We start from the raw sequence: 57263 nt of genomic DNA on the forward strand, positions 1-57263 counted from the left end.
CTGCAGGGGGGACCCTGTGGGAGAGTAGGACACCGCCGAACAATCATTGGGAAAGGCCCACGCCGTATGGCGTGGGCCTTTCTGCATTTTCAGGGGCGTTTAGGGTGGGGTCATGCGCTATGACCTCGTCATCTTCGACAACGACGGTGTGCTCGTCGACAGTGAGCCGATCTCCAACCGGCTGCTGGCCGCGTATCTGACCGAACTGGGGCACCCGACGTCGTACGAGGACTCCATCCGGGACTACATGGGGTCGGCCATGCACCGGATCCACGACCTGGTGCTCGAGCGGACCGGCCGGCGGCTGCCCGAGGAGTTCGACGATGTCTTCCACGCCCGTGTGTTCGCCGCGTTCGAGCGGGAGTTGAGGCCCGTGCCGGGGGTCGACAGGGTGCTGGAGAAGCTGGCCGGGGTCGGAGTGCCGTACTGCGTGGGTTCGTCCGGGAGCCATGAGCGGATCCGGGTCGGGCACCGGACGACCGGGCTCGACCGGTGGTTCGCGCAGGACAGGATCTTCAGCTCGCAGGATGTGGGACGGGGCAAGCCGGCGCCCGATCTCTTCCTGTACGCGGCCGAGCAGATGGGGGTCGCGCCCGAGCGGTGCGCGGTCGTGGAGGACTCCCCGCTGGGCGTACAGGCGGCGCTGGCGGCCGGGATGGACGTGTACGGGTTCACCGCGATGACGCCGGCGGAGCGGCTGGCCGGGGCGAAGGAACTCTTCGCCGACATGGGGGACTTGGCTGACCTGCTGATATGACCTGAGCCATGGCACGGGGGCTGACAATTGTCATGCCGGGGTCCGGACGTTCGTTTCTACTGGGGGACCCCGCCCGGCGGCGAAGCTGAGGGCATGACGAAGAACACGGGGAACCACAGCCGCAGCCCGCTCGACAACTTCAAGCCGCTGATCCTCGATGTGGCGGTCCCGCTCGGCGCGTACTACGTCCTCAAGGACGCCTTCGGTCTGAGCACCTTCGCGGCGCTCGCCTGGAGCAGCGCGGTGCCGGCGGCACGGACCGTGTGGGGCCTGGTGAAGGAGCGGACCGCCAACGGGCTGGCCCTGCTCATCCTGGCCGTGAACGTCGTCGGCCTGGTGCTCAGCTTCGTCTCCGGCGACCCACGGCTGATGCTCGCCAAGGACGGAGCGGTCAGCAGCACCGTCGCGATCGGCATCCTGGTGTCCGTGGCGCTCGGCAAGCCGATGATGACGACGGCGATGAAGCCCTTCCTGGTCAAGGGCGACGCCGAGAAGGAGGCCGCCTGGGCGCGGCTCGCGTCCGGTGCGGTGGCCGGCTCGGCCGTCTTCCTCCGCAAGGAGCGGGCGTTCTCCCTGGTGTGGGGCGGGGCGCTGCTGCTGGAGTGCGTGCTGCGGGTGGTCGGCGCCTACACCGTGCCGGTGGACACCATGGTGTGGCTCGGTACGGTCGTCATGGTGGTGGCGCTCGCGGCCGCGTTCGTGGTGTGTGGCGGGCTCGCCGCCGAGCCGATGGCGCGGCTGCTCGCCGCCGAGGTCGAGGCCGGCCGGGCCGGTCGGCGGCACGAGGAGCCGCTGGCCGTCGCCCGCTGAAGCTGAGGGAAATTCACCTTTGGCTGGATCTACCCACAGGTAGCCCGGGGCCCTACGCTCGCCGCCATGACTGATGTGCTGCGGCGCGGTAGGGCCTCGTTGGCGTTCAGCTTCTTCGCCCAGGGTGTCGCCTTCGCCCTGCTCGTGACGCGCATCCCGGCCGTCCAGCACCGGTACGGCATCTCGGACGCGCTGCTGCCGGCCTTTCTCGCCGCCGTACCCGTCCTGGCCGGTGCGGGCAGTGTGACCACGGAGCGGCTGGTGCGGCGGATACGGCCCAGCCGGCTGCTGCGCTGGTCCCAGCCGGTGGTGCTGCTGGCGCTGCTCGGCGTCGGTGCGGGCGGGCGGCTGGCGGTGCTCGCGGTGGCGCTGGGGGTGTTCGGGCTGGCCGTGGGGGCGCTGGACGCCTCCATGAACATGCTCGGGGTGAGCCTCCAGCGGTCGTACGGGCGCAGCATCATGCTGAGCTTCCACGCGGCGTACAGCCTGGGCGGGATCCTCGGGGCCTCGCTGGCGTGGGCGGGGGCACACTGGCAGCTGGCGCTGTGGGTGTCGTATCTGCCGGTGGTGCTGGTGCTGTTGCCGGCGACCCTGGTGGGGAGCCGGTGGTATGTCGACGGGGGCCCGGCCGGGGACGCGGAGGGGCCGGCCGGGGCGGGGGGCCGGGCGGTGGCCTTCCGGGTGCTGCTGCCGCTGTGTCTGGTGATGACCTTCGCGTACATCGGGGACTCGACGGTCTCCAACTGGAGCGCGAAGTACCTGAAGGACGTGCTGGGCAGTTCGGAGCAGCTGGCGACCGTGCCGTACAACGTGTACATGGTGACCACGCTGCTCGGTCGGTCCATCGGGGATCTGGGAGTACGGCGGTTCGGAGCGGCGGCGGTGGTACGGCTCGGGGCGCTGGTGGCGGCCGGCGGGTTCGTGGTGGTGGCCTCGGCGCCCGGGGCCTGGGTGGGGATGCTCGGGTTCACGCTGCTGGGGCTGGGCCTGTGTGTGCTGGTGCCGCAGACCTTCGCGGCGGCGGGGCGGCTGGCCGGGCCGGGGGCTTCGGACGCGGCCGTGGCGCGGCTCAACGTCTTCAATTACGTGGGTTTTCTCGTGGGTTCGCCGCTGGTGGGGGCCTTGGGCGATGCGTGGAGCTATCGCGGGGCCATGCTGGTGCCGATGGCGCTGGTGCTGGTCACGGTGGTGTACGCCAGGTCGTTCATGGTTCATCCGGACCGATACGGTGGCGGTCATGAGCGGCCGCGCACAGCTGATGTGGGACGAGGCAGTAACGGGCTATGACTTCGGCCCGGGTCATCCGATGGACCCGGTCCGGCTGGAGCTGACCCGGAAGCTGGTGGGTGCCTTCGGGCTCGACCGGGAGCTGGCGGTCGTCGCGGCGAAGCCGGCCGGTGAGTCGACGCTGCGGCTGGTGCACCGGGAGGACTACATCGACGCGGTGAAGGCCGTGTCGGAATCTCCGGCGCGGGCGGACGGGTCGTACGGGCTGGGGACCGAGGACGATCCCGCCTTCGCCGGGATGCACGAGGTGTCCGCGCTGATCGCCGGGCAGTCGGTCGGGGCGGCCGAAGCGGTGTGGCGGGGGGACGCCGACCACGCGGTGAACTTCGCGGGCGGGCTGCACCACGCGATGCCGGGAGGCGCGTCCGGGTTCTGCGTGTACAACGACGCGGCGCTCGCCATCGCCCGGCTGCTGGAGATGGGCGCCGAGCGGGTCGCGTACGTGGATGTGGACGTGCATCACGGGGACGGGGTGCAGGCCGCGTTCTGGGAGGACCCGCGGGTACTGACGATCTCCCTGCACGAGCATCCACGGACGCTGTTCCCGCAGACCGGGTGGCCGCAGGAGACCGGGGCCGGGGCGGCGGAGGGGGCCGCGGTGAACGTGGCACTGCCCGCCGGCACCGGGGACGCCGGGTGGGTGCGGGCCTTCCACGCGGTGGTGCCGGAGCTGCTGGCGGAGTTCCGGCCGCAGGTGCTCGTCTCGCAGCACGGGGCCGACACGCACTTCGAGGACCCGCTGGCGCATCTCGCGGTGTCGCTGGACGCGCAGCGGGCGGTGCAGCTGGCGTGCCACGAGCTGGCGCACGAGTACGCCGGGGGGAAGTGGGTCGCGCTGGGCGGTGGCGGCTACGCGGTGGTGGACGTCGTACCGCGGTCCTGGACGCATCTGGTGGCGATCGCGGCGGGGCGGCCGGTGGCTCCGGAGACGGTGATCCCGCAGGGATGGCGGCAGGAAGTGTTCGCGCGGACCCGGCAGTTGGGGCCGCAGCGGATGACCGACGGGCGGTGGCCGGTGGAGTTCGCGGAGTGGGAGGCGGGGTACGACCCCGCCGACCGCCTGGACCAGGCGGTGCTGGCGACGCGGCGGGCGGTGTTCCCGCTGCGGGGGCTGCTGCCCTGAGCCGGGTGCCGGTGCCGGTGCCTTGGACCGGTGCCGCTGTAGGCCAACCGTGCGGTTCTTTCGCCGTTCGTGGGGAATCCGGGTGCCCGGTGCGTCAGCATCGCAGGCGTGCTGTCGCCCGCCGAGCTGTGTGCGTATCTGGTGGCCGTGCGGCTGGCCGGGGTCGTGGGGACCTCGCGCGAGGCCAGTCTGCGGAGTTACCGGTTGTTCGCGGCCCGGGATCCGCGGGTGACGATCGGGATCGACCCCGAGGGGGCCTGGGGGCAGCCGGAGTTGCTCGCCCTGATGGCGGACAGGTGCGGGGTCTCGGCGGATCCGCGGCATACCTCGGGTCCCGATGTGATCGATCCGGAGCTGACGCTGGCCGCGCTGGACGCCTTCGCGGAGCGGATCGGGGAGGTGGCCAGGAGAGGTGCGCCGGTGCTGTTCGGGACTGGGCATCCGCAGCGGCTGCTCGGGTTCTACGGCGGTCTCGCGGACGCGCTCTCGGCGGCGGGATGTGAGGTGCTCACCCCGGCGCAGGGTCGCTGTGTCGACATATTGACCCGGTTCGGTCTACGTACGTATCGGCTCGACTACGCCCGGGGAGTCGGCTTGGTGCGGGAAACCGGCCCCGAGCGCCCCGGTTGTGAGCCGGGGGTGCACAGCCACTCGCCGCTCCCGGTTCGGGTCGCGCTCGGCGCCGCCGCGGAGAGCGGAGGACCGTTGCCCGAACTGGTCGTCGGTGACCATGGCTGGGTCTGCGGTGCAGGTCAGCTGGGGTTCGAGGCGATCGGGCTGGCCGATACGGATGATCCCGCGCCGTTCGTGGGGCAGGCCGAGGGGTCCGTGTCCGTCGTCGTTCCGCTTGATGACGGCGTGCGCTCCGCGCACTACCGCCCGCTCACCCGCTACGTGCTCAAACGAGCCTGTCTGTCACAGTAGGCCGCCGATGGGTGCACCTCTTCCCCACTCGCATCACCCGCCCCTAGTCTGGGGAGTGAGCGCGCAACGACGAAGAGTCACCGGAAGGGGAAGCCGGTGGCCGTCGAGTGCGGAAGGTTCAGGTGTGTCATGGCAGCTGGCGAGAGGCCTCTGAACGAGGTTGTGTTCCTGACCGTGGCGGAGGTCGCCGCGGTGATGCGAGTGTCGAAGATGACCGTGTACCGCCTGGTGCACAGTGGTCATCTGCCCGCGATCCGGGTGGGGCGGTCCTTCCGCGTCCCGGAGCAAGCGGTACACGAGTACCTCCGTGACAGCTATGTGGGGGTGGAGACGGCCTGACGGCGACGTCCCGGCGACCCCGGGGCACCCCTCGATTACGACCTCGGCGCTCGGTTGGGTAGGCTAGCCCCTCGTAGGTCGTGTGGGCCCATGGCGCCCAAACAACCGAGTGATGAGAAGTGAGCGAGGGTAGTCGTGGGCTCTGTTATCAAGAAGCGGCGCAAGCGGATGGCCAAGAAGAAGCACCGCAAGCTGCTGAAGCGCACGCGTGTTCAGCGTCGCAACAAGAAGTAGTACGCGCGCCGCGAAGGCGCGTCCCGCTGTGGCCCTCCACCGTTGTCGGTGGGGGGCCACACGCATGTCCGGCGAAATTCCGTCACCTGGTGCGTCGGGCGGTCATCACAGCGCAACACCGAGCCGCTAAGTTGGCCGCACACGGGGAACGCGGGCAGTGCGGGCAATTGCGGACAGTGCGGGAAGGAAGGCGCTGATCTTGGGAAAGGTCGTGCTTGTCACCGGAGTGGCCCGGCAGCTGGGCGGCCGGTTCGTACGGCGGATCCAGCGTGACCCGGAGGTCGAGCGGGTGATCGCGGTGGACGCGGTGCCGCCGGCGCACGATCTGGGCGGAGCCGAGTTCATCCAGGCCGACATCCGGAAGCCGACGATCGCCCGGGTGGTCGCCGAGACCGGCGCGGACACCGTCGTACACCTCGATGTGACGGGCACGGCGCTCGGCGGCGGCAGCCGGGCCACGGTCAAGGAGACCAACGTCATCGGCACCATGCAGCTGCTCGGCGCCTGCCAGAAGTCACCGGCGGTCCAGCGGCTGGTGGTGAAGTCCAGCACCAATGTGTACGGCTCCGCGCCACGGGACCCGGCCGTGTTCACCGAGACGACGCCGCCGAAGTCGCTGCCGAGCGGCGGGTTCGCCAAGGACACCGTCGAGGTCGAGGGATATGTGCGCGGGTTCGCCCGGCGGCGCCCGGACGTCGCGGTGTGCGTACTGCGGTTCGCGAACATCCTCGGACCGGCCGCGGACACCCCCCTCGCCTCGTACTTCGCGCTGCCCGTGCTGCCGACCGTGCTCGGCTACGACCCGCGGTTGCAGTTCGTGCACGAGGACGACGTCATCGAGGTGCTGCGGCTCGCCTCGCACGAGCCGCGCCGGGGCACCCTCAACAGCGGCACGTTCAACATCGCGGGCGACGGGGTGCTGCTGCTCTCGCAGTGCTCGCGGCGGCTGGGCCGGCCGACCGTGCCGCTGCTGCTGCCCGCGGTCACCTGGGCCGGCTCGCTGGTCCGTACGCTGGGTATGACGGACTTCTCACCCGAGCAGATCCGGTTGCTGACCCACGGACGGGTGGTGGACACCGTCCAGATGCGCGACACGCTGGGCTTCACGCCCGGCTACACGACGGCGGAGGCGTTCGCGGACTTCGCGCGCGCCCAGGGCCCGGGGCTGGTGCCGCCGGAGACCCTGGCGGGGGCCGTCGACCGGATCGCCGCGCTGGCCGCCCAGGCCGGCGGTCGGCTCATGACGCACAGCGCCGAATAGCGCCAACCGAGGAGCGCAGGAACGATGGCGGACGCCAAGGTCATTCCGTTCGACGACGACCGGTCCCGCGGCAGCGCGGGGCAGCGCCCGGGGCGGCGCCGGGGCGCGGGGAGCCGGCGGGGGGCCGCCGGCGGGGCCCTCGGCGGGGCTCTCGGCGGGGCCGAGGAGATGGGTGAGGTCCAGCCGCTGCCCGGACGGGCGCGGGCGCAGGAGAACGAGCCTGTGAGCCCTGAGCAGAGCCCGGCGGGGCAGCCGGGGGCCGAGGGGCCCGCGGCCGGCCTGGAGCGGCGAGTGGCGGCCGGGCTGTCCTTCCTGCGGCGCCGACTGACCGGGGAGTACGAGGTCGACGACTTCGGGTACGACGCCGAGCTGACCGACCAGGTCCTGATGTCACTGCTGCGGCCGCTGTACGAGAAGTACTTCCGGGTCGATGTGAAGGGGATCGAGAACATCCCCAAGGAGGGCGGCGCGCTGATCGTCGCCAACCACTCCGGGACGCTGCCGCTGGACGGGCTGATGATGCAGGTCGCCGTGCACGACCATCATCCGGCGGGGCGGCATCTGCGGTTGCTCGCGGCGGACCTGGTGTTCGTGCTGCCGGTGGTGAACGAGCTGGCGCGCAAGCTGGGGCACACGCTGGCCTGCGCGGAGGACGCCGAGCGGCTGCTGGCGCAGGGTGAGCTGGTCGGGGTGATGCCGGAGGGGTTCAAGGGCATCGGGAAGCCGTTCAGCGAGCGGTACAAGTTGCAGCGGTTCGGGCGGGGCGGGTTCGTCTCCACCGCGCTGCGGCAGGGCGTGCCGATCGTGCCGTGCTCGATCGTGGGGGCGGAGGAGATCTACCCGATGGTCGGCAACGCGAAGACGCTCGCGCGGCTGCTGGGATTTCCGTACTTTCCGCTGACGCCGACGTTTCCGTGGCTGGGGCCGCTCGGGGCGATTCCGCTGCCGACCAAGTGGACGATCCAGTTCGGGGAGCCGATTCCCACGGAGGGGTATCCGGCGGAGGCGGCCGAGGATCCGATGCTGATGTTCAACCTGACGGACCAGGTCAGGGAGCAGATCCAGCACACGCTGTACAAGCTGCTGGTGCAGCGGCGCTCGGTGTTCTTCTGAGCCGTGTCTTCCGAGCCCCGGTTACGACGATGGGGGCGGGCCGCTCGGGTGGGCCGCCCCCATCGCCGTAACCGTGTCGCCGTACCGGCGGGTCAGTTCGTCGTGTCCTCGCTGTCGATGCCCAGGCCGGGGAGCAGGCCGGGGAGGAGCGGGGGCACGGTGACGTCCGGTTCGGTGGTCGGGGACTTGCCGGCGGTCGGGGAGCTGCCCTCGGTGCCGGTCCTGGGCGGGTCCAGCAGTCCGCCCGTGTTGCCGCCGAGGAGGCCGTCGCCGCCGGTGCCGGTCGCCGAGCCGCTCGGGGTGCCGGTGCTGGTGTGTCCGCCGGCGGAGGGGGTGCTGCCGGCGGAGCTGGGCGCGGTCGCGCGGTGGCGGCCGGAGGCGCCCGGGGACGCCGGGCCGGAGCGGTGCCGGGCGCCGTCGCCGGTCTGGGCGGGCGGCTGCGGCAGCAGCGACTGGAGCGGGGCGACCTCTTGGTCTATGGCGTCGAAGACCGACGAGACCTGCTGTTTGACGTCCCCCAGCTGGACCGGAAGCCGGTCGCTCAGCGCGGTCCAGGCCTCGCGGTGGGACCGCGAGAAGGCGGAGAGCGCCTGGATCGGGCCGAGCGAGCCGGGGTCGGCCTCATAGGCCGCGTGCAGCAGGCGGTGGCCCTCGGCCACGTCGTGCTGCATGCCGGACAGGGTGCGGCGGATCTCGCCGATGGACTCGTGGTCGAGGTGGCCGCCCCGGCCGCGCTCCATGAGCCGGCGGGCCTCGCCGAGCCGGGTCGAGGCGAGGTCCAGATAGGCCTGGCCCTGCTGGTCCGCGCCGTCGGTCAGGTAGTTGAGCTTGAAGTCCTCGATGCCGCGCTTCAGGCCGTACAGCGAGTCACCGGGCAGGGCCTCGGAGCTGGCCGCGGCCACCCCGCCGAAGGCCCCGGCGGCCACACCGACGCTGAGGCCGCCGGCGGCGAGCCCCTTGGTCAGCCGTGACCGGGGCCGGAGCTTGCCGAGCGGGCTCGCCCGGTGCGCGCCCCGGTTCCTGGAGCGCTGTTCGGGTACCGACGCTTCCGCCGCCGCGGTTCCCTCCTGGAGCATGGCCTCCATCGCGGCCACCAGCTGGGCCCGCTGGACGACCTTGACCTCGGGGTCGAGCTGGGGCTTGGGCAGCGCGCCGAGACCCGTGGCGAGGGCCAGCAGCTGGCCCTGTTCGGTCCGTTCCTCGGGGGTCGGCGGGGATCCCGCCGGTGCTGCGGACTGCTCGGCCGCCGTGTCCCGGTCGGACTGCTCCTCCAGGGCCTGGGCGAAGGCGTTCGCCCGCCGGTGCGCCGATACGTTCGCGATCACTGGCGGCACCTCCTCTCGTCATGACGGTCGACTCCCCCCGGGGGGTCCTGAGGGACGTGACCACAGGGAGCCTGTATCCCGCACAACGACTGGCGCGGCACTTGGGTTACGGACGGCGGATGATCCGCTCAGAAAGGCAACGCTCTTTCACCGACCGTGAGTTGAGCGTCGCCCGGAGTCACCGCTCAGCGCACGTCGTCCGGCAGCAGCCGGGCGAGGGTGCGGACCGCGCGGTACTGGAGGGTCTTGATGGCGCCCTCGTTCTTGCCCATGACACGGGCGGTCTCGGCGACCGAGAGGCCCTGGAGGAAGCGGAGGGTCACACACTCCTGCTGCTGGGGGTTGAGCCGGCGTACGGCGTCCAGCAGGGCGGCGTTGGACAGGGACTCCAGGACGGAGTCCTCCGGGGAGCGCTCGACCTCGTTGGCGTCGAGCATCTCGCCGGTGGTGACCTCCAGCCGGAACCGGCTGGACTTGAAGTGGTCGGCGACGAGGTTGCGGGCGATCGTCACCAGCCAGGCGCCGAAGTCGCGGCCCTGCCAGGTGAAGGTGCCGATCCTGCGCAGGGCGCGCAGAAAGGTCTCGCTGGTGAGGTCCTCGGCGGTGGCGCGGCCGCCGACGCGGTAGTAGATGTACCGGTACACCGTGTCGCTGTACTGGTCGTAGAGCCGGCCGAAGGCCTCGGCCTCGCCGGCCTGGGCCCGTTCGACCAGGTCCATCATGCGTGCGCTGTCGCTGTCGGCGGCCGGGCGGCGGGCGGTGGTGGCGCCGCTGCCGGAGCCGGTGCCGGCACCGGCGGAGCGCCCGCGTCTGCCGACGGCGGCGCTGCTCTCGGCCAGTGCGTAGCACGGACCGAGGGGCGCGGCGGTGGCGAGGGCGGGGACGGCGTACGCGGTGGGGACGAAGCCGCGCAGCGTCTCTTTGAGCGTTGCGACCGTTGCGCGCAGCGTAGCCAGGCCCGAGGCGTCAACCCCGACGTGTGGGTACACGGGACTCCCAGAGGCAGAGCTTCCATCACGTGCAGTGCGGGACCTTTCACCCGTCGTAGCGACGGAGGGGTACCGGTTTGCGTCTGAGGAGAATAACGCTTCGTGCAGGCACTGCTACACCGAGTTGCTCAAATCATCGATTGAGTCGCATCTATAACCGATTGGCGCCCTATCAAGTGCCGTAGCTTGATCGGTTGTTGACCGTAATCTGGCCGGTTTCGGCGAGGTACAGGGCGTGTTGAAATGGCCGCGGCATAATTCGGGCGCGCGCGGCGGCTGGGGGAGACGGCAGGGGGTGGGCTGCGGGAGCGGTCAGCGGCGGCGGCGGCTCAGGGCGATGGCGGCCGCCGTGCCGCCGGCCACCGCGCCCACGCCGGCCGCGGCCGGGATGCCGACCTTGGCCGCCTTGCGGCCGGTGCGGTAGTCGCGCAGCCGCCAGTCCTGCTCGCGGGCGTGCCTGCGGAGCTTGGCGTCGGGGTTGATGGCGTACGGGTGGCCGACCAGCGAGAGCATCGGGATGTCGTTGTGGCTGTCGCTGTAGGCCGCGCAGCGGGACAGGTCCAGGCCCTCCGCGGCGGCCAGGGCGCGGACCGCCTCCGCCTTGGCGGGGCCGTGCAGGGGCTCGCCGACCAGCTTGCCCGTGTAGATGCCGTCGACGGACTCGGCGACCGTGCCCAGCGCGCCGGTCAGGCCCAGGCGGCGGGCGATGACCGTGGCGATCTCCACCGGGGCCGCCGTGACCAGCCAGACCTTCTGGCCCGCGTCCAGGTGGGCCTGGGCGAGGGCGCGGGTGCCGGGCCAGATGCGGTCGGCCATGTACTCGTCGTAGATCTCCTCGCCGATCGTCTGGAGCTCGACGACGCGGTGGCCCTTGACGATGGAGAGGGCGGAGTCCCGGGCGTCCTGCATGTGCTCGGGGTCCTCGACGCCGGCCAGCCGGAACCAGGCCTGCTGCCAGGCGAACCGGGCGAGGTCGCGGGTCTCGAAGAACTTCCGCTTGTACAGGCCCCGGCCGAAGTGGAAGAGCGCGGCGCCCTGCATCACGGTGTTGTCGAGGTCGAAGAAGGCGGCCGCCTTCTCGTCGCCGATCACCGGGAACTCGGGTTCCTCCGGGGCGGCCTGCGCAGCCGCTTGCGCCTCTTCCGCCTCCTGTGCCTCCTGCGAGGACTTGCGGGCGGCCTCCGCCGAGGCCTCGCCTGCCAAAACGCTCCGCGCCGTGGCGGAGCGCCTACGGGGAGTGAGCCATCCAAGAGCGGCCATGCGGTGAGCATAGCCAGTTTGTTCGGTGCTTCCGGAGTCGAGAGGTTGGCGCGCTGTGAACTCTGCGCGACCGCGTCGTAAAAGAGGCCTGGAGGGACGGGGTCACAATGGCTGGTATGAGTCCCCTCTTTCGTCGTAAGACCGGGCCGCGCGAGCGGCGCGTCACGCTCATCCGCAAGCCCGGCTGTCATCTCTGCGACGACGCGCAGACGGTGATCGAGAAGGTCTGCGGTGAGCTGGGCGTCCCGGTCGAGTACCGGGACATCAGCCAGGACCCGGAGCTGTACGACCGGTACTGGGAGCAGATCCCGGTGGTGCTGGTCGACGGGGAGCAGCACACCTTCTGGCGGGTGAACGAGGAGCGGCTGCGCCGGGAACTGACCGACTAGTCCAACTGGCCGGGAAAGTCGCTTAGGATCGACGGCGATGTGAACTCGGGGGCGGGATTCATGAGGAGAGTGTGCAGTTTTGCCCCCAGTAATGAAGGAACGTCGGTGCGTGTGCGCCGGTTCCCGCCGGAGGCGTGAAAGGGGCGTGAGCCCGGTCACTTCTGCGGGGCAAATCGGACACCATCTTTGTGCACGCGTTCACAAAGACATAGCCTGCTGTCGACGGGGCGGTCTGGGGACGTATGACCGCCCACAGCCCCGCTCTACCCGCAGGAGCACCGTGGCAACTGGCCGAACACACCGACCGGCGAGCCGTAGCCGAGGGATTCCCGAGGCTACCGTCGCCCGGCTTCCGCTGTACCTCCGAGCCCTGACCGCGCTGTCGGAGCGCTCGGTACCCACGGTCTCCTCCGAGGAACTGGCCGCGGCGGCGGGGGTCAACTCCGCCAAGCTGCGCAAGGACTTCTCGTACCTGGGCTCGTACGGAACCCGCGGTGTGGGCTACGACGTGGAGTATCTCGTCTACCAGATCTCCCGCGAACTCGGCCTCACCCAGGACTGGCCGGTTGTCATCGTCGGTATCGGTAACCTCGGCGCCGCCCTCGCCGGTTACGGCGGTTTCGCCTCCCGTGGCTTCCGGGTCGCCGCGCTGATCGACGCCGACCCGGCGCTCACCGGCAAGCCGGTCGCGGGCATCCCGGTGCAGCACACCGACGACCTAGAGAAGATCATCAAGGACAACGGGGTCTCCATCGGCGTGATCGCCACTCCGGCCGGCGTCGCCCAGCAGGTCTGCGAGCGCCTCGTGGCCGCCGGGGTCACCTCCATCCTGAACTTCGCGCCGACCGTGCTGTCCGTCCCGGACGGCGTCGACGTGCGCAAGGTCGACCTGTCGATCGAACTCCAGATCCTCGCCTTCCACGAGCAGCGCAAGGCCGGGGAGGACACGGCGGTGGAGACCGCGGCCGGAGACGTGGGCTCGGTGCCCGCCGCCCCCCGACGCGCCGCGTCCGCCGACCAGGGACCGGACGGGGACGTACCCGCCGTGATGCCGGCATGAGCCTCCTCGTCGTAGGCCTGAGTCACCGCAGCGCCCCGGTCAGCGTGCTGGAGCGGGCGGCGCTGAGCGTGGACGCCCAGGTCAAGCTGTTGCACGACACGGTCGCCGCCGAGCCCGCCACCGAGGCCGCGGTGCTCGCCACCTGCAACCGCATCGAGCTGTACGCCGACGTGGACAAGTTCCACGCCGGTGTCGCCGAGCTGTCCACGCTGCTCGCCCGGCACAGCGGGGTCGGCCTGGAAGAGCTGACGCCCTATCTGTACGTGCACTACGAGGACCGGGCCGTCCACCACTTCTTCTCGGTGGCCTGCGGCCTGGACTCGATGGTGGTCGGCGAGGGCCAGATCCTCGGGCAGATCAAGGACTCGCTGGCCCGTGCGCAGGAGCTGCACACCGCCGGCAAGCTGCTGAACGACCTCTTCCAGCAGGCCCTGCGGGTCGGCAAGCGCGCCCACTCCGAGACCGGCATCGACCGGGCCGGGCAGTCGCTGGTCACCTTCGGCCTGGAGCAGCTGGCCGTCGGCACCGCGGTGCCGGCCTGGGCGCGGGGCAAGAAGGCGCTGGTCATCGGCGCCGGATCGATGTCCTCGCTGGCCGCTGCCACGCTGGCGCGGTCCGGGGTCGCCGAGATCGTCGTCGCCAACCGGACCTTCGAGCGCGCCGAGCGGCTCGTCCAGATCCTCGCCGAGGCCGACGACAACGCCGTGACCGCCCGTGCGGTCCCGATGGACGCGGTGCCGGCCGAGCTGACACGTGCCGACGTGGTCGTCTCCTGCACCGGGGCGACGGGCCTGGTGCTCACCGCGGAGGCGGTCGCGCAGGCGGTGGAGGGGCGCACCGGGCAGCCGGCCGTCGCCGACACCAGCGCTGCCACGGCCGTACCGCAGGGCCTTGCGTCGCCCGCCACCGGCGTCGGCGCCGAGGAGAACTGCCCGCTGGACCTGGCCGCCGCGCAGTCCGGTTTCTCCGTGCTGGGCGAGGCCGCCGTGGCCGGGATGGACGCGGCGACCCTGGAGCAGCACGCGGCCTGGGTCGCGGGCGGAGCACTGGACCGGCGGGAGCGTCGTACGCCCGAGGCGGACGCCGAGCTGATCGCCGCGCTCGCCGCGACCGCGGCGACGGTGGGCCGGATCCCGGAGCGGCGCAGGCCGGAGCCGCCGGCCGAGCGCCCGGCGCCCTTCTTCTTCCTGCTCGACCTCGCCATGCCGCGGGACATCGACGCGGCCGTGCACCGGCTGGCCGGGGTGCGGCTGGTGGACATCGAGTCGCTGGCGGAAGCTTCCGCCGACGCTCCGATGGCGGCCGACGTGGACCTGGTCCGGCGTATCGTCTCCGACGAGGTCGCGGCCTTCGGCGCGGCCCAGCGGGCGGCGCACATCACGCCGACCGTGGTCGCGCTGCGCACCATGGCCGCCGATGTCGTCGCCAGTGAGATCGCGCGGCTCGACGGCCGACTGCCCGACCTGGACGAGCGCCAGCGCGGCGAGATCCGGCAGGCCGTGCACCGGGTCGTCGACAAGCTGCTGCACGCGCCGACCGTACGGGTCAAGCAGCTCGCGGCCGAGCCCGGCGGCGCCGGGTACGCGGACGCGCTGCGCACCCTCTTCGACCTCGACCCCGAGACGGTCGCCGCCGTCTCCCGGGCCGGGGACAGCACAGACGACAAGGACCGACCGGTATGAGTGACAGAGCACTGCGGCTGGGCACACGGCGGAGCAAGCTCGCCATGGCCCAGTCCGGGCAGGTGGCGGAGGCCGTCCGCCGGGTGACCGGGCGGCCCGTCGAACTGGTCGAGATCACCACGCACGGCGATGTCTCCCGCGAGCACCTGACGCAGATCGGCGGCACCGGTGTGTTCGTCACCGCGCTGCGGGACGCGCTGCTGCGCGGCGAGGTCGACTTCGCGGTTCATTCGCTGAAGGACCTGCCGACCACGCAGCCCGAGGAGCTGGTCCTGGCCGCCGTACCGGTGCGGGAGGACCCGCGGGACGTGATCGTCGCGCGCGACGACCTGAAGTTCACCGACCTGCCCCGCGGGGCGCGCGTCGGTACCGGCTCCCCGCGCCGCATGGCGCAGCTGAACGCGTACGCCCGCGCCCACGGCCTGGACATCGAGACCGTCCCGATCCGGGGCAACGTCGACACGCGCATCGGCTTCGTCCGCAACGGCGAGCTGGACGCCGTGGTGCTGGCCGCCGCCGGACTGAACCGGATCGGCCGGAGCGACGAGGTGACCGACTTCCTGTCGGTCGACACGGTTCTGCCCGCCCCCGGCCAGGGGGCCCTGGCGATCGAGTGTGCCGCGGACCGCGCGGACCTCATCGCGGCGCTCGGCGAGCTGGACGACCCGTTCACGCGGGTCGCCGTCACCGCCGAGCGGTCACTGCTCGCCGCCCTGGAGGCCGGGTGCAGCGCCCCTGTAGGCGCGCTGGCCGGCCTTCTGGCCGACGGGCAGACTGTCAAGGAAATGCGCCTGCGCGGCGTCGTCGGGACCCCCGACGGCACGCGTACGGTGCAGCTGTCCACCACCGGTCCCGTGCCCCAGACGCATGACGCGGCAGTGGCGCTCGGTCGCGAACTCGCCACCGAGATGCTCGCCCAGGGTGCGGCCGGTCTGATGGGGGAGCGAGCACATTGAGCCCCACCGCCCTTCCTGCCGCCGGTCCTGAACACGGGCACGTCACCTTCCTCGGTGCCGGACCCGGAGATCCGGGACTGCTGACTCTGCGCGCCGTGGAGGCGCTGTCGAGCGCGGACGTCCTCATCGCCGAGAACGAGGTCCTCGACGTCATCCGGACGCACGCCCGACAGGGCGTCTCCGTGGTGCCGACGGACGCGGCCTCTTCACCGGTCCCGCCGCCAGGCACGGGCACGCCCCAGCTGACGGTCGTTGACGGCACGTCAACAACCGCCGCTGTCCCGGGCGCTGCCCGGGATGCCGCTCATCTTGTCATGGAGGCTGCGCGGGGCGGCAGGCGGGTCGTCCGTGCGGTCTCCGGCGACCCGGGGCTCGACACGTACGCGGCCGAGGAGATGCTCGCCTGCGCGGCCGCCGGGGTGCCCTTCGAGGTGGTGCCCGGTGTGGCGGCGGCGGTCGGCGTGCCCGCGTACGCCGGTGTGCCGCTGCGCGACGCGCAGGGCGCGGACGTCCGGTTCGTGGACGCCCGTACCGCGTCGGACCGGTGCTGGACCGAGGTCGGCGCGTCGGACGGCACGGTCGTCGTCTCCACGACGCTGGACTCGGTGGCGGCAGCCGCGGGTGAACTGGTGTCCGCCGGGCGGAAGCCGGACACCCCGATGTCGGTGACGATCGCCGGTACGACGACCCGGCAGCGCACCTGGACGGCCACGCTCGGCACCATCGCGCAGACGCTGAAGCAGGCGAAGGTGCTGCCGTCGCCGGACGGCGGCCGGCCGGTGATAGCCGTGGTCGGCGAGCGTTCCGCCGCGGCCCGGCGCGAGCAGCTGTCCTGGTTCGAGTCCAAGCCGCTGTTCGGCTGGAAGGTGCTCGTGCCGCGGACCAAGGAGCAGGCGGCGTCGCTCTCCGACCAGTTGCGCTCCTACGGCGCGGTGCCGCACGAGGTGCCGACCATCGCGGTGGAGCCGCCGCGCACCCCGCAGCAGATGGAGCGGGCCGTGAAGGGGCTCGTGACCGGCCGCTACGAGTGGATCGCGTTCACGTCCGTCAACGCGGTGAAGGCCGTGCGGGAGAAGTTCGAGGAGTACGGACTTGATGCTCGGGCTTTTGCGGGTATCAAGGTGGCTGCGGTGGGTGAGCAGACGGCCAAGGCGCTGATCGCCTTCGGCGTCAAGCCCGACCTGGTGCCGAGCGGTGAGCAGTCGGCCGCGGGCCTGCTGGAGGACTGGCCGCCGTACGACCCCGTCTTCGACCCGATCGACCGGGTCTTCCTGCCGCGCGCCGACATCGCCACCGAGACCCTGGTCGCCGGGCTGATCGAGCTGGGCTGGGAGGTGGACGACGTGACCGCCTACCGGACGGTGCGCGCCTCGCCGCCGCCGGCGGAGACGCGCGAGGCGATCAAGGGCGGTGGCTTCGACGCGGTCCTCTTCACGTCCTCGTCGACGGTCCGCAACCTGGTCGGCATCGCGGGCAAGCCGCACAACGTGACGGTGATCGCGTGCATCGGCCCGGCCACGGCGAAGACGGCCGAGGAGCACGGTCTGCGCGTCGACGTCATGGCGCCGGAGCCGTCCGTGCACAAGCTGGCCGAGGCGCTGGCGGACTTCGGCATGAAGCGCCGGGCCGCCGCGCTGGAGTCGGGAGACCCGGTGACCCGCCCGAGCGAGCGGAGGCCGGGGGCGCGCAGGCGCCGGACGACCACCTGAGAAACGGCGGAGCGCCCTTAGGGGGGCGCTCCGCCGCGTTAGTTCACGCATCGCGCACCGGAGCCGGGAAAGGCGTGGTGCGGTGGTGCCGCGGCCGGGGTTGCGGGCCGTAAAAGACCAAAGAACCCGGGGAAATTACCGACCAACCAAACCAAACCCCGCGTAGGTCACCCGGGCGGGTGAAAGCGGTCGGTTCGGCTGGCGCGGCGGCGGTTCGGGCGTGCAGGCTCACCCCGAGGCGCATGAGGCATATGCGGCTCAGGAATTCAAAGCCCACACGTGCTTCGGCCCCCGCCGGGACTGCAATCCCAGTGCGAGGGCCTGACCAACGAGGAAGCAGGACCTTCCCCATGGCTGAGAAGAAGCCTAACGCCGCCTTGCGCCAGATTCACGGTGTTCGACGATCCGCCACCCGCTCCGGTGTCATCCACGTACGCACGTACCAGTCCGGTCAGTACGTGGTCGTCGGCAACCACCTCGCCCAGCACCGCGAGCTGTCGCTGACCGCCATCGGACTGGCCACTCACATCCTGTCGGTGCCCGAGGGCACCCCGGTCGACATCCGCAGCCTCGCCGAACGCTTTCCCGAGGGGCGGGACCGGATCGCGTCGGCGCTGCGCGAGCTGGAGGCACACGGTTACCTGCGGCGAGTACGGGAGCACACGGAGTCCGGTCGGCTGGTCACGCGTACGTACGTCCACCACACCCCTGACACGGCCGCAGCGACCGCAGCGCCTCTTCGCCTGGCGGGGAGGCCCCTGGCCAGTACCCGTACCGTCGACCGTCAGCCCGCTGTCCGCACGGACGCACCGGCCGCCCCCGAGGAGGACGACCAAGCCCCTCCCCGGCAGGCGCCCGAGCCGGAAGCGCCCGCGCCTGCGGTGAGCGAAGCCCCGGATCCCCGGCACGACAAGGCCGCAGCCCTTCTCGCAGGTCTCCGTCACGCCGATGACCGCCTCATCCTCTCCCGGCGTGACGTGGACCGGCTCGCGCCGGCCGTCACCGCCTGGTTCGACAGCGGGGCGACGGCTGCCGTCATCCATCAGGCGCTGACCGGCAGCCTTCCCGTCGATCTGAGGAATCCGGCGAAGCTGATCGCCTACCGTCTCGACGAGCTGCTGCCCGTACCGCTCCCCGCCCGTCCGGTGTCCTCAGCGATCGTGGCGACGGGATCCGGGGGCACTCACCGACCCCATCCCCTCCAGACCTGCGACGGCTGCGAGCGCGCCTTCCGCGCCCCATGTCCCGGTCGCTGCCGTGACTGCCGCACAGACCGGGCGGTCATGGACGAGGGTGCGTGCGCTGCATGAGGCTGCTGCACCGGAGTGTGCCATCTGTGCCATCTGCGCAAGCCGCCTGCGTCAGGGGGCGCCGTTCCTATACTGGCGCCATGGACCAGGACCTGGAGCGAGCCGCCCTCGTCGCGCTGCTGCGGCGCGGCGACCGTTCGTGGTCCGAGGTCACCGACCACGTCGAAGCGGTGGGAAGCGCCCGCGAGGTTCTCGAGAACGCCCTCGATCTCTCGGGGCAGGGGAAGCTCTTCGACACCGGACCCTCGGTCGACCTGGACAGCGTCGTGTCGGAGATCGCCGCCTGGGAGCGCGAGGGCATGCGGCTGGTCACCATCCTCGATGACGACTATCCGCTCTATCTCAGACTGGTCCACCAGCGTCCGCCCTTCCTCTTTCTCCGGGGCAGGACAGCCGACGACGACCTTCGGGTCGCTGTCGTGGGCACCCGCACACCCACTCCCGAAGGTGTCGCCCATGCCCGGACCATCGCGGGCGGTCTCGCCGAGCGCGGTGTCACCGTCGTCAGTGGGCTGGCGGCGGGTATCGACACCGCCGCGCACGGCAGCGCCCTGGCCGCCGGTGGCCGAACCGTCGCCGTGATCGGCACCGGTCTGCGCCATGTCTACCCGGCGCAGAACGCAGGTCTCCAGCAGGAGATCGCTCAGAAGGGGCTGCTGATCTCGCAGTTCTGGCCGGACGCCGCTCCCTCGAAGACGTCCTTCCCGATGCGCAACGCGGTGATGAGCGGGTACAGCCTGGCCACCGTCGTGATCGAGGCCGCCTATCGCAGCGGCGCCCGCATGCAGGCCCGACTCGCGCTGGAGCACGGCCGCCGGGTGTTCCTCATGCGCTCTCTGATGACTCACACATGGGCGAGGGAGTACGCCACCCGGCCCAACACGACGGTGATCGACGGCCCGGAGGATGTCTTCAGTCGGCTCGATTCTCTCGTCCCCACCGCGGGCGAGCTGACTTGGGCCTAGCCGGCGGACCGGCGTGGCAACCGTCGTCGGGCTGTCCGCCCGCTACGCCAACTTTCTGGTCCATCCGCTGCTGCCCGGGCCGGGTGTATGCCAGGTCTGCCGCGGTCCAGTCAAAGCCGGATATCCCATGTGCTGGCCCTGCAACGAGGCTGCCAAGCTTCTTGGGACGGGAGCGGCTGATGCGGTCGTTCCCGTCAGCCTGGCTCTCAAAGGCGAGCAGTATGCCAACGAACTCTGGCGTTACAAGAACGCGGCGGGCCCCCAGCAGCAGTACTTCCGGATGGGTCTGGCAGCCGTCCTGTGGCGCTTTCTCACTCTGCACGAGGAGTGCATCACGGCCCACTGCGCAGTGCCCTCCTTCGACACCGTGACCATGGTGCCCAGCACCAGCGGACGTCTGGACCACCCACTGCGCCCCATGGTCGCCGAGATGGTGGTGTCACCCGAGACCGTTATCGGGATCTGCTCGCGCCGACACCGGAGGCGGCCGACCTGGGCCGGACGACCTCTTCCACCCGCTATGCGTCGGTGGCGCTCTGGGGCGAGAACGTCCTGCTCATCGATGACACCTGGACCACGGGCAACCACGCGCAGTCCGCGGCCGCTTCACTCAAAGCGGCCGGTGCCAACAGTGTGGCCATCGTGGTTCTCGGCCGCCGCCTCAACATCGACTACGCCAACACGGCCGATCACATCGAGCAAGCACGATTACGCCGCTTTTCCTGGAACTCCTGCCCGCTCCGCCCCTGGGACCATCCGTGACAGGGCCCTTCGGGACTGGCAGCCGCGTGTCTGGGATGCTGGCCGGCATGCGTGACGGGGTGCGGGGGCGGTGGGTCGGCGGGTGGTTGCGGCGGCGGGCTGTGGCGGTGGTGCTGACGGGGGGCGCGGTGGTCGTCGCCGTCGTGCATGTCGTGGCGCCCGGGCTGAGGATCGACGGGGTCACGGTCGGGCTGCTCGCGGTGGCGGTGGTGCCGTGGCTCGGCGATCTGGTGCGCAGCATCGACATACCGGGGCTCGGGCGGATCGAGTTCCGGGAGATCCAGCAGCGGCTCGACGCGGTGCAGCGGACCGCCAACGCGGCGCTCGTCGGTGACGGTCCGCAGGGCGGGGCCGGGGACGACACCGCCGCCTGGGACGCGGTCCGGGAACTGGCCGCCGAGTACGGCCGGATGCGCGAGGACGTGCCCAAGGGGCCGGCGCGTACGCACCGGATGGATCAGATCTTCGCCCGCCTGGTGCGAGCGACACAGCGGGTGCGGGAGTTCGACACCGGGACGCTGCTGCGCTCGCCGGACGCCGGGCTGCGGCTCGCGGCCTACGCGCGGCTGTACGGCCTGCCCGAGCCGGAGTTGCTGAGCACTCTGGTGGACGTGGTGACCGCCGAACCGATCGGCTTCAACCAGTACTGGGGGCTGCGCGTGGTCGGCCGGGGTGTGGAGGAGGCGGGGGTGGAGGAGGTTCCGATCGGTGTGGTGCGCCGGTTGCGGGAGTTCCGCGCCCGGCTGCCGCGGGACAGCGACCGGGGGCAGCTCGCCGATCGCGTGCTCGGCGAGTTCGGCGGGGGGTGAGCGGCCGGCGGGCCCGGCGAGGAGCGGGGACCGTCGGCCGCTGCCGGGTCAGGCCGCCGTGCCGCCCGCGTAGTCGCTGCTGAAGGTGGTTTCTATGGTGGCCGCCACCGGCTGGGCCACGCCCGTGCCGGTGAGGATGATGCCCAGCTCCCGGTTGTTGCTGAGGGAGTTGCTGCTGATGTTCATGGAGCCGGCCTCGACCTCCTGGGTGGCGAGGCCGTAGTCGGCGACCATCGCCTTGGCGTGGATGTAGAAGCCGTTGGGGTCGGAGTAGCCGACCACCGTGCCGCCGGCGGCCTTGATCTCGGCGACCTGGCTCGCGTAGCTGGAGGGGTTCTCCAGGACGACGCGGACCCTGACGCCGGCCCGGGCGCGGGCGGCGATGGCGTCGACCACAGTGCTGTCGCTGAACTCCAGTTCCTCCACGTCCAGGGTCGTGGTGGCGGAGTTGATGAAGGACACCAGGCGGTTGCGGGAGTCGGTGGGGGACCACAGGAGGTGGTCGCCGTCGGTGGGGGTGACCGAGGTGGCCGTGTAGTCGGCGTTGAAGACCTTCTCGATCGATGCCACGTCGCGGGTGTCGTCGGTGAAGACGCCGTAGTCGCGGCTGGTCGCGTAGTACTGGGAGGTGAGGTTGCCGGTCAGGACCAGGGACTTGGTGCCGTCCACCGTGATGGTCTTCTGGTGGGTGTAGACGAAGGCGGACGGGGACCAGACGACGCCGACGCCCGCGCTCTTCAGGGCGTTGTAGGCGGAGCTGTTGGCGCTCTGGTGCTGGCGGTCGAGGATGACCCGGACCGTCACGCCCTTGTTCTTCAGGGCGATGAGGTCGTTGACGGCCGTGGTGTCCTCCAGCTCGTACATCGTCATGTCGAGCGTGCTGGTGGCCGAGTCGATGAAGTCGTAGATCGTGGGCTGACCGGTGCCGCTCCGGGAGAAGGCGAACGCCGAGTAGCTCGCGGCGTTCGCGGGGACGGCGGTGGCGACGACGGTGGCGCCGGCCGCCAGGGCGATGCCCGCGCGGGTGAGGGCCTTCCACAGCATGCGTGACTCCTGGTGGTGGGGAGAACTCGCCGGGAGGGGGTGGCGCGTGCATGACACCACGCGCGTAGAACGCCGGGGAGTCCTCCGGGCCCAAGGAGTGCCAGGACTGCGCAAAGACTTCGTATGGGAGGGCAGGGGAAGGCTGCTTATGCCCGTGAATGCCGGGGGTGGGGGGCGCCTAGCGGGCCGCCTCCGCACCGACAGGGTGTTGGCAAAGGGGCGGGGCGGGCGGGCGTAGCGTAGAGGACATGACGAAGTACGGATCCTTCCCCGGTACGCGTCCCCGGCGACTGCGGACCTCGCCTGTCATGCGCCGGATGGTGGCCGAGACACGGCTGCATCCCGCCGACTTCATCCTCCCGGCGTTCGTCCGCGAGGGCGTGAGCGAGCCGGTGCCGATCGCCGCCATGCCCGGGGTCGTGCAGCACACCCGGGACAGCCTGAAGAAGGCCGCGCTGGAGGCCGTGGAGGCCGGCGTCTCCGGGATCATGCTGTTCGGCGTGCCGGAGGAGGGGAAGAAGGACGCGCTCGGGACGCCGGGCACGGACCCCGACGGGATCCTCCAGGTCGCGATCCGGGACGTGCGGGCCGAGGTCGGCGACGACCTCCTCGTCATGTCCGACCTGTGCCTCGACGAGACCACCGACCACGGGCACTGCGGGGTGCTGGACGCCGAGGGCCGGGTCGACAACGACGCCACCCTGGAGCGCTACGCCGAGATGGCCCAGGTGCAGGCCGACGCCGGCGCCCATGTCGTCGGGCCCAGCGGGATGATGGACGGCCAGATCGGCGTCATCCGCGACGCGCTCGACCAGATCGGCCGCGAGGACGTCGCCATCCTCGCCTACACCGCCAAGTACTCCTCCGCCTTCTACGGCCCCTTCCGCGAGGCCGTCGCCTCCTCGCTCCAGGGCGACCGCAAGACCTACCAGCAGGACCCGGCCAACTGGCGCGAGTCCCTGCGGGAGCTGGAGCTGGACCTCGGCGAGGGCGCGGACATGGTCATGGTCAAGCCGGCCGGGCCGTACCTCGACATCCTGGCGCGGGTCGCCGACGCCGTGGACGTGCCGGTCGCCGCCTACCAGATCTCCGGCGAGTACTCGATGATCGAGGCCGCCGCCGAGAAGGGCTGGCTGGACCGGGACCGGGCCATCCTCGAGACCCTGACCGGCATCAAGCGGGCCGGCGCGCGCACCATCCTCACCTACTGGGCCACCGAGGCGGCCCGCATGGTGCGCCAGGAGGGCTGAGCCGGCCGGGCGCTCAGTCCCACCAGAAGGTCCAGACGGTGGCGCCGACCAGACCCTCGGCGTACTTCCGTACGCTGCCCGGGCCGCTCTGCACGACCGAGTTCGGGCACAGGGCGAAGTGTTCGGCGGCCACCGCCTCGGCGGCTGCCGGATCCGTGGGCGGCGCGGCGACCGACATGAGGAGGGTCTCCGGGCCGAGGGCCACCACCCGGGCCCCGAACCGGTCCTCCCAGGAGCGCAGCACCGAGGAGATCCGGGCCACGTCACCCTCGTAGTTCAGCGGGCCGGTCCAGCCGATCGCCGCCGGTATGTCGGCGGAGCGGCGGGCCGGGACCAGGGCGAGATGCGGCTCCTCCAGCCACTCGGCCCAGGTGTCGCGGTCGCCGGTGAGCAGGTCGGCGACCTGGGCGGCGCGGGTGCCGGGGTCGGCTGTGGGGGCGGCGGCCGGTGCGAGACCGGGCCAGGCGTGCCCGTACGGCGCCACCTCCTCGATGTCGTCGCCGTCCGTCTCCTCCGCCCAGTACTCCGCCAGGACCTCCGCCGCGTCGTGGTCCCCCGGATACGACGCCTCCTGGGGCAGCAGCACCCAGCCGCCGAGGCCGCCCGCGAAGCCGCCCAGGTCCACCAGGACCGGCAGCAGCCCCGCACGGGCCGCCGGCGCGCCCAGCGCCTTCCACATGCCCGGCGCGGCCGACTTCTCCGCGTACCACAGCAGGGGTTCGTGCCAGGGGCCGTCGTCGGTCTCGTCCGTCAGCCGGCCGGGCGGCAGTTGCAGGCCCAGGGAGCGACCGCTGGGGTCGGTGGCCAGCCGGGGCAGCGGGTTCGGGAGAGTCGCCATACCGGTGACTCTAAAGGCCGCCACTGACAACGCCGTTGGCGTCCGCCGGCGTCCGTCGACGGAGTGATCCGTTCCGCCCCGGAGCAACCCGGAGCCGCTTGTGTCCCTCTCTACAGACGTGCGGTGACCGCCACTGACCACGGCCGGGCCGCGACGGGAAGGACGAGGGGACGTGCGGATCGGGCGCTATCCGGTGCGGTGGCACATCGTGCTGCTCACCCTGTGGACGGCCTTCTGGTTCCTGGTGGCGGAACGTCACGCCGCCATCTCCTGGCACTATCTGCGCACCGGCGAGGAACTGCTCTTCGGCCGGCTGCCCGGCGGGGGCCTGGCCCTCTACGCCAACCACCCGGAACTCCAGATCGGCCCCGTCAGCTTCCTGGTCGCCGGCCTGTTCGAACCCTTCTCGCCGCAGCTGGGCGAGAAGCTCGCGGACGCCTTCATGTCCGCCCTCGGCCTCTACATGCTGGTCCTGATCGGCCGGGCCGCCGCCGACCACTACCGGGGTACGGGGCTGAACCACCGGCGCCTCCAGCAGCGGGTCCTCGTCGCCGGCGCCGCCTTCATCCCGATGTGGGTCGAGGTCTCCGTCCGCTTCGCCCACCTCGACGACGTGCTGGCCCTGTTCTTCACCACCCTCGCCGTCCGCGCGCTGGTCCGGGGCAACCACACGGCGGTGGGCGTGCTGCTGGCCCTCGCCGTCGACTCCAAACCCTGGGCGGTGGGCTTTCTGCCGCTCCTGCTGGCGCTGCCCCGCCCGCACCGGCTGCGCGCCGCCGGCTGGGCCGTCGCGCTGGTGGCGGTGGCGTGGCTGCCCTTCTACCTCACCCACCTGGACACCTTCGCCGCGGCCCGGTTCACCATCCCCAACCAGCCGGCGTCTGCGCTGCGCTGGTTCGGCGTGGACGACCCCGCGACACCGCCGTGGGACCGGCCCGCGCAGATGGCCCTCGGCATCGCGCTGGGCACGCTCGCGGTACGGCGGCGGCGGTGGCCGGCGGTGGTGCTGCTGGCCTCCGACGCGCGGATCGTGCTGGACCCGAGCGTGTACACGTACTACAACGCGTCGGTCCTGCTCGGCACCCTGATCTGGGACTCCGTCGGCCAGCGGAGGCTGGTGCCCTGGGTCAGCTGGATCGCGCTCATCTCCCTGTACGGCAGCGCCCTGCTGATCCCGTCCGACTCCGTCTGCGGCCTGATCCGCCTGGCCTTCGCGGCGGGGTCGGCGGGGTACGTCCTCTTCAGCCCCCAACGGCGGCCTCGCGGCCGCCGCCCCCCGAACACGCCTCGGCCGCGACGGCTCCCCCTCCGCGCCGCCGCGGCCGATTCCCCGTCGGTCTGAAAGTCCTGGTCAGGCCTTCTCGTCCGTGGCGTGAGTGTTGTCCGGGCTGACCACACCGATCTCCTCGGCGATGTTCGCAGCGGCCGGCTTCAGCGGCTCACTGGTGGCGTGCGTGTTCATGGTGGTCACTTCGGTGGCCGAGGTCTCCGCCTCGGTCGTCTTCTTGACGTCGCTCATGACTGCTCCCCTGATGTCTGTGCAGTGGTACGGGACGGCCTGCCCGGTAGCTCCCCCGAGTGCCGCCGGGCAGGCTTCCCCTGGGCCGGTACACCTTACGGCGCGCCCAGTTGGTGTCCCGTCTGTCCCCCGACGCGACGGAACGACACGACAGAGAGTGCCGGGCGGCGATAAACGAACGATGAACGCGCAGGCGTGCGCCCTCAGGCGACGGACAGCGGCTTGAGCAGAGCGCGTACCTCGTCGGCTTCCGGCGCGCTCGACGCCTCGAAGATGGCCAGGGCCTCTTGCAGACAGACCTGTGCGCGGCCGGTCTGGCCGATCCCGCTCAGCGCCCGGCCGAGTGCCGTGAGGACGTTTCCGCGCCGCCACTCGCCGCCGATTCCGCGCAGCACGGACAGCGCCGTCTCCGCACGGGTCGCCGCCTCCGCCAGGCGCTGGGCGGCGAGGTCGACCTCCGCGAGGCGGAAGAGGGTCATGCCCTCCCACAGGCGCTGCCTGCTGTCACGGAAGACGTCGAGGGCTTCCTCGAGGCGCTCGGTGGCGAGCGCGAGCCGACCGCTCTGCACGAGGGCGAGCCCCAGCGCGTAGCGGCCGTTGGCTCCCTTGAGGCCGTGCCCCATGTCGTCGTACATGTCGGTCCCCTGCTGGGCCAGGGACACCGCGCTCGACGTACGGCCCATGGCCAGATGGATCCGGGAGAGATTGCACAACGCGCTGGCCTCACCGGGCCGGTCCCCCGCGGCGCGGAAACTCTCGATGGCCCGGATCAGGTGCCGCTCGCCGGTGTCGCACCTGTCCTGGTACAACGCAAGGACCCCGAGCATGTTGGACGCCCAGCACTGGGGCAGGGGGTCGTTCGCCGTCTCCGCGAGCCGCAGGGCCTCGGTGGCCTCCCGATCCGCCAGCTCGAAACGGCCGGACATGTGATGGCCGTTGGCCAGTGTGACCCGGGCACGGGCCTCCGTACGCTGATCACCGGAGGCCTGAGCGGCGGCCCGCACGGCGGCACCGGTCGCCTCGTACTCCTTGGAGTTGGCCCCCGATTCGGCGAGGTCGATGGCGGCCCACAACAGGTCGACGGCGCGCCTCAGCTGTGCGTCCCCCGTCGACTGCCGTACGCAGGCGAGCAGGCAGACCGACTCCGTGTACAACCAGTCCTGCGCCCTGCGCCGGTCCTCGAAGGTCAGGCCCGGGTACTCCGTCGGCTCCAGGTGGTCCACCAGCCGGTCGCCGGGCCGTTCGATCGCGTAGACCCCGGCCGCCGTCGCCAGATAGAAGTCCAGCAGGCGCGACAGCGCCGACTCCCGTTCGCTCGGGAGTTCGTCGCGTTCGGCGCAGGCGCGGGCGTAGAGGCGGACCAGGTCGTGGAAGCGGTAGCGGCCGGGGGCGGCGGATTCCAGGAGGGAGGTGTCGACCAGGGACTCCAGGAGGTCCTCGGTGTCCTCCGCGGGGAGGTCGAGGACCGCGGCCGCCGCGGCCAGCGAGAGGTCGGGGCCGTCGGCCAGGCCGAGCAGGCGGAAGGCGCGGGCCTGGGCCGGTTCCAGCTGGCCGTAGCCGAGTTCGAAGGTGGCCTTGACCGCGAGGTCGCCGGCCTGGAGTTCGTCCAGGCGGCGGCGTTCGTCGGCGAGCTTGGCCGCGAGGACGGAGACGGTCCAGGTGCGGCGGGCCGCAAGGCGGGAGGCGGCGATGCGGATGGCGAGGGGCAGGAAGCCGCAGGCGGCCACCACGTCGAGGGCGGCTTCGCGTTCCGCCGCCACCCGCTCCGTGCCGACGATCTTCGTGAAGAGGGCCAGTGCCTCCTCGGGGGACATCACGTCCAGGTCGACCAGATGCGCCCCGGCCAGGTCCAGCATGCGCACCCGGGAGGTGATCAGGGCCGCGCAGCCCTCCGTGCCGGGCAGCAGCGGCCGTACCTGGGCGGCGTCCTTCGCGTTGTCCAGCAGGACCAGCACGCGGCGGCCGTCCAGGACCGAGCGGTAGAGGGCGGCCCGCTCCTCCAGGGAGTCCGGGATCGCCGAGTCCGCGGTGCCGAGGGCGCGCAGGAAGGAGCCGAGGACGGTCTCCGGTTCGGCGGGGCGGTGGCCCGCGCCCTGGAGGTCGACGTAGAGCTGGCCGTCCGGGAAGGCGGCCCGCGCACGGTGGGCGACATGGACCGCCAGGGTCGTCTTGCCGACGCCGCCGATGCCGGCCAGGGCGGAGACCGCCATCACCCGGCCCAGGGTGTTCCCGGTGTCGGGGGCCGACGCCGAGGCCAGCACCTCGCTCAGCTCGGTGACGAACGCCTTGCGGCCGGTGAAGTCGGGGACCGAGGCGGGCAGCTGGGCGGGGCGGACCGGGGCGTGCGCGGGCTCCGGGGCCGGTCCGGAGGGCTCGGCCAGGGCCGGGTCCGCCTGGAGGATGCGCTGCTGGAGTTCGCGCAGGCCGGGGCGGGGGTCCACGCCCAGTTCCTCGGAGAGCAGGCGGTGGGTGTCGGCGTAGACCGCGAGGGCCTCGGCCTGCCGGCCGCTGCGGTACAGGGCCAGCATCAGCAGTTCGCGCAGGCGTTCGCGCAGCGGGTGGGCCGCGGTCAGGGCGGTCAGCTCGGAGACCGCCTCCGCGTGGCAGCCCTGCTCCAGGTCCATGTCGAGGCGGGACTCCAGCAGGCCGAGGCGCCACTCCTCCAGGCGGACCCGCTGGGTCTCGGCATACGGGCCGGGCACGCCGGCCAGCGGCTCGCCGTCCCACAGGGCGAGGGCCCGGTTCAGCAGCTCCCGGGCGCGGCACAGGTCGCCGGTGCCCCGCGCCTTCTCCGCGGCCGCCGCCAGGTCCTGGGCGGCCGCGAGGTCCAGGGCGCCCTCGCCGAGGCCGCGCACCGCGTAGCCGCCGGACTCGCTCACCAGGATCCGGGGGGTGAGCATCTTGCGCAGCCGGGAGGCGTAGGTGCGGACCGTCGCCAGCGCCTGGGAGGGCGGCTCGGGGCCCCACAGCGCGTCGATCAGTTCCGCCGCGGTCGCCGTACGGCCCTCCCGCAGCAGCAGGGCGGCCAGCAGCGCGCGCTGCTGGGGCGAGCCCGTGCTGAGCTGCTCGGCGCCCCGCCAGGCCCGCACCGGACCGAGCACGCCGAAGCGCAACGCCTCCTGCTCCGCGGCCGGTTCGGCCGGGTCCGTGGAGCCGGGACGCCGCTGCTCAGGTACTCGCGGCCCACCAGCCATGCATTCGCCCCCCTCGGCGTCGGAACAACCCCGTCAGTTTGCCTTGTTCGGGGCGGTTGCGTCAGCCGCGGGAGACACCGATCACAGACCGGCACGCCCCGGCACACAAAGCCCTCACACCGTCTTCGCGGGCCGCGCGGAAAACCCGGCCCCCTCCCGAGTAGCTGACGGCCCGTCAGATCGGCGCTACGGTGAGGGACATGGAGGCCAAAGAGTTCCCGTGGATCATCTCCGTCGACGATCACACCGTCGAGCCGGCGGCCGTGTGGCAGGACCGGCTGCCGCGGAAGTACCGGGACGTGGGGCCCCGGGTCGTCCGGGCGCCGGTGCGGGAGATGACCTTCCTCGGCGGGCGGTTCCGGCCCGTGATGGGGGAGCCGGGCGCCACCGGCGAGGGGCCCGTGGGCGACTGGTGGGCGTACGAGGATCTGCGGCGCCCGCTCACCCGGCTGGACACCGCCGTCGGCTGCGCCCGGGACGAGGTCCGGCTGGAGGTCATCACCTACGAGCAGATGCGGGCCGGGTCGTACGACGTGCGCGAGCGCATCGCCGACATGGACCTCAACCATGTGCAGTCGGCGGTCTGCTTCCCGACCTTCCCCCGCTTCTGCGGCCAGACCTTCGCCGAGGCCCGGGACAAGGACCTCGCCCTGCTCTGCGTCCGCGCCTACAACGACTGGATGGTGGAGGAGTGGTGCGGGCCCGCGGCGCGCGGACGGCTGGTGCCGCTCACGCTGATACCCCTGTGGGACCCCGCGCTGGCCGCCGCGGAGGTGCGGCGGAACGCGGCCCGCGGGGTCCGGGCGGTCGCCTTCTCGGAGATACCGCCGCACCTCGGGCTGCCGTCCGTGCACACCGACGACTGGGACCCCTTCCTCGCGGCCTGCGACGAGACCGGCACGGTCGTCGCCATGCACATCGGCTCCAGCAGCCGGATGCCCTCCACCTCCGCCGACGCGCCGCCCGCCGTCGGCTCCACCATCACCTTCGCCAACTGCTGCTTCTCGATGGTCGACTGGCTCATGAGCGGCAAGTTCGAACGCTTCCCGAACCTCCGGGTCATGTACGCGGAGGGGCAGATCGGCTGGATCCCGTACATCCTCGAACGCGCGGACGTGGTCTGGGAGGAGAACCGCGGGTGGGGCGGGGTCGCCGACAAGGTGCGCCGGCCGCCGTCCGAGCTGTTCGCCGGGCATGTGTACGGCTGCTTCTTCGACGACGCCTTCGGGCTGCGCAACCTGGACGCCATCGGTGTCGGCAACGTCCTCTACGAGACCGACTACCCGCACTCCGACTCCACCTGGCCGAAGTCCCGCGAGGTCGGCGAGGCGCAGATGGGCCACCTGGCGCCCGAGGTGGTCGAGCGGATCGTCCGCGGGAACGCGATCGAGCTGCTGGGGCTCACCCCCGAGGGGCTCTGGCGGTGACCGGCCTGGCGTACGGCATCCAGCTGCCGGTGCAGTCCCAGAGCACCCTGTACGCGGAGCCGTGGGAGGCCGCCGCGGGCGCGGCGGACCTGGTCGCCGTCGCCCGGGCCGCGGACACCGCCGGCTTCGCCTACCTCGCCGTCTGCGAGCACGTGGCCGTGCCCCGGCGGCTGGCACCGGCCATGGGCACGGTCTGGTACGACCCCGTCGCCACCCTCGCCCATCTCGCCGCCGTCACCGGACGCATCCGGCTGCTCAGCCATGTCGCGGTGGTCGGGCTGCGCCATCCGCTGCTCACCGCCAAGCAGTACGCCACCCTCGACCACCTCTCCGGCGGCCGGCTGATCCTCGGGGTCGGGGCCGGGCACGTACAGGAGGAGTTCGAGGCCGTGGGCGCCGACTTCGAGCGGCGCGGGGCCGTCCTGGACGAGACCGTCGACGCCCTGCGGGCCGCCCTCGGGCCCGAGGAGTACCCCGAGCATCACGGCAAGCGCTATGACTTCGCCGGGCTCGGACAGCGGCCCCGGCCCGAACAGCCCCGGGTGCCGCTGTGGGTCGGCGGCTCCTCGCCCGCCGCCGTACGACGGGCCGCGCTCAAGGGCGACGGCTGGCTGCCGCAGGGCGATCCCCGGGAGCGGCTGGCAGGGCAGATCGAGCGGATCCGGCGGCTGCGGTCGGAGCAGGGTGCCGAGGGGCCGTTCACCGTCGGCGCCATCGCCGAGCCGCTCTACGTCGGACCGGCCGGCTGGGACGTCGGGCGGCGCACCCTCAGCGGGGCGCCGGAGCGGATCGCCGAGTCGCTCAGGGCGTACCGGGCGATGGGCGTGGACCAGATCCAGGTGCGGTTCCGCAGCCGGAGCCGGGCCGAACTCGTCGAGCAGATCGCGCTGTTCGGGGCGGAGGTCGCGCCCCGGCTCAACTAGGAGGGCTCCATGGGCAAGCTGGACGGGCGGGTCGTCCTGGTCACCGGTGCGGCGCGCGGGCAGGGCGAGCAGGAGGCGCGGCTCTTCCGGGCGGAGGGCGCGCGGGTGGCCGTCGCCGATGTGCTGGACGAGCAGGGCCAGGCCCTGGCCAAGGAGATCGGGGCGCTCTACGTCCACCTGGACGTGGGCACCGAGGAGGGCTGGCGGGAGGCGGTGGCCGAGGTCCGGCGGGCGTACGGCCGGATCGACGGGCTGGTCAACAACGCGGGCATCCTGCGCTTCAACGCCCTGGTGGACACCCCGCTGGACGAGTTCATGCAGGTCGTCCAGGTCAATCAGGTCGGCTGCTTCCTGGGCATGAAGACGGTGGTGCCGGAGATGGCCGACGGCGGGACGATCGTCAACACCGCTTCCTACACCGCGCTGACCGGGATGGCCGCCGTGGGCACGTACGCCGCGACCAAGCACGCGGTGCTCGGGCTGACCCGGGTGGCCGCGCTGGAGCTGGCGGGACGGCGGATCCGGGTCAACGCCATCTGCCCCGGCGCCATCGACACCCCCATGTCCAACCCGGCCCGGCTGGACCCCGACGCGGACCCGGAGGAGACGAGCCGGGCCCTGGACGAGCTGTACCGCAGGCTGGTGCCGCTCGGCCGGGTCGGGCGCCCGGAGGAGGTGGCACGGCTCGCCCTCTTCCTGACCTCGGACGACTCGTCGTACATCACCGGGCAGCCGTTCGTGATCGACGGGGGCTGGCTGGCGGGGGTCAGCGTCATCTGACCGGCGCTGCCCGAGGGGCGGTCGTCTCTCTTGAGACCGATCTCTCTTGAGATCTGACGGGCCGTCAGATATGAAGCCGAAGGCAAGGATCCATAGGCACTCGTAGGGACGGTGAACCGCCGTGGAATTCGGGCTCTTTGTACAGGGATACGTGGGCAAGCGCGCCCAGACCGACCCGCTCGCCGAGCACAAGGCGCTGATGGAGGAGACCGAGTACGTCATCCAGGCGGACCGGTCCGGCTTCAAGTACGCCTGGGCCTCCGAGCACCACTTCCTGGAGGAGTACTCCCACCTCTCCGCCAACGACGTCTTCCTCGGCTACCTCGCGCACGCCACCGAGCGGATCCATCTCGGCTCCGGGATCTTCAACCCGCTGGCCCCCGTCAACCACCCGGTCAAGGTCGCCGAGAAGGTCGCCATGCTCGACCACCTCAGCGAGGGCCGCTTCGAGTTCGGCAGCGGGCGGGGCGCCGGCTCGCACGAGATCCTCGGGTTCCTGCCGGGGGTGACCGACATGAACCGCACCAAGGAGATCTGGGAAGAGACCATCGCCGAGTTCCCGAAGATGTGGCTCCAGGACGAGTACCAGGGCTTTCAGGGCAAGCACTGGCAGCTGCCGCCGCGGAAGGTCCTGCCCAAGCCGTACGGCAGGTCCCACCCGGCGATGTGGTACGCGGCCGGGTCCCCGCCGTCGTACGCCATGGCCGCGAAGAAGGGGCTCGGCGTGCTCGGCTTCAGCATCCAGAAGGTGTCCGACATGGAGTGGGTGCTGGAGCAGTACAAGACGGCGATCGTGGACGCGGAGCCGGTGGGGGACTTCGTCAACGACAACGTGATGGTCACGACCACCGCGATCTGCGCGCCCACGCACGCGGAGGCGATCGACATCGCGGTCCGCGGGGGGCTGCACTACCTGCCCTCGCTGGTCTTCCGGTACCACGACACGTTCCCGCGGCCGGAGGGGTTCCCGGAGTGGCCGGAGACGCTGCCCGCGTACACGCCGGAGTTCGTGGAGCTGCTCATCGAGGAGGAGCTGCTGATCTGCGGGGACCCGGACGAGGTGCTGCGGCAGTGCAAGAGGTGGGAGCAGGCGGGGGCGGACCAGTTGAGCTTCGGGTTGCCGGTGGGGGTGCCGAAGGAGGAGACGCTGCAGACGATCCGGTTGATCGGGGAGTGCGTGATTCCGAAGATCGACACGGATCCCGTTCACCGGACGACGCGGTTCCGGGGGGCCGCGTGATGCTTGATCACCTCATCAAGGGTGCCGCCGTCGTGGACGGGACCGGTGCGCCCGCCTTCACCGCCGACGTCGGTATACGGGACGGCCGTATCGCTGTCATCGGTGCTGCCACCGGAGACGCCCGTACCACCGAGGACGCCACCGGGCTCGTTCTCGCTCCCGGCTTCGTCGACCCCCATACCCACTACGACGCCCAGCTCTTCTGGGACCCGTACGCGACGCCCTCCCTCAACCACGGGGTGACCACGGTCGTCGGGGGGAACTGCGGGTTCACGCTCGCGCCGCTCAGCCCCGCCCGTCCGGACGACGCCGACTACACGCGCCGCATGATGTCCAAGGTGGAGGGCATGTCCCTGGTCGCCCTCGAAGAAGGGGCGCCCTGGAGCTGGCACACCTTCGGTGACTATCTGGACGCCCTCGAGGGGCGGATCGCGGTCAACGCCGGGTTCATGGTGGGGCACTGTGCGCTGCGGCGGTATGTGATGGGGGCCGACGCGATCGGCGGGCAGCCGGGGGACGAGCAGCTGGCCGCCATGGTGCAGGCGTTGCACGAGGCCATGGACGCCGGGGCCTGGGGGCTGTCCACCACCCAGTCGGGCACCCACTCCGACGGGGACGGCCGGCCGGTCGCCTCCCGGCACGCCCGGCCACCGGAGCTGCTGGCCCTCGCGCGGGCGGTCGGGGAGCACGAGGGGACGCAGATCGAGGCGATCGTCGCCGGCTGCCTGGACCGGTTCAGCGACGCCGAGATCGAGCTGCTGGCGGAGCTGAGCGCCGCCGCCGGGCGGCCGCTGAACTGGAACGTGCTGACCGTCGACGCGGCCGTGCCGGACCGGGTGCCGCGGCAGCTGAGCGCGAGCGAACGGGCGCGCAAGGCGGGCGGCCGGGTGGTGGCCCTGACCATGCCGATCCTCACCCCGATGAACATGTCGCTGGGCACCTTCTGCGCGCTCAACCTGATCCCCGGCTGGGGGCCGGTGCTCGGGCTGCCGGTGCCCGAGCGGATCGCGAGGCTGCGGGACCCGCACACCAGGGACGAGCTGCTGCGGCGGGCCCGGTCGAAGGAGGCGGGCGTCTTCCGGCGGCTCGCGGACTTCGGGCGGTATGTCATCGGGGACACCTACAGCCCCGCCAACGAGGGGCTCACCGGGCGGGTCGTCCGGGACATCGCCGAGGAGCGGGGGCAGGACCCCTTCGCGTGCCTGGTGGACATCTGCGCCGAGGACGGGCTGCGTACGGTGCTGTGGCCGATGCCGTCCGACAACGACCCGGCGTCCTGGGCGCTGCGCGCGGAGACCTGGCAGCACGAGGACGTGCTGCTCGGCGGCTCCGACGCGGGGGCGCATCTGGACCGGATGTGCGGGGCGCCGTACACCACGCGGTTCCTCGGGGACTGTCTGCGCGGCCGGAAGCTGGTCGGGCTGGAACAGGCGGTGCGGATGCTGACCGACGAACCGGCGCGGCTGTTCGGGCTGCGCGAGCGGGGGCGGGTGCGCGAGGGCTTCCACGCCGACCTGGTGCTCTTCGACCCCGAGCGGATCGACGCCGGCCGTGCACGGCTGGTGCACGACCTGCCCGGCGACAGCCCGCGGCTGGACTCGCGGGCGCTCGGGGTGCGGGCCGTGTGGGTCAACGGGGTCGAGGCGATCCGGGACGACGTGGTGAGCGGGGCCGTACCCGGCAGGGTGCTGCGGTCCGGCCGGGACACGCGGACGGTGAGCACCCGGTGAGCGAGGGGCAGCGGCTGTTCGTCGGCGGGGAGTGGGTCGCACCCGAGCACGGCCACTATCCGGTGATCGACCCGGCCACCGAGGAGGTCGTCGGTCGGGCGCCGGAGGCCTCGCCGGAGCAGGCGCGGGCGGCCTGCGCGGCGGCCCGGGAGGCGTTCGGGGCGTGGTCGCGGACCCGCCCGGAGGAGCGGGCGGCGCTGCTGGGCCGGGCGGCGGAGATCATCCGGGGGCGGGCGGAGCCGTACGCCGGGCTGGCGCGTGCCGAGACCGGGGCGACCACGGCGACGGCGCGGGGCATGCAGGTCGGGGTGGCCGCGGCCCGGTTCCGCCGGTACGCGACCGTGGAGGCGGCCGAGTGGGCCGTGCCGCCGCAGCTCATCGAGGCCGGGCCGATGGGGCGGGCCGGGGTGCTGGGCGCGTTGGCGGTACGCCAGCCGGTGGGCGTCGTCACCTGCGTGACCTCGTACAACAACCCCTGGGCCAACGCGGCCGGGAAGGTCGCCCCGGCGCTGGCCATGGGGAACACGGTGGTGGTGAAGCCGGCCCCGCAGGACCCGCTGTCCGTCTACCGCATGGCGGAGGCGCTCCAGGAGGCCGGGGTGCCGCGCGGGGTGGTGAACGTGGTCTCCGGGCGGGAGGTGGCCGTCGGGGAGGCGGTGGTGGCCTCGGACGACGTCGACATGGTCAGCTTCACCGGGTCCACGGCCGTCGGACGGCGGATCGCCGAGGTGTGCGGCCGGGACATGAAACGCCAGCTGATGGAGCTGGGCGGGAAGGGCGCGGCGCTCGTCTTCGACGACGCGGACCTCGGCTCGGCGGTGGCCGGGATCGGGACGACCTTCTCCTTCTACAGCGGACAGATCTGCACGGCACCGACCCGGGTGCTGGCCCAGCGCGCGGTGTACGCGCGGCTGGTCGACCAACTGGACGCCTACGCACGTAGGTTGACGGTCGGGGACCCGCGGGAGCCGGGCACGGTGGTGGGGCCGGTGATCTCCGGACAGCACCGGGAGCGGGTCGAGTCGTACGTCGAACTCGGGCGCAAGGAGGGCGCGACCGTGGTCACCGGAGGCCGACGGCCGCCGCTGGACCGGGGGTTCTACGTCGCGCCCACCCTCCTCGCCGACTGCGCGAACGGGATGCGGGTGGCCCGGGAGGAGATCTTCGGGCCGGTGGTCGTGGTGATTCCGTTCGACGACGAGGAGGAGGGCATCGCCCTCGCCAACGACTCCGACTACGGCCTCATCGACTACGTCTGGTCCGGCGATGTGGCCCGCGCCTTCCGGGTGGCGCGGCGGCTGCGGGCCGGCGGTGTGGGCGTCAACACCGTCGGCCGCAACATGGAGGCCCCGTTCGGCGGCTTCAAACGCAGCGGGGTCGGCCGGGACGTGGGCTCCTATGCGCTGCACGCCTACAGCGAGGTGCAGTCGATCGTGTGGCCGGGGTGAGGGGCAGCAGGGCGGTCACCAGGCTCACTGTGCTCACTGGGCTCACTGGGAGAAGTACGACGCCGGGTGCCGGGGGTCGGCCGCGCAGACGAACAGACCGGCGTGGCTGCCACGGCCGACGGTCATGCCGACCGGTTCCAGGGCCGCCTGCCACTCCGGGCCGCGCGGCTCCAGATGGCGTTCCTCGAGGGGCTGGAAGCGGTGGGGCGCGCCGTCGGGGCCCCAGGTGCCGATGGCGTACTCGCAGGTGTCGAACTGGAGGAACAGCTCCAGCGGGGCCTGGCACTCACCGCACTCCAGGGCCTCCGGCAGGTCCGTCGTGCACCAGTTCATGAAGCCGCCGAGCTTGTAACCGGGGACGGTGGTGAGGTCGTCGCGCAGGTTCCGCTCCCTCAGCCAGGCCTCGAAGCGCTCCCCGAGACCGTCCGGCAGCTCCTCGCTGTCGGGGTAGTCCAGGAGCCGCTCCGGGTGCAGCACACAGGCGCGCGGGATCATGTCCCAGTCGTGGTCCCAGTGTTCCTCGGGGTCCGGCTGCTCGGTGAGCGGGTCGGTGACCCGGTCGGCGCGGCGCCAGAACAGCCGGCAGGCCTGGCCCCAGCCCGCCGGATGCGGCTGGTCGTGCCACTCCGGGCACCACAGCAGCTGGACCAGGTCCGTGCCGTCCGGGAAGCGGATCTCCGGGAAGTCCGCCGCCGTCAGCTGGGCCACCGCGACCATCGGCATGCTGTAGGCGCGGCCGTTGACGTCCTTGTGGTCGGCGCACTCCGGCCAGGGCTCGGCGGCCGGCCAGAGCAGCGGGCCGCCGATGTGGCTGTCGCGCGGTCCGGGCGTGCCGCGGCGCGGATGCAGCCGTACGGCCGGGCGGGCGTGCGGCAGCAACTCCTGGAAGTCCCGGGCGGGTTCCAGGGCGGACGGGGCGGTGGTGAGCTTCACGGCCGCAGTCTTTCCCGGCTCAGTCGGCCAGGTCCACCCGGATGGTCAGCAGGCCGGTGCCGAAGGCCCGGACCGCCGCGCTGTTGAAGCGGGGCAGGGTGCGCAGGCGGGCGACCGGGTCGTCCTCGGGCAGGAGGTGGGCGGTGCCGTGGTGCCAGCGGCCGGCGAGCCGGACGCGGACCCGGGGGTCGGCCTGGATGTTCCGGACGTACTGCGAGCGGTGCCCGAACTCCGAGACCAGCCAGAAGGACCCGCCCACCCGGCGCCCGCCGACCGGGGTCCGCCGGGGCAGCCCGGAGCTGCGGCCGGTGGTCTCCAGCAGGGTCTGGAAGGGCATGCGCCGGGCCAGCGGGTTGGCCAGGTGCCGCTGGAAGCGGGTCACGAGGCGGTGTCTGAGGTCGCTGCGGGGTGCCATGTCTCTCGCTTCCGTCGCTCTCGGGGATCAGCCGGCCCCGAGGAAGACCGGGTTGGTGAACGCCGCCATCATCCCCGGCACCGGGCCGAGCGCCGACGCGTGCCGTACCTCGGCGCGCACATAGGCCGCGTTCGCGGGCGTGGTACGCCACTCGACGGTGCCCGCTCCCGCCACCGGCAGCGGCCCGCCGGTGCACAGCACGCCCTGGTCGGTGACGAACCGGACGGTGCAGCGCGGCGCCCCGGCGACCGCCAGCCGGACGGTCACCGGCTCGTCGGTCCCGACCGTCAGCCGTTCGCCGACCCCGGCCCGCGCACCGCTCGCGGCGGTCGCGGTGAGGGACAACGCCACCCGCCGGGACTCGGCGACGTACGACCGCCCGGCCCGCAGCCCCTGCTGGATCGCCTCCCGGGTGAGGTCGTCGGCGAGGACCACCGTCTGCGGGTGCCCGACCGTGTCCGGGGGCCGGTGCGCGTCGCTGCCGCCCATCGCCGGAAGCCAGGGCCGCCCCTCGGACGCGGCGGCTCCCAGCAGCCCGTCCCAGGCGGCCAGCGCCACCTCGTCGTCGGGCGTCCAGGGCCCGTTCCACACCTCGAGCGCGTCCGCGTCCGCGAACCCGAACTTCCAGGCGCAGCCGACGCAGGGGGCGTACGGATGGGCCGGTACGACCAGTCCGCCCGCGCCGTGGATCCGGTCGGCGAAGCGGGCCCTGCGGTGGTCTCGGGCCCGGTGGCGCCAGTCGACGAAGGTGCCCGGGTCGGTGCCGAGGGCGAGGACGTGGCCGTTCCTGGTGGTGACCTCCTCGCCCAGCAGCACCAACAGGTCCTCGCCCGCCGCGCCGGCCCAGTGGGCGTGCGAGGCATGGGTGTTGTGGTCGGAGCTGTTGACGAAGTCCAGCCCGGCCGCGCGGGCGAGCGAGGCGATCTGTGCCGGGGTGCGGGCGCCGTCGGAGTGCCGGGAGTGCAGATGGCAGTCGCCCCGGTACCAGTCCCGGCCCCGCCCCCGGGCGCGGGACGGCGGATACCGGGGCGGCGGGGTCGGCGCCGGCTCCCCCTCCGTGAGGGTCACCGTGACGTCGTACGACAGTCCCTGCGGCGCGATCGTGTACGGGCCGAGCGCGATGTGCCAGACGCCGGGGTTCAGCGGGCCGGGGAGATAGCCCGGGGTCGCCGTGTCGCCGCGCACGGAGAACTCGCTCCGCGCCCCGCCCGACCAGCCCCGGAACCCCTCCTCGACCCCCCGCTCGTCGAAGAGCCCGATGTCGAGCGCGTTGCCCGGAACTCCGGCGGGGGTGGCGGGCCGGTCGTAGCGGTAGGAGACATGCAGCCCGGCGGTGCGGGGCGGCACCTCGAAGGGCAGATAGACGTAATCCGGCGAACCGGGCGCGAGTCTGCCACGCAAGCTGGTCACAAGGCCCACGCTAGGCGCCGCGAGGCCGCGTGAGGAACCGCATGCCTACGACAGGTGACCAACCAGTCGGTACGATGGCTCATGCGTATCGCCGTCACGATCTTCCTCACCGACGAGACCGTCACCCCCGTGCGCCTCGCCCCCGAGCTGGAAGCGCGCGGTTTCTCCGGGCTGTATCTGCCCGAGCACACCCATATCCCCGTCGAGCGCACCACTCCGTACCCGGCCGGGGGCGAGCTGCCGCCCGAGTACGGCCGTACCCTCGACCCCTTCGTCGCCCTCGGTCAGGCCGCGGCCGTCACCTCGCGGCTCGGGCTGGGGACCGGGATCACTCTGCTGGCCCAGCACGACCCGATCGTCCTCGCCAAGCAGATCGCCACCCTGGACCACCTCTCCGGCGGCCGCTTCACCCTCGGCCTCGGCTACGGGTGGAACGTGGAGGAGGCCGCCGACCACGGCGTGGACTGGCGTACGCGCCGGGACCTGGTGCGGGACCGGGTGCGGATCATGCAGGCGCTGTGGTCCGCGGAACCCACCGCGTACCAGGGCGAGTTCGGCGGCGTGCGGGCCAGCTTCGCGCACCCCAAGCCGGTGCGGCGGCCGCGCGGCCCGGTGGTCGGCCCGCGCACCCTGGTGGGCGGGGCCGCCGGACCCCGGCTGTTCGCGCACATCGCCGAGTACGCCGACGGCTGGCTGCCGATCGGCGGGCGCGGCCTCACCGAGTCCCTGCCGCGCCTGCGCGCCGCCTGGGCCGATGCCGGCCGCGATCCGGCCGATCTCCAGGTCGTCCCGTACGCGGTCCACCCCAGCCCCGGCAAGCTCGCCCACTACGCCGAGCTGGGCATCGAGGAGGTGGTGGTGCAGCTGCCGCCGGCCGGGGAGGCGGAGGTGCTGCGGGCGCTCGACTCATACGCGACCTTCCTGCCGGGCAACCAGTCTCAGGCGTGATCGCCGCTTCCGTATCCTCGAGAGATGACCACTTCCGCGACCTCCGGAACCGGCCCCACCGAGAACTCCATGCGTCGCGCCCTCAAACGCGCCCGGGACGGCGTCGCCCTCGACGTCACCGAGGCGGCGGTGCTGCTCCAGGCCCGCGGCGAGGCCCTGACCGACCTCGCCGCGTCCGCCGCCCGGGTGCGGGACGCGGGCCTCGCCCAGGCGGGCCGCCCCGGGGTCATCACGTATTCGAAGAGCGTCTTCATCCCGCTCACCCGGCTGTGCCGGGACAAGTGCCACTACTGCACCTTCGTCACCGTCCCCGGCAAGCTGCGCCGGGCCGGGCACGGAATGTTCATGTCCCCCGACGAGGTGCTGGACATCGCCCGCCGCGGCGCCGAACTCGGCTGCAAGGAAGCCCTGATCACCCTCGGCGACAAGCCGGAGGACCGCTGGCCGGAGGCGCGCGAGTGGCTCGACGCGCACGGCTATGACGACACCATCGCCTATGTCCGCGCGATCTCCATCCGCATCCTGGAGGAGACGGGCCTGCTGCCCCACCTCAACCCGGGAGTGCTGACCTGGACGGACTTCCAGCGGCTCAAGCCGGTCGCGCCGTCCATGGGGATGATGCTGGAGACCACCGCGACCCGCCTGTGGTCCGAGCCCGGCGGCCCGCACCACGGCTCCCCGGACAAGGAACCGGCCGTACGGCTGCGGGTGCTGGAGGACGCGGGCCGGTCCTCGGTGCCCTTCACCTCCGGCCTGCTGATCGGCATCGGGGAGACCTACGAGGAGCGCGCGGAGTCCCTGTTCGCGCTGCGCAAGGTCGCCCGCGCCTACCACGGCATCCAGGAACTGATCATCCAGAACTTCCGCGCCAAGCCCGACACGGCGATGCGCGGCATGCCGGACGCCGAACTCGACGACCTCGTCGCCACGGTCGCCGTCGCCCGGCACCTCATGGGCCCCTCGGCCTGCCTCCAGGCCCCGCCGAACCTCGTCGCCGGCGAGTACGAGCGGCTGATCGGCGCGGGCATCGACGACTGGGGCGGGGTCTCCCCGCTCACCATCGACCACGTCAACCCCGAGCGCCCCTGGCCGCAGATCGAGGAGCTGGCCGAGCGCTCGGCGACGGCCGGGTTCTGCTTGCGGGAACGGCTGTGCGTGTACCCGGAGTTCGTGCGCCGCGGCGAGCCCTGGCTGGACCCCCGGCTGCGCCCGCACGTCGCCGCGCTCGCCGACCCGGAGACGGGCCTGGCCCGGCCCGACGCCCGCCCCCGGGGCCTGCCCTGGCAGGAACCGGAGGAGGTGTTCGTCCCCTCCGGCCGCACCGAACTGCACCGCACGATCGACACCGAGGGCCGTACCGCCGACCGGCGCGACGACTTCGACGAGGTGTACGGCGACTGGGCGGCCCTGCGCGAGGCGGCCGCCCCCGGCATGGCGCCGGAACGGATCGACACGGACGTACGGCAGGCCCTGCGCACGGCGGCCGACGACCCGACGAAGCTGACCGACGCGGAGGCCCTCGCCCTGCTGCACGCGGACGGCCCGGCGCTGGACGCGCTGTGCCGGGTGGCCGACGACGTGCGCCGCTCGGCGGTCGGCGACGAGGTGACGTACATCGTCACCCGGAACATCAACTTCACCAACGTCTGCTACACCGGCTGCCGCTTCTGCGCCTTCGCCCAGCGCCGCACCGACGCGGACGCCTACACCCTCTCCCTGGAGCAGGTCGCCGACCGGGCCCGGCAGGCGTGGGACGTCGGCGCGGTCGAGGTGTGCATGCAGGGCGGTATCCACCCCGACCTGCCCGGCAATGCCTACTTCGACATCGCGCGGGCGGTGAAGGCCGCCGTCCCCGGCATGCATGTGCACGCCTTCTCCCCGATGGAGGTGGTGAACGGCGCCACCCGTACCGGTATGCCGGTCCGCGAGTGGCTGACGGCGGCGAAGGAGGCCGGCCTGGACACCATCCCGGGCACGGCCGCGGAGATCCTGGACGACGAGGTCCGCTGGGTGCTGACCAAGGGCAAGCTGCCCACGGCCACCTGGATCGAGGTGATCCGGACCGCCCACGAGCTGGGCATCCGCTCCTCCTCGACGATGATGTACGGCCATGTCGACCAGCCCCGCCACTGGCTCGGCCATCTGCGCACCCTCGCCGGGATCCAGCAGGAGACAGGCGGTTTCACCGAGTTCGTCACCCTCCCGTTCATCCACACCAACGCGCCGGTGTATCTGGCGGGCATCGCCCGTCCGGGCCCGACGACCCGGGACAACCGCGCGGTGACGGCCATGGCCCGGCTGCTGCTGCACCCCTGGATCCCGAACATCCAGACCAGCTGGGTCAAGCTGGGCGTCGAGGGCGCGGCGGAGATGCTCCGCTCCGGTGCCAACGACCTGGGCGGAACCCTGATGGAGGAGACGATCTCCCGGATGGCGGGCTCGTCGTACGGCTCGTACAAGTCGGTCCGCGACCTGGTGGCCGTGGCCGAGGCGGCCGGCCGCCCGGCGAAGCCGCGCACCACGCTCTACGGCGAGGTCCCGCCGGAGCGGCAGCAGGCGGCCGAGGCCTCCGACGGCCACCTGCCCGAGCTGCTGCCCGTACTGGACTGAGTACGATGATCCGACCCCCGAACCGAGCGGGGGCCCCGTAGCGGAGGAGATGCGTACCCGTGGCTGCCCGACTGCCCTCCTGGGCCTGGGTCACCGGTCTGACGGCTGGGGCGACCGCGGCCGTGATCGCCCTCGCCGTCCAGGCGAACCACGGGCCGCATCCCACGGCCGCCGTGGCGAAGCCCAACCCGTCGGCGTCCGCGGGCAGCCACGCGCCCGCCGACCCGAAGCCCTCGGGCCCGCCCGCCCTGCCCGACGCGTCGGGACAGGGCCGCCGGATCGTCTACTCGCTCGCCGGGAAGCGGGTGTGGCTGGTCGACGCGACCGGCCGGGCCTCCCGCAGCTTCACGGTGTGGCCGGGCACGGTCGCCCCGCAGCCCGGCCGCTACTCGGTCACCCTGCGCATCCAGTCCCTGAAGGGCTCGGACGGGGTGGAGATCGAGCACGTCATGTACTTCACCAAGGCGGAGGGCGTGAACATAGCCTTCTCCAACGCCCTGGACGGCTCCTCGCCGCCCCCCGCCGACGGCAGCAAGAAGCTGGGCGGCATCCGGATGCACAAGGAGGACGGCGCCGCCCTGTGGGCCTTCGGCGACGCCGGTACCAAGGTGATGGTCGTCCCGTAGGGGTCAGTCCCGGGTGCGGGACGGCAGCTGGTTGACGATCAGCGCGACCCCGCTGAGCAGGAAGATCCGGGTGGCGGCGTCCAGCCCGTTCCAGCTCTTCGACTGCCACATCGAGAACCACTCGCCGCCGATCGCGATGAACCCGGCACCGAACAGCACCAGCAGCATCAGCAGCCCGTAGGTGGACCAGCGCCGGGCGGCCGCCTCGTCCCTGCCCCGCGCCCACAGCCACGTGCCCCACACCAGCACCAGGGCGGCCGCGGTCTCCCACGCGATGATGAGGACGTACGCGGTGTCCTCCAGCCCCTTGCTGGTCACGGCCCGCCACATCAGGCGGTCGTCCCCGAACGTGGTGTCCATCGCCAGGACATGCCGTACGAACTGCTGGTTGGTGCCGAAGTCGGTGATGTTGCCGAGCGCTACCAGGGCGATGTAGAGCGCGAGTATGCCGGTGAGCACACCGGCGGCAAGCCTGAGGCCCGAGTTACTGGTGGGGGTGGTGGTCATGGCTGGATTCTGCCTGATGAACGCCCGGTCCCGGCACGCGCATTGAGCCACAATGAACCCTGGCCGGGGGAGGTCGGAGTATGGCGCAGGGGCAGGCACGGCGGCCGTCGATGCATGAACTGATCGGGCGGCGCAGACGCGCGGGGTTCATCGGCCGCAGCGACGAACGGGCCGCCTTCCGGGAGAACCTGGACCTGGCCCCGGAGGACGAGCGGCACCGCTTCCTCTTCCACATCCACGGCCAGGCCGGCGTCGGAAAGACCTTCCTGGTCCGGGAACTGGAGCAGATCGCCCGGGAACGCGGCGCGGTCACCGCGTACGTGGACGAGAGCGCCGGCAGCGTGCCCGAGGCGCTGACCGCGATCAGCCGCCGACTCGCCGAGCAGGGCCACCGGTTGAAGAAGCTGGAGGAACGTCTCGCCGCCCACCGGGAGCGCCGGCACGAGGCCGAGGCCGAGGTCGCCACCCTGGAACCCGCCCCGGACCTCCCGGGCGGCCCGTCCCCGCTCACCACCACGGCGGTACGGCTCGGCATGGCGGGCCTGGGCGCCCTGGTCCCCGGTGCCGGCGCCTTCGTGGGCGCGGTGGACGCGGCCCAGCTCGCGGAGGGCGCGACCCGGCTGAAGGCCCGGCTCAGCGCGCGCTTCCGCGACCAGGAGGACGTCCAGCTGGTGCTGTCCCCGGAGCGGGTCCTGACCCCCAGGCTGCTGGAGGACCTCCCGGCGGTCACCTCCGCCGTCCCCTGGCTCGTCCTGTTCTTCGACACCTACGAACGCACCGGCCCGTTCCTCGACGCCTGGCTGCACACCCTGATGACCACCGACCGGTACGGCGCCCTGCCCGCCAATGTCATCGTCGTCACCGCGGGCCAGCGGCCCTTCGACACCGCCCGCTGGGGCGGCTTCGCCGACTTCATGACGGACCTGCCGATCGGGCCGTTCACCGAGGCGGAGGCGCGCGGGCTGCTCGCGGACCGGGGCGTGCTGGACGAACCCGTGGTCGCGGAGGTGCTCCGGCTGACCGGCGGCCTGCCCGTCCTCGTCTCCACCCTCGCCGCGACCCGCCCGGCCGACCCGGACGACGTGGGCGACCCGAGCGCCACCGCCGTGGACCGCTTCCTGAAGTGGGAACCCGACCCGGTACGGCGGTCCGTCGCCCTCGCCTGCGCGCTGCCCCGGCGCCTGGACGCCGACGTGTTCCGGGCCGTCACCGACTGCCCCGAGACGGAGGCCGACGCCCTGTACGACTGGCTGCGCGGGATGCCGTTCGTCAGCGAGCGCGCCGACCGGGTCCAGTACCACGACGTCGTACGGGCACCGATGCTGCGGTTGCAGCGCAGCCGGTCGCCGCGCGGCTGGGCGCGGCGCCAGCAACGGCTGGCGGAGGTGCACGCGGCCTGGCGGGAGGAGCGCGCGGCCGGGCTGGACGACCAGTGGGCCGACGACAGATGGCGCGAACTGCGGCTGGCGGAGGCCTACCACCGGCTGTGCGCGGGCGAGCCGACGGCGCTGCCGTCCGCCCTTCGGGTCGTGGTGCGGGCCTGCCGCCGGGGGGACGAGGAGGCCCGCCGCTGGGCCCGGATGCTCGCGGAGGCCGGGGAGGACGCCCAGGACGCGGCACCGGCCCGCTGGGGCCGCGACCTGCTGACCGCCCTCCAGGCACCGAACACCGCCGACGCGCTCGCCCTGCTCCTGGACCGGGCCCCGCTCGACACCACCTCCCGGATCCGCGCGCACCTCTTCCGCGGCGAGATCTTCCACGCCGGTGAGGACTACGACCATGCGCTGGCCGAGTTCGACAGGGCCGTCGCGCTCGACCCCGGGCAGGCCCGCACCTACACCGTCCGGGCCCTCACCCGGGCGAACGTGGGCGATGTCGAGGCGGCCCTGGCCGACCTGGACCGGGCCGTCGAGCTGGACCCCGACGACGCCGCCTCCCTGGGCTTCCGCGGCGAGCACCGCAGGCGGGCCGGCCGCTACGAGGAGGCGCTCGCGGACCTCGACCGGGCGCTCCGACTCGACCCGGCCCTGACCCTCGCCCGTGCCACGCGGGGCGCCCTGCGGCACGTACTCGGCCAGGACGACCTGGCCCTCACCGACCTGGACCGGGCGCTGGCGGCCGACCCCGGCTATGTGTGGGCCCTGGTCGTCCGGGCCCGGGTCCGCCGCTCCCGCGGCGAACGCGCACAGCAGCTGGCCGACCTCGACCGCGCGGCCGAACTCGACCCCGAGGCGCCGTGGGTGCTGTGCGAGCGGGGCGACGCGCTCGCCGCCGCGGGCCGCGAGACGGAGGCACTCGCCGACTACGCGAAAGCCATCGCCCTCGACCCCCGGTACGCCTCCGCCTACGCCAGCCGGGGCGCCCTGCACGGCCGACACGGCCGGGACGCGGAGGCGCTCGCGGACCTCGACCACGCGCTCGGCCTCGCCCCGGACTACCCCTGGGCCCTGGTGCACCGCTCCCAGGTCCACCGCCGCCGGCGCGCCTACGACCGGGCACTCGCCGACGCCCACCGCGCGGTGGAACTCGACCCGCGGGGCGCCTGGGCCCTCACCAACGCGATCCGGACGAACATCGCGGTGGGCCGCCTGGAGCAGGCCCGCACGGATCTGGAGCGGCTTCCCTCCCTGACCCGCGACCCCGGGTGGGCCCGCTACCAGCTGGCCTGTGTGCATGTGCTGGAAGGCCGGTTCGCCGAGGCGCTCGCAGAGTCCGACCTGGCCCCCACCCGGTGCGCCGTCCATCTGCGGCTGCGCCACTGGGACCTGGCCCGGCAGGCCGCCGAGGAGTGGCGGACCGAGGACGAGCCGATGGGCCTGCTGCACCTCACCCTGGCCGTCGGCGGCAGCCGGGGCATCGCCGCCGCCCGCCCGCTGTGGGCCCGCCTGGCCCACGGGATCCGGCACCGCCCCGACCACCCCGCGCAGGACAGGGCGGTCATCGAGGCCACGACGAGCGCGGCCCTCGACGACTGGCCCCGCCTGGACACCGCCCTCCACCACGGCCCCACCGAGTACGACGCCCTCTGCCTCCTGGCCGACTCCCTCACCCTCCTGCTCCACACCCCGGGCACCGACCGCCCGAGACTCACCCCCCGGCTGTCCCGGGTCATCGGGGCGAGGGACGGGCTGCGGGCGCGCTTTGCGGAGTGGCCGGTGTCGGACCTTGTGTGATGAAGCGACGGAGATTGACGCCATGCGGCGGCCTGTTTGACCGTACGGGGCCGGTTTGCCCCACTGAACGGGGTGTTCCCGGTCGATTACAGTGCCTACGGTCGTACGGGCGCACGGTGCCGTGGGGAGGTTCGGGTGGGTGGGACGTCCGGTGCCGTCTGGGGCCGTGCCGAGCAGCAGGACTACCGCAGCCGGGTGCGCGGTGCGCTGCTCGGGGTCGCCCTGGGGGACGCGCTCGGCGGGCCGGCCGACGCGCTGTCCCTGGAGGAGATCCGGGCCGCGTACGGCCCCGAGGGGCTGCTCGACCTCGCCTTCGGGCACGGGCGGCGCGGCAGCATCACCCACCACACCCAGCTGACCCTGTTCACCGTGGACGGGCTGATCCGGGCCCAGGTGCGCCGGGACACCGGGGCCTGGCACCCGCCGACCGATCTGCACCGGGCCTATCTGCGCTGGGCGGCCACCCAGCGGGACTGGGGCCCGGACGAGCGCCGCAAGGACGACGGGTGGCTGGCGCGGGAGGAGTGGCTGTACGCCCGCCGGGAGCCCAGCCGCGCGCTGCTCATCGGGTTCGGCGACGAGGTCATGGGGACGCTGGAGCGGCCGAAGAACCCCGGCGAGATGGGGCCGGAGGCGGTCGCCCGGTCGGCGCCGTTCGGGCTGCTGGTCGGCTGGGAGCCGCAGCTGGTGGTGCAGTTGGCGGTGGAATGCGCCGCGCAGAGCCACGGACATCCGCTGGCCTGTCTGTCGGCGGGCGCCTACGCGGTGATCGTGCACGCGCTGGCACGCGGGGAGAGCCTGGACGCCGCCGTGCAGCGGGCGCTGGCGCTGCTCGCCGCCCGCCCCGGCCACCAGCCCGTCGCGGACGCGTTGCAGCACGCGCTGGGCGCGGTGCGCCAGGGGATCCCGAGCGCCACCCGGGTGGAGGAGCTGGCCGGGGACGGCACGGCGGACGGGCTGCTGGCCGCGTCGGTGTACTGCGCGCTGGTGGGCGAGGACGTACGGCACGGGCTGTGCCTCGCGGTGAACCAGGGCGGCCCCTCCGCCGCGGCCGGCGCGCTGACCGGCGGCCTCCTCGGGGCCCTGCACGGCGAGACGGCCCTCCCGCCGGCCTGGCTGGCCGAGCTGGAGGGCCGGCAGACGATGCTGGAGCTCGCCGACGACTTCGCCATGGAGATGACCCAGGGCCCCGCCCTGCACGGCCCGGCGGGTTCGTCACCGGGCTGGCTGGCGCGGTATCCGCGGGCCTGACGGCCGGCCGGCCCGGTCGGGTCAGGCGCGGACGGCGTGGTGGACCGTCATGCTGCCGCCGGCGTCGAAGTGCCGGATGCGCAGCCCCGACTGCCGGGTGTACTGCACGTCCAGGCGCTGGCCGGAGGCCGTGCCGGACTCGCCGGGCGGCTGCCAGGGCAGGCTGAGGGAGACGGAGTCCGCGACCCGGGCGGGGACGTTCTCGGCGGCGGCGGTCGGTCCCGCGGTGCCGCCCATGTCCTTGGGGACGCCGATCTGGAGCCGGCCGCCCTGGAGCGTCCAGGTGCCCTTCTCCGAGCCGCCGTGGCCGTTCAGCGCCCAGGTGCCGTCGGCGATGGTCATGGTGTAGCTGAAGGGCGACTCGTGGGGCGCCTGTGTGGTGACCTTCCAGGTGCCGCGCACGAAGGACGCGAAGGCCCTGCCGGTGACGCCGGAGGCGGGGGAGGGCGACGACGTGTGGGTGTGGTGCGAGCCCCATTTGGTCTTCGACGTCTTCTTCCCCTTCCCGCCGCTGTGGGAGGTGCTGCTCTTGCATGCCGCGAGCACCGACCCCCCGACGCCGACGGCGAGAAGACGCAGGGCGGTCCGGCGGCCCACCAGCCGGGAGGCCGCGCGCCATGCTTGGATGCTCATCAATTCCCCGTTCATGCCGATCCGTTGAGCAACCGGCACCCTACAGCGGCTGGTGGGGCGCTCCGATCGTGTCCTCCCCGGTGCTCGCGGGTACGGCCGCACCGGCCGGGCCGGCGTCCACATCTGTGTTGATCCGCTCGATGAGGGCGAGGCGCTCCGGGGTGTCCTCCGGCTTCAGGTAGCCGATGGCGATGTAGAGGACCAGGGAGACGGCGAGCGGCACGGAGACCTGGTACTGGAGCGGCACACCGCCCGATATCTCCCAGCTGATGGGGTAGTTGACCAGCCAGAAGGCGAGCAGACCGAGGGCCCAGCTGGTCAGCGCCGCGGTCGGGCCGGAGCGGCGGAACGGGCGGAGCAGGCCCAGCATCATCGGGATCGCGATCGGGCCCATGAGTCCGGCCACCCACTTGATCACGACCGTGATGATGTCGTGGAAGGTGGGGGAGTTGACCTGGGTCGCCACCGCCATGGACAGGCCGAGGAAGACCACCGTCGTGACCCGGGCCGCGACCAGACCGGAGCGTTCGCCCCAGCCGCGGGCCCGCGCGGAGACCACCGGCGCCACGTCCCGGGTGAACACGGCGGCGATGGCGTTCGCGTCGGAGGAGCACATGGCCATGGTGTGGGAGAAGAAGCCGACGACGACCAGGCCCAGCAGGCCGTGCGGGAGCAGCTGTTCGGTCATCAGGCCGTAGGAGTCGGAGCCGTCCGGCTTGTGGGCGTGGACCAGGAGCGGGGACATCCACATCGGGAAGAACAGCACCACCGGCCAGACCAGCCAGAGCACGGCCGACAGCCGTGCCGAGCGCTCGGCCGCGCGGGCGCTGCCCGTGGCCATGTAGCGCTGGGCCTGGTTGAGCATGCCGCCGTTGTACTCGAAGAGCTTGATGAACAGGAAGGCCAGCAGGAAGACGGTGCCGTAGGGGCCGACCAGGGGCTTGCCGTGGCCGTGCAGTTCGGGCCGGTTCCAGGCGTCGAGGAAGCCGATGTGCCGGTCGGCGAGCTTGGCCACCACGGTGACGAACATGGACAGGCCGGCCAGTAACTGGATGACGAACTGGCCGAGTTCGGTGAGCGCGTCCGCCCACAGGCCGCCGATGGTGCAGTAGACGGCGGTGATCGCGCCGGTGATGAGGATGCCCTGGTTCAGGGAGATCCCGGTGAACACGGACAGCAGGGTGGCGATCGCCGCCCACTTGGCGCCCACGTCCACGATCTTCAGCAGCATGCCGGACCAGGCGAGGGCCTGCTGGGTGGGCAGGTTGTAGCGGTTCTTCAGGTATTCGAGGGGGGAGGCCACATGGAGGCGGGAGCGCAGCCGGTTGATGCGCGGGGCGAACAGCTTCGAGCCGATGGCGATGCCGAGCGCGATGGGGAAGGACCAGGTGACGAAGGAGGTGACGCCGTAGGTGTAGGCGATGCCCGCGTACCCGGTGAACATCACCGCGCTGTAGCCCGACATGTGGTGCGAGATGCCGGACAGCCACCAGGGCATCTTGCCGCCGGCCGTGAAGAAGTCGGAGACGTTGTCGACGCGCTTGTGCGACCAGACGCCGATCGCGACCATCACACCGAAGTAGCCGATGAGCACGGCCCAGTCGAGACTGTTCATATGCCCGATCGTGAGTGCGGTCACATGAACACGACAAGCAACGGTAAGGTCAAGTCGCGGTAAAAATGTTCGGTGTGGTGACTTCCGTTCACGCACATGAACGGCTTATATGAAGCCCGGTTGGTCGCTCACCGCATCAGCTCCCCCGCGTTGACCAGCAGCGACTGCCCCGTGATGGCCCGCGCCCGGTCCGAGGCGAGAAACACCGCCGCGTCCGCCACATCGGCGTCCGTGGCCAGCTCCGGCAACGCCATCCGCTCGGTCAGCCGCCCCAGCACCTCCGCCTCCGGTACGCCCTCCGCGTGGGCCGTGAACCGGACGTACGCCTCCACCGGCGGCCCCCACATCCAGCCCGGCAGCACCGAGTTGACGCGGATGCGGTACGGGCCCAGCTCGCGGGCGAGGGAGTACATCGCGCTCGTCAGCGCCCCCTTCGACGCGGCGTACGCGGCCTGCCGCACCTGCGAGGGCGCGGCGACGGCCGACTGGGTGCCGATGAACACCACCGCACCGCCCCCGCCCGCCTTCAGCGCCGGCAGACAGGCCCGGGTCATCCGCAGGGTGCCGAGCAGATTGACGTCCAGGACCGACTGCCAGGTCGCGAAGTCCGCGTCCTCCAGTCCGCCGAAGCAGGAGTCCCAGGCGGCCACGTGCACCACGGCGTCGATCCCGCCGAACCGCTCGCGCGCCAGCTGTGCCAGCGCCGCGCACCGGCCCTCGTCCGTGATGTCGGTCGCCCGGTACGCCGTGTGCCCGCCCTCCGGATCGATCCCGGCCGCGCTCTTCGCCAGGTTCGCCTCGGTGCGCGCCCCGAGGACCGCGTTCCCGCCGTCCCGTACGACGGCCGCGGCCACCTGGTGGCCGAGACCGGCCCCGACTCCGGAGACGACGACGGTCTTGCCGCTCAGCAGGGACATGGGGTCCTCCTCCGGTACGCACTCCGGTATGGCGCTTTATCTGACGGGGCGTCAGAGTATGGGCGACCGCAGCAGGACGGAAGCAGCAGGACGGAAGCAGCAGGACGGAAGGGGAGCCGCATGAGTGAGGAGACCCGCAGCGAGGTGTACGGCGAACTGGCCGCCGTCGGGCCGTACGGGGTGCGGCCGGGCCACGCCCTGATCACCATGGTCGAACCGCACCCCGGCCACGAGTACGCCTACAACCGCTGGTACGAGGACGACCACTACTACGCCGGCGCGATGGCCATGCCCTGGATGTACGCGGGCCGCCGCTGGGTCGCCACCCGGGAGCTACAGCTCCTGCGTTACCCCGAGAAGTCGGCGGTCGCCCAGCCGGTCACCACCGGCTGCTACCTCTCCACCTACTGGATCACCGAGGGCCGCTACGACGACCACATGCAGTGGACCGTCGCCGTCAACCGGCGCCTCAACCGGGACGCGCGCGTCTACCACGACCGCACCCACGTCTTCACCGCCTTCCAGGACCACGCGGCGACGGTCTACCGGGACGGCGCCGCCGGACCCCGGGACGTCCACGCCCTCGACCACCCCTACGCCGGGCTGGTGCTGGAGGTGGTGGAGAGCGGCACGCCGGAGCAGCGCGCCGAGCTGCTGGAGTGGCTGGCCGGCCGCGGCCTGCCGCGCCGCCTCGCCGGCTCCCCGGCTGCCCTGGTGACGGTCTTCCGGCCCACCCCGCTCCCCGGCGACCGCATGACCTACGTCAAGCAGGTCGAGGGCGTCGACACCCGCCTCACCCTGCTGTGGTTCCTGGAGCGGGACCCGAGGGAGTGCTGGGCGGAGCACTTCACCGGGCTGGACGAGGAGGTCGCCGGGACCGGACTGGGCCGGGTGGAGCTGGTGGCACCGTTCATCCCCACGGTGCCCGGCACGGACCGCTATGTGTCCGAGCTGCGCGACGCTCCCTGACTGCGCGGCGCTACTTCAGCTCGTCCGGGCACGGCGTACCGCGCGGCAGCTGGTACGGCGCGGCCAGCCGGTACGTCCCCGCCCGCGGCGCCAGCAGCATGGTCCACTTGTCCCCGTTGGCGTCCTCCGGGGTCTCCATCAGACACCCGTTGACGTTGTCGTACGTCTTCGGCGTGCCCGGCGCCCGGTGCTTGGACGCCTCCGTCTCCTGCGGCGGCTTCAGGCTCTTGCCGTGCGCGTCCACGACGCTCAGCCACGGCGAGTACGGGATCCGGATCAGGATCCGACCCGGCTTGCGCACCTCCAGTGTCATCTCGCCCTGGTCGACGACGTCCACCACCGCGTGCGGCTCGGCGAGCGGCGTCGGATCGGTCACCGCGAACAGCTGCCAGTTGGCGTCGCCCCAGACCTGCCGCAGATACGGCATCCCCCGCTGGAGCAGCTGCCGCTCGCGCTGACCGCCGTCCCCGTCCGGGTCGTCCTTCGGCAGCACCACGAAGTGCACGGCCCACCGCTGGAGCCACTCGTGGTAGTTCGCCGAGTTCAGCGTGTCGTCGTAGAAGAGCGGATTGCGCTCCATGTCGGCCTGCCGGTTCCAGCCGCGCGCCAGGTTCACGTACGGCGCGAGCGCGGAGGCCTCCCGGTGCGAGCGGGCCGGGACCACCTCGACGCGGCCCTTCTCCGCGCCGGCCTTCTGGAGCTGGTGGACCAGCGGAGCCAGCTCACGGGCCCAGGACGCGGCGGGGGTGGTGTGGATGATGTCGTCCACCGTCTTGAAGCCGACCCAGCCGGTGAAGCCCAGGAAGGCCAGCACGGTCACGTACCACTTGCGCGACTTCGGCACGGTGTACGGCAGCGCGGCGATCAGCGTCGCACCGGCGAACAGCATGGGCAGCCGGGAGATGTTCGAGCCGATCTGCGAGTTGATCAGCCAGACCAGCACGACCCCGACGCTGTACACGGCCGCCGTGAGCCGCACGGTCACCCACTGCTTCGGCACCAGGAACAGGCAGAGCAGGCCGTACAGCAGGGGCAGCACCACCGAGCCGAAGATCATCGGCTGGGTGCCGGAGAACGGGAAGAGGAAGTACGACGCGGCCACCACCAGGGACGGCGCGAGCCCCAGCGCCCAGGCGCCCGGCCGCCGCTTCTGGAGGAACAGCGCGACCGCGACCAGACCCACGAACAGACCCGAGACCGGCGAGGCCATGGTGGACAGCCCGGCCAGCGGCGCGGCCACCGCCGCCTTCGCCCAGCGCTTGTACCGCCACCGGTGCGGCCAGCAGAACACGGCCGCGACCGCGCCGAGCGCGAACATGGTGCCGAGCCCGAAGGTCACCCGGCCCGAGATCGCGTTGCACAGCAGCGCGAAGACCCCGGCCAGGGAGACCCACAGCGGGTTGCGCACCGCCCGGCTGCGGATCAGCAGCAGCGTCAGCAGACCCGCCGACGCCGTCCCGGCGATCATCATCGTCGTACGGACGCCGAGGACCGCCATCAGATACGGCGACACCACGCTGTACGACACCGGGTGCATACCGCCGTACCACGCGAGGTTGTACGCCGAGTCCGGGTGCCGGCCGACGAACTCCGCCCACGCGTCCTGCGCGGCGAGGTCGCCACCGCTGTTCGCAAAGGTGAAGAACCAGACGATGTGCAGGACGCCCGCGAGCGCGGTGACGGACAGCACGGGGTGCGCCAGCATGCGCCGGCGCAGCGGCTCGGCGGCGGCCAGCAGCCGCCCGAGCACGCTCCCGCGTGCGGGCGCGCCGGTCTCGCCGGTCCCGTCGGTTCTGTTGTTCCCGTCGGGCCGGTCGGGCCCGTCGGTCCCGTTCCCGCCGGTGTCCCTGCTGATGGTGTCAGTCGTGGACTGGCGTATTCGCGGGCCGTTTCCCGGGCCCGGATCGGCGTCGTCGGCGCGTGTCGGCTCCGCTGTGGCCACCTGAAGGCACTCCCCGTGATCCCGTCTTCTGTTCTTCTCGTCCAGTTCGCGGCCGCGTCCCTCGACCGACGACTGCCCGATTCGTGACGCTAGCACGCACCCCGCCGACGGGCCCCTCGGGTGGGGCTCCGCAGCGGGGTGCGGGGAGTGGCGGGGGTCAGCCCAGACGGGTGAGCTTGGCGCCGAAGCCGGGCTCGGCCAGATCCTTCTGGAGGGCCACGGGCACCTTCACCGCGGCGGCCGTACCGTCACCCACGGTGAGCGTGCCGACCGTGGTGCCGGCCTTCGCGGTGTGCGGGACGGTGCCGGCGGCGAAGGACAGCCTCACCTTCAGCCCGGACCAGCCGACCGCCGTGACGTCCTTGGTGAGCACGACCGGGGTGTGGCCGCCGAGGCCGTCGTCCACATACCCCACGACATCACCCTTCTTCAGGATCGTCGCGGAGGTCAGCGCGTCCTGGGCGGCGAGCAGCGCGGTCTTGCTGACCTCGTTGGCCGTGCCGATGATCGGCGTCTTGTGCTGGCCGAGGATCGCGCCGACGATCGTGACCGTCTGGCCGCCGACCGTCTTGCGGGACGCGAAGAGCAGGTTGCCGCCCGCCGCGGTGGTGCTGCCGGTCTTGATGCCGATCGCCCCGATGCGGTACGGCAGCTCGTTGACGTTCGGCCAGTTGTAGCCGGAGGGGTCCGTCCAGCTGGCGGCGCTGGTGATGGCGACCAGGGCCGGGTTCTTGACCACCGCGCGACCGAGCTTCACCTGGTCCCGGGCGGTGGAGATGGTGCTCTCCTTCAGGCCCGAGGGGTCGGTGTACGTCGTGTGGGTCATCCCCAGCTGCTTGGCGGTGGCGTTCATCTTCTTGACGAACGCCGCCTCCGAGCCCGCGTCCCAGCGCGCGAGGAGCCGCGCGATGTTGTTGGCGGAGGGGATCATGACGGCCGACAGGGCCTGCTTCTCGGTCAGGTACTGGCCGGCCTTGACGGTGTTGAGCGTGGACTCGCCGCCGCTCTTGTCGTAGCCGCCCTCCTTCTCCGCCGTCGCGTCGATCTTGATCTTCGGGCCCTCCTGGCCGGGCTTCAGCGGGTGGTCCCGGAGGATGATGTACGAGGTCATGGTCTTGGCGACGGAGCCGATGGCCGCGGGGGTCTGCTTGCCGAAGGAGCCCATCGTGCCGATGCCGTCGACGTCGATCACGCCCTGGCCCTCGTTCGGCCAGGGCAGGTTCGTCGAGGCGCCGGCGAAGGTGTAGCTGTCCTTGCCGGTGAGCGCGAGGGTGGGGGACGGCAGCGGGCGTACCGCCTGGACGACCGCGAAGATGATCGCCAGGAGCAGGACCACCGGGGTCCAGATCTTGATCCGGCGAACCACCGTGCGGACCGGGGTCTCCGGGGGCGGCGGCGTGTTCGTCAGCTCCGCCAGCAGGTCCAGCGGGGGCTTCGGGGGCAGCGGCTGCTGGGTGGTGCGCTCCGGGCCGACCTGAGGGAGGGCGGTGTTCGGAGCGGTGAGGTCCGGCTTGGCGGCGGGCTTGGGGGCAGGCTTCGGAGCGGGATTGCGGTCCGGCCTTATGTCGTCCTTGAGCTTGAGCATCGTCGTCGGCTGGTCGACGGGGGCGTCGGCCTTGGGACGTACGGCCTTGAAGACGGCGGTGGGCTGGTCCACGGGCTTGGCCTGCGGCGCCTTGGCCTGCGGCGGCTCGGCGGGGGTCGCCTCGGCTTCGCCGTCGGCGTCCTCGTTCCCACCCGCACGGGGTGCCTGCGGCGCTTCCGCGGGTTTCGCCTCGGCTTCGCCTTCGGCGTCCTCGTTCCCACCCGCACCACCCGTGCGGGTTTCGTCGTCGGCTGCGGGTGGCCCCTGTGGGGCGTCCTCGCCGTCGGCGGCTTCCTCGTCGTCCTCGGCCTTGTCGGCAGCAGCCTTGGTTTCGGGGGCAGTCTCCGTCTCTGCCTCCGTCTCCTCCTCTGCCTCTGCCTCTGCCTCGGGCTCTTCCTCTGTCTTCGCTTCCTCTACTTCCGCCTCGTCCTTGGTCTCTGAGGGGGCCTCAGCGGGGGCAGGCTTCGCGGGTGCAACCGGGTTGGTGTCGCGGACCCAGGAGGAGACGGCCTTGCGGAGGGCGGTGTCGTCGGCGTCCTCGGTGTTCTCGGCGTCGTCGGCGTCGTCGGCGTCGTCGGCGTCCTCGGAGTCCTTGGCGTCCTCGGCGTCCTCGGTCTTCTTCGGGGTGACCTCGCGGACGGAGAGGACCTTCGTCGCGGTGTCCGTCGTACCGTTCGAGGAATCCTTTTCGCGGGACACCGCGAGTCGCGGATCGCGCGCCTCGGGAACCGAGTCCGCGCTCCCCGGCGTCGGTTCCTCCGACGACCCGCGCTGCTTCGACCTGTCGGGGGACTCGCCCGCCACCGATGCCTCCTCATGCGCCGCACGCCCACTCGCGCGCCCTGTCCGAACCATGTACCAGTGTCCTGTGTGAGGGCCTGGCCGCTGCCGAAGACGAGAACGACATACCTACCGGTTCCCTCACGAACCGGTCACGCGCCCTCGACAGACCAATGTGAGAGGGGTCACCCTGTCATTCATCCACGCGGGGAGGCATGGATGGGCAGGAGCCGCAGAACACTTCCGGAGGAGCTTCTGTTGCTCGCACTGGACCCGGCCACGGGTACCACTGCGCAGCCGCAGTCGCTCGACCTCGGTCTGGCCGGAGCACAGCTAGTGGAGCTGGCGCTGGCCGGACGGATAGCCCCAGACGGGGATCGTATCGCCGTGGTGGTGCCACGGCCGACAGGAGATCCAACCCTGGACTGCGCGTTGGAGCTGCTGCGAAGGCGCGGCGCTCCGGTGCGGGCGGTCCACTGGATCGGCGGGCCC

Annotated in this window: 49 protein-coding genes (1 of these 49 running past the window's edge); 33 read left to right on the forward strand and 16 right to left on the reverse strand. The window is 72.2% G+C overall.

The features are described from left to right. Positions 1-112: 112 nt before the first annotated feature. The 9 genes from ACWCV9_RS33815 (at position 113) to ACWCV9_RS33855 (ending at position 7848) form a co-directional block, all read left to right on the forward strand. Positions 113-757: an HAD family hydrolase gene (locus ACWCV9_RS33815; protein WP_450792353.1), complete on the forward strand. Its 645-nt coding sequence runs from the start codon at positions 113-115 to the stop codon at positions 755-757. Positions 758-850: 93 nt separating this feature from the next. Further along, positions 851-1567, forward strand: coding sequence for a VC0807 family protein (locus ACWCV9_RS33820; protein ID WP_450792354.1), 717 nt, complete (start codon positions 851-853; stop codon positions 1565-1567). 66 nt (positions 1568-1633) lie between these two features. Further along, complete coding sequence (locus ACWCV9_RS33825) at positions 1634-2854, forward strand: MFS transporter (RefSeq protein ID WP_450792356.1); 1221 nt, start codon at positions 1634-1636, stop codon at positions 2852-2854. Further along, positions 2805-3977 (forward strand): acetoin utilization protein AcuC, encoded by a 1173-nt coding sequence (locus ACWCV9_RS33830; RefSeq protein ID WP_450792358.1) that lies wholly within the window; start codon positions 2805-2807, stop codon positions 3975-3977. Before ACWCV9_RS33825 ends, ACWCV9_RS33830 begins: the two co-directional genes overlap by 50 nt. 108 nt (positions 3978-4085) lie before the next feature. Continuing rightward, positions 4086-4901 (forward strand): phosphatase, encoded by an 816-nt coding sequence (locus ACWCV9_RS33835; RefSeq protein ID WP_450792360.1) that lies wholly within the window; start codon positions 4086-4088, stop codon positions 4899-4901. A gap of 129 nt (positions 4902-5030) precedes the next feature. Continuing rightward, positions 5031-5240, forward strand: coding sequence for a helix-turn-helix domain-containing protein (locus tag ACWCV9_RS33840; protein WP_177235464.1), 210 nt, complete (start codon positions 5031-5033; stop codon positions 5238-5240). 135 nt (positions 5241-5375) lie between these two features. Next, positions 5376-5474: a 30S ribosomal protein bS22 gene (locus ACWCV9_RS33845; RefSeq protein ID WP_003948845.1), complete on the forward strand. Its 99-nt coding sequence runs from the start codon at positions 5376-5378 to the stop codon at positions 5472-5474. A gap of 199 nt (positions 5475-5673) precedes the next feature. Beyond that, complete coding sequence (locus tag ACWCV9_RS33850; RefSeq protein ID WP_450792362.1) at positions 5674-6735, forward strand: NAD-dependent epimerase/dehydratase family protein; 1062 nt, start codon at positions 5674-5676, stop codon at positions 6733-6735. A gap of 24 nt (positions 6736-6759) precedes the next feature. Continuing rightward, on the forward strand, positions 6760-7848 hold the full coding sequence (locus ACWCV9_RS33855; RefSeq protein ID WP_450792364.1) for a lysophospholipid acyltransferase family protein: 1089 nt from the start codon (positions 6760-6762) through the stop codon (positions 7846-7848). A gap of 92 nt (positions 7849-7940) precedes the next feature. On the opposite strand, the gene ACWCV9_RS33860 is transcribed toward ACWCV9_RS33855, so the two are convergent. The 3 genes from ACWCV9_RS33860 to ACWCV9_RS33870 form a co-directional block, all read right to left on the reverse strand. Beyond that, positions 7941-9173 (reverse strand): DUF5667 domain-containing protein, encoded by a 1233-nt coding sequence (locus ACWCV9_RS33860; protein ID WP_450792366.1) that lies wholly within the window; start codon positions 9171-9173, stop codon positions 7941-7943. 185 nt (positions 9174-9358) lie between these two features. Then, a complete protein-coding gene (locus tag ACWCV9_RS33865; protein ID WP_450792368.1) occupies positions 9359-10162 on the reverse strand; it encodes an ECF subfamily RNA polymerase sigma factor, BldN family in 804 nt (267 codons plus the stop codon). Between the two features lie 312 nt (positions 10163-10474). After that, positions 10475-11422, reverse strand: a complete 948-nt coding sequence (locus tag ACWCV9_RS33870; RefSeq protein ID WP_450792370.1) for an HAD family hydrolase — start codon at positions 11420-11422, stop codon at positions 10475-10477. Between the two features lie 116 nt (positions 11423-11538). Between ACWCV9_RS33870 and ACWCV9_RS33875 the strand changes: the two genes are divergently transcribed. From ACWCV9_RS33875 to ACWCV9_RS33915, 9 genes are all read left to right on the forward strand, one after another. Further along, positions 11539-11811, forward strand: a complete 273-nt coding sequence (locus tag ACWCV9_RS33875; RefSeq protein WP_385847184.1) for a glutaredoxin family protein — start codon at positions 11539-11541, stop codon at positions 11809-11811. A gap of 280 nt (positions 11812-12091) precedes the next feature. After that, entirely contained in the window at positions 12092-12871 is a 780-nt protein-coding gene (locus ACWCV9_RS33880; RefSeq protein ID WP_450792373.1) for a redox-sensing transcriptional repressor Rex, read from the forward strand. Then, a complete protein-coding gene (locus ACWCV9_RS33885) occupies positions 12868-14553 on the forward strand; it encodes a glutamyl-tRNA reductase (protein WP_450792375.1) in 1686 nt (561 codons plus the stop codon). Before ACWCV9_RS33880 ends, ACWCV9_RS33885 begins: the two co-directional genes overlap by 4 nt. Further along, complete coding sequence (gene hemC / locus ACWCV9_RS33890) at positions 14550-15509, forward strand: hydroxymethylbilane synthase (protein WP_450792377.1); 960 nt, start codon at positions 14550-14552, stop codon at positions 15507-15509. Before ACWCV9_RS33885 ends, hemC begins: the two co-directional genes overlap by 4 nt. Continuing rightward, entirely contained in the window at positions 15506-17218 is a 1713-nt protein-coding gene (locus tag ACWCV9_RS33895) for a uroporphyrinogen-III synthase (RefSeq protein WP_450792379.1), read from the forward strand. The genes hemC and ACWCV9_RS33895 overlap by 4 nt, the downstream gene beginning before the upstream one ends. A gap of 350 nt (positions 17219-17568) precedes the next feature. Then, positions 17569-18528 (forward strand): helix-turn-helix domain-containing protein, encoded by a 960-nt coding sequence (locus ACWCV9_RS33900; protein WP_450792381.1) that lies wholly within the window; start codon positions 17569-17571, stop codon positions 18526-18528. Between the two features lie 80 nt (positions 18529-18608). Beyond that, the gene (gene dprA, locus ACWCV9_RS33905; RefSeq protein ID WP_450792383.1) at positions 18609-19493 is read left to right on the forward strand and encodes a DNA-processing protein DprA; all 885 of its coding nucleotides are present in this window, start codon (positions 18609-18611) and stop codon (positions 19491-19493) included. 528 nt (positions 19494-20021) lie between these two features. Next, complete coding sequence (locus tag ACWCV9_RS33910) at positions 20022-20255, forward strand: hypothetical protein (RefSeq protein WP_450792385.1); 234 nt, start codon at positions 20022-20024, stop codon at positions 20253-20255. Between the two features lie 47 nt (positions 20256-20302). Beyond that, complete coding sequence (locus tag ACWCV9_RS33915) at positions 20303-21064, forward strand: hypothetical protein (protein WP_450792387.1); 762 nt, start codon at positions 20303-20305, stop codon at positions 21062-21064. Positions 21065-21112: 48 nt separating this feature from the next. On the opposite strand, the gene ACWCV9_RS33920 is transcribed toward ACWCV9_RS33915, so the two are convergent. Continuing rightward, positions 21113-22108, reverse strand: coding sequence for a phospholipase D-like domain-containing protein (locus ACWCV9_RS33920; RefSeq protein ID WP_450792388.1), 996 nt, complete (start codon positions 22106-22108; stop codon positions 21113-21115). A gap of 248 nt (positions 22109-22356) precedes the next feature. Here ACWCV9_RS33920 and hemB point away from each other — a divergent pair, with 248 nt between their 5' ends. Further along, complete coding sequence (gene hemB / locus ACWCV9_RS33925; RefSeq protein WP_450792390.1) at positions 22357-23358, forward strand: porphobilinogen synthase; 1002 nt, start codon at positions 22357-22359, stop codon at positions 23356-23358. 13 nt (positions 23359-23371) lie between these two features. On the opposite strand, the gene ACWCV9_RS33930 is transcribed toward hemB, so the two are convergent. After that, positions 23372-24196, reverse strand: a complete 825-nt coding sequence (locus ACWCV9_RS33930; protein WP_450792391.1) for a DUF4253 domain-containing protein — start codon at positions 24194-24196, stop codon at positions 23372-23374. A gap of 172 nt (positions 24197-24368) precedes the next feature. Between ACWCV9_RS33930 and ACWCV9_RS33935 the strand changes: the two genes are divergently transcribed. Then, positions 24369-25538, forward strand: coding sequence for a hypothetical protein (locus ACWCV9_RS33935; RefSeq protein ID WP_450792393.1), 1170 nt, complete (start codon positions 24369-24371; stop codon positions 25536-25538). Positions 25539-25547: 9 nt separating this feature from the next. Here the strand turns inward: ACWCV9_RS33935 and ACWCV9_RS33940 are convergent, their stop codons facing one another. Together ACWCV9_RS33940 and ACWCV9_RS33945 are read right to left on the reverse strand one after the other, a co-directional pair. Beyond that, positions 25548-25715, reverse strand: a complete 168-nt coding sequence (locus ACWCV9_RS33940) for a hypothetical protein (RefSeq protein ID WP_450792394.1) — start codon at positions 25713-25715, stop codon at positions 25548-25550. A gap of 203 nt (positions 25716-25918) precedes the next feature. Next, positions 25919-28909: a BTAD domain-containing putative transcriptional regulator gene (locus ACWCV9_RS33945; protein ID WP_450792395.1), complete on the reverse strand. Its 2991-nt coding sequence runs from the start codon at positions 28907-28909 to the stop codon at positions 25919-25921. 200 nt (positions 28910-29109) lie between these two features. Here ACWCV9_RS33945 and ACWCV9_RS33950 point away from each other — a divergent pair, with 200 nt between their 5' ends. The 6 genes from ACWCV9_RS33950 to ACWCV9_RS33975 all read left to right on the forward strand — a co-directional run bounded on the left by ACWCV9_RS33950 (position 29110) and on the right by ACWCV9_RS33975 (position 36457). Next, a complete protein-coding gene (locus ACWCV9_RS33950) occupies positions 29110-30336 on the forward strand; it encodes an amidohydrolase family protein (RefSeq protein ID WP_450792397.1) in 1227 nt (408 codons plus the stop codon). 5 nt (positions 30337-30341) lie between these two features. Beyond that, entirely contained in the window at positions 30342-31259 is a 918-nt protein-coding gene (locus tag ACWCV9_RS33955; RefSeq protein WP_450792480.1) for an LLM class F420-dependent oxidoreductase, read from the forward strand. A 9-nt stretch (positions 31260-31268) separates the two neighbouring features. Further along, positions 31269-32039 carry an SDR family NAD(P)-dependent oxidoreductase gene (locus ACWCV9_RS33960; protein WP_450792398.1) on the forward strand — a complete coding sequence of 257 codons (771 nt, stop codon included), beginning with the start codon at positions 31269-31271 and terminating at the stop codon, positions 32037-32039. A gap of 121 nt (positions 32040-32160) precedes the next feature. Next, positions 32161-33279, forward strand: a complete 1119-nt coding sequence (locus ACWCV9_RS33965; protein ID WP_450792400.1) for an LLM class flavin-dependent oxidoreductase — start codon at positions 32161-32163, stop codon at positions 33277-33279. Further along, on the forward strand, positions 33279-35009 hold the full coding sequence (locus tag ACWCV9_RS33970) for an N-acyl-D-amino-acid deacylase family protein (protein ID WP_450792402.1): 1731 nt from the start codon (positions 33279-33281) through the stop codon (positions 35007-35009). Before ACWCV9_RS33965 ends, ACWCV9_RS33970 begins: the two co-directional genes overlap by 1 nt. Continuing rightward, the gene (locus ACWCV9_RS33975; RefSeq protein WP_450792403.1) at positions 35006-36457 is read left to right on the forward strand and encodes an aldehyde dehydrogenase family protein; all 1452 of its coding nucleotides are present in this window, start codon (positions 35006-35008) and stop codon (positions 36455-36457) included. The genes ACWCV9_RS33970 and ACWCV9_RS33975 overlap by 4 nt, the downstream gene beginning before the upstream one ends. A 42-nt stretch (positions 36458-36499) precedes the next feature. On the opposite strand, the gene ACWCV9_RS33980 is transcribed toward ACWCV9_RS33975, so the two are convergent. From ACWCV9_RS33980 to ACWCV9_RS33990, 3 genes are read right to left on the reverse strand one after another with little or no spacing between them, the layout of a single operon-like run. Next, on the reverse strand, positions 36500-37390 hold the full coding sequence (locus ACWCV9_RS33980) for a hypothetical protein (RefSeq protein WP_450792404.1): 891 nt from the start codon (positions 37388-37390) through the stop codon (positions 36500-36502). A gap of 19 nt (positions 37391-37409) precedes the next feature. Next, entirely contained in the window at positions 37410-37805 is a 396-nt protein-coding gene (locus ACWCV9_RS33985) for a nitroreductase/quinone reductase family protein (protein WP_450792406.1), read from the reverse strand. Between the two features lie 27 nt (positions 37806-37832). Then, positions 37833-39215: a CehA/McbA family metallohydrolase gene (locus ACWCV9_RS33990; protein ID WP_450792408.1), complete on the reverse strand. Its 1383-nt coding sequence runs from the start codon at positions 39213-39215 to the stop codon at positions 37833-37835. 81 nt (positions 39216-39296) lie between these two features. On the opposite strand from ACWCV9_RS33990, the gene ACWCV9_RS33995 reads away from it, so the two are divergent. Genes ACWCV9_RS33995 through ACWCV9_RS34005 form a run of 3 tightly spaced genes read left to right on the forward strand, consistent with a single transcriptional unit; the run spans position 39297 to position 43399 of the window. After that, positions 39297-40163: a TIGR03619 family F420-dependent LLM class oxidoreductase gene (locus tag ACWCV9_RS33995; protein WP_450792410.1), complete on the forward strand. Its 867-nt coding sequence runs from the start codon at positions 39297-39299 to the stop codon at positions 40161-40163. A 24-nt stretch (positions 40164-40187) separates the two neighbouring features. Next, positions 40188-42773 carry a bifunctional FO biosynthesis protein CofGH gene (locus tag ACWCV9_RS34000; protein WP_450792412.1) on the forward strand — a complete coding sequence of 862 codons (2586 nt, stop codon included), beginning with the start codon at positions 40188-40190 and terminating at the stop codon, positions 42771-42773. A 59-nt stretch (positions 42774-42832) separates the two neighbouring features. Next, positions 42833-43399 carry a hypothetical protein gene (locus tag ACWCV9_RS34005; protein WP_450792413.1) on the forward strand — a complete coding sequence of 189 codons (567 nt, stop codon included), beginning with the start codon at positions 42833-42835 and terminating at the stop codon, positions 43397-43399. Between the two features lie 3 nt (positions 43400-43402). On the opposite strand, the gene ACWCV9_RS34010 is transcribed toward ACWCV9_RS34005, so the two are convergent. Continuing rightward, entirely contained in the window at positions 43403-43906 is a 504-nt protein-coding gene (locus ACWCV9_RS34010) for a DUF2165 domain-containing protein (protein WP_385847159.1), read from the reverse strand. An 80-nt stretch (positions 43907-43986) separates the two neighbouring features. Between ACWCV9_RS34010 and ACWCV9_RS34015 the strand changes: the two genes are divergently transcribed. After that, entirely contained in the window at positions 43987-47079 is a 3093-nt protein-coding gene (locus ACWCV9_RS34015) for a BREX system ATP-binding domain-containing protein (protein WP_450792415.1), read from the forward strand. 135 nt (positions 47080-47214) lie between these two features. Continuing rightward, positions 47215-48330 carry an ADP-ribosylglycohydrolase family protein gene (locus ACWCV9_RS34020; protein WP_450792417.1) on the forward strand — a complete coding sequence of 372 codons (1116 nt, stop codon included), beginning with the start codon at positions 47215-47217 and terminating at the stop codon, positions 48328-48330. Between the two features lie 21 nt (positions 48331-48351). Here ACWCV9_RS34020 and ACWCV9_RS34025 read toward each other — a convergent pair whose 3' ends face one another. From ACWCV9_RS34025 to ACWCV9_RS34035, 3 genes are all read right to left on the reverse strand, one after another. After that, a complete protein-coding gene (locus ACWCV9_RS34025; protein ID WP_450792419.1) occupies positions 48352-48963 on the reverse strand; it encodes a hypothetical protein in 612 nt (203 codons plus the stop codon). A gap of 40 nt (positions 48964-49003) precedes the next feature. After that, a complete protein-coding gene (locus tag ACWCV9_RS34030) occupies positions 49004-50578 on the reverse strand; it encodes a sodium:solute symporter family protein (RefSeq protein ID WP_450792421.1) in 1575 nt (524 codons plus the stop codon). A 128-nt stretch (positions 50579-50706) separates the two neighbouring features. Continuing rightward, the gene (locus tag ACWCV9_RS34035; protein ID WP_450792422.1) at positions 50707-51495 is read right to left on the reverse strand and encodes an SDR family oxidoreductase; all 789 of its coding nucleotides are present in this window, start codon (positions 51493-51495) and stop codon (positions 50707-50709) included. A 120-nt stretch (positions 51496-51615) separates the two neighbouring features. Between ACWCV9_RS34035 and ACWCV9_RS34040 the strand changes: the two genes are divergently transcribed. Then, complete coding sequence (locus ACWCV9_RS34040; RefSeq protein ID WP_450792424.1) at positions 51616-52464, forward strand: hypothetical protein; 849 nt, start codon at positions 51616-51618, stop codon at positions 52462-52464. Positions 52465-52474: 10 nt separating this feature from the next. Here ACWCV9_RS34040 and ACWCV9_RS34045 read toward each other — a convergent pair whose 3' ends face one another. Both ACWCV9_RS34045 and ACWCV9_RS34050 read right to left on the reverse strand, forming a co-directional pair. Next, positions 52475-54406, reverse strand: coding sequence for an MFS transporter (locus ACWCV9_RS34045; protein ID WP_450792425.1), 1932 nt, complete (start codon positions 54404-54406; stop codon positions 52475-52477). Positions 54407-54563: 157 nt separating this feature from the next. After that, the gene (locus ACWCV9_RS34050; RefSeq protein WP_450792427.1) at positions 54564-56795 is read right to left on the reverse strand and encodes a D-alanyl-D-alanine carboxypeptidase; all 2232 of its coding nucleotides are present in this window, start codon (positions 56793-56795) and stop codon (positions 54564-54566) included. Between the two features lie 195 nt (positions 56796-56990). Between ACWCV9_RS34050 and ACWCV9_RS34055 the strand changes: the two genes are divergently transcribed. Next, positions 56991-57263, forward strand: partial view of a GOLPH3/VPS74 family protein gene (locus ACWCV9_RS34055; RefSeq protein WP_385847150.1) — the beginning only. The gene runs 453 nt beyond the window's last position; only the first 273 of its 726 coding nucleotides appear in the window; it begins with the start codon at positions 56991-56993; its stop codon lies off the right edge, out of view.

Source organism: Streptomyces sp. NPDC001606, assembly GCF_053596835.1.

Bases quoted from the DNA above. Each gene is read 5' to 3' on its own strand.
- ACWCV9_RS33900 (WP_450792381.1), top strand. From the start codon at position 17,569: ATGGCTGAGAAGAAGCCTAACGCCGCCTTGCGCCAGATTCACGGTGTT.
- ACWCV9_RS33995 (WP_450792410.1), top strand. From the start codon at position 39,297: ATGCGTATCGCCGTCACGATCTTCCTCACCGACGAGACCGTCACCCCC.
- ACWCV9_RS33940 (WP_450792394.1), bottom strand. From the start codon at position 25,715: ATGAGCGACGTCAAGAAGACGACCGAGGCGGAGACCTCGGCCACCGAA.
- dprA (WP_450792383.1), top strand. From the start codon at position 18,609: ATGGACCAGGACCTGGAGCGAGCCGCCCTCGTCGCGCTGCTGCGGCGC.
- ACWCV9_RS33840 (WP_177235464.1), top strand. From the start codon at position 5,031: ATGGCAGCTGGCGAGAGGCCTCTGAACGAGGTTGTGTTCCTGACCGTG.
- ACWCV9_RS33970 (WP_450792402.1), top strand. From the start codon at position 33,279: ATGCTTGATCACCTCATCAAGGGTGCCGCCGTCGTGGACGGGACCGGT.
- hemB (WP_450792390.1), top strand. From the start codon at position 22,357: ATGACGAAGTACGGATCCTTCCCCGGTACGCGTCCCCGGCGACTGCGG.
- ACWCV9_RS34025 (WP_450792419.1), bottom strand. From the start codon at position 48,963: ATGAGCATCCAAGCATGGCGCGCGGCCTCCCGGCTGGTGGGCCGCCGG.
- ACWCV9_RS33815 (WP_450792353.1), top strand. From the start codon at position 113: ATGCGCTATGACCTCGTCATCTTCGACAACGACGGTGTGCTCGTCGAC.
- ACWCV9_RS33870 (WP_450792370.1), bottom strand. From the start codon at position 11,422: ATGGCCGCTCTTGGATGGCTCACTCCCCGTAGGCGCTCCGCCACGGCG.
- ACWCV9_RS34010 (WP_385847159.1), bottom strand. From the start codon at position 43,906: ATGACCACCACCCCCACCAGTAACTCGGGCCTCAGGCTTGCCGCCGGT.
- ACWCV9_RS33915 (WP_450792387.1), top strand. From the start codon at position 20,303: ATGCGTGACGGGGTGCGGGGGCGGTGGGTCGGCGGGTGGTTGCGGCGG.
- ACWCV9_RS34035 (WP_450792422.1), bottom strand. From the start codon at position 51,495: ATGTCCCTGCTGAGCGGCAAGACCGTCGTCGTCTCCGGAGTCGGGGCC.
- ACWCV9_RS33960 (WP_450792398.1), top strand. From the start codon at position 31,269: ATGGGCAAGCTGGACGGGCGGGTCGTCCTGGTCACCGGTGCGGCGCGC.
- ACWCV9_RS33985 (WP_450792406.1), bottom strand. From the start codon at position 37,805: ATGGCACCCCGCAGCGACCTCAGACACCGCCTCGTGACCCGCTTCCAG.
- ACWCV9_RS33875 (WP_385847184.1), top strand. From the start codon at position 11,539: ATGAGTCCCCTCTTTCGTCGTAAGACCGGGCCGCGCGAGCGGCGCGTC.
- ACWCV9_RS34030 (WP_450792421.1), bottom strand. From the start codon at position 50,578: ATGAACAGTCTCGACTGGGCCGTGCTCATCGGCTACTTCGGTGTGATG.
- ACWCV9_RS33920 (WP_450792388.1), bottom strand. From the start codon at position 22,108: ATGCTGTGGAAGGCCCTCACCCGCGCGGGCATCGCCCTGGCGGCCGGC.
- ACWCV9_RS34040 (WP_450792424.1), top strand. From the start codon at position 51,616: ATGAGTGAGGAGACCCGCAGCGAGGTGTACGGCGAACTGGCCGCCGTC.
- hemC (WP_450792377.1), top strand. From the start codon at position 14,550: ATGAGTGACAGAGCACTGCGGCTGGGCACACGGCGGAGCAAGCTCGCC.
- ACWCV9_RS33945 (WP_450792395.1), bottom strand. From the start codon at position 28,909: ATGGCTGGTGGGCCGCGAGTACCTGAGCAGCGGCGTCCCGGCTCCACG.
- ACWCV9_RS33830 (WP_450792358.1), top strand. From the start codon at position 2,805: ATGAGCGGCCGCGCACAGCTGATGTGGGACGAGGCAGTAACGGGCTAT.
- ACWCV9_RS33950 (WP_450792397.1), top strand. From the start codon at position 29,110: ATGGAGGCCAAAGAGTTCCCGTGGATCATCTCCGTCGACGATCACACC.
- ACWCV9_RS33855 (WP_450792364.1), top strand. From the start codon at position 6,760: ATGGCGGACGCCAAGGTCATTCCGTTCGACGACGACCGGTCCCGCGGC.
- ACWCV9_RS33825 (WP_450792356.1), top strand. From the start codon at position 1,634: ATGACTGATGTGCTGCGGCGCGGTAGGGCCTCGTTGGCGTTCAGCTTC.
- ACWCV9_RS33820 (WP_450792354.1), top strand. From the start codon at position 851: ATGACGAAGAACACGGGGAACCACAGCCGCAGCCCGCTCGACAACTTC.
- ACWCV9_RS33885 (WP_450792375.1), top strand. From the start codon at position 12,868: ATGAGCCTCCTCGTCGTAGGCCTGAGTCACCGCAGCGCCCCGGTCAGC.
- ACWCV9_RS34015 (WP_450792415.1), top strand. From the start codon at position 43,987: ATGGCGCAGGGGCAGGCACGGCGGCCGTCGATGCATGAACTGATCGGG.
- ACWCV9_RS34000 (WP_450792412.1), top strand. From the start codon at position 40,188: ATGACCACTTCCGCGACCTCCGGAACCGGCCCCACCGAGAACTCCATG.
- ACWCV9_RS33930 (WP_450792391.1), bottom strand. From the start codon at position 24,196: ATGGCGACTCTCCCGAACCCGCTGCCCCGGCTGGCCACCGACCCCAGC.